Raw genomic sequence first — 55,530 nt, 5'->3', positions numbered from 1 at the left:
TGCACCCTGCCGTTGACCGGGGTGGGCTGCGTCACCCGGGTCTATACCAGCCTGGCCGTGATCGACATCGAAGGCGGCCGGTTCGTGCTGCGCGAGAAACTCCCATCGCTTTCCATCGACGCATTGCAGGCCGTGACGGGGGCAAGGCTCCACGTTCCCGGTCCGGTTGCCGATCTCGTCGTTCCGGAGTTGTGACATGACCGAGGTTTTCATCTGCGACTATATCCGCACGCCGATCGGTCGTTTCGGCGGTGCGCTGGCGCCGGTCCGGGCCGACGACCTCGGTGCCGTGCCGCTGAAGGCGCTGGTGGCGCGCAATCCCGGCGTGGACTGGCAGGATGTCGATGACGTCATCTTCGGCTGCGCCAACCAGGCGGGAGAAGACAATCGCAACGTCGCCCGCATGTCGCTCCTGCTGGCTGGACTTCCGGTCGGCGTCTCAGGCACCACCATCAACCGGCTCTGTGGCTCAGGCATGGATGCGGTCCTGGCCGCAGCCCGGGCCATCAAGGCCGGCGAGGCCGACCTGATGATCGCCGGCGGCGTCGAATCCATGTCGCGCGCGCCCTTCGTCATGCCCAAGGCGGACAGCGCCTTTTCGCGCCATGCCGAGATCCACGACACCACCATCGGCTGGCGCTTCGTCAATCCGGCGATGCACAAGGCCTATGGCACCGATTCAATGCCGCAGACCGGCCAGAACGTCGCCGATGATTTCGGTGTGTCCCGCGAGGCGCAGGACGCCATGGCGCTGGCCTCGCAGCAGAAAGCCGCCGCCGCGCAGGTCAATGGGCGGCTGGCCCAGGAAATCGTGGCGGTCACGATCCCGCAGCGCAAGGGCGATCCTGTGGTGGTGGAGCGCGACGAGCATCCCCGCGCCACCACGGCCGAGGCACTCGCCAGGCTCAAGCCGCTGTTCGAAGGCGGCTCGGTCACGGCGGGCAACGCCTCCGGGGTGAATGACGGCGCCGCCGCCTTGATCCTGGCCTCGGAAGCGGCGGCCAAGATCCAGGGCCTGACCCCGATCGCCCGCGTCCTGGGCGGCGCGATGGCCGGCGTGCCGCCGCGGATCATGGGCATCGGCCCGGCGCCAGCGTCGCAAAAGCTGATGGCACGGCTGGGGCTGGCGCAAGGCGATTTCGATGTGATCGAACTGAACGAAGCCTTTGCCGCACAAGGACTTGCGACCCTGCGCCAGCTAGGCGTTGCCGATGACGATCCGCGCGTGAACCCCAATGGCGGCGCCATCGCACTCGGTCATCCGCTCGGCATGTCCGGTGCCCGCATCGCCGGAACGGCGGCGCTGGAACTGGCGGGCAAGGGAGGCAGGCGCTCGCTTTCCACCATGTGCATCGGGGTGGGGCAGGGCATCGCCATCGCGCTCGAGCGCGTTTGAGGTCCGATTACCCAATCCCTGCCCACCATCCGCTCTGCGCTGTTTACGGCCACACCCTGTACGGGGCGTGGCCGTAACGGATGCGTGATTGCCAGGGTGATCAGGTCGGATCCACCTGCAGGAACGACAGCACTTCCGCTAAGAATTCCTGTGGGAACTCGATATTGCTGAGGTGAACAGCGGGCAGCACCTTCAGCCGGGCGCCGGGAATGGTAGCGGCGATCTCCTCGCTCTTGCCGAGCGAGGTGACCGTATCGAATTCGCCGGCGATGACCAGAGTGGGGGCGGCGATCAGGGCAATGGTGCGGCGCAGGTCGGCGTCGCGTACGGCCGCCCAATTGCCGGCAAGACCCTGGCGCGGCGTGTTCAGCAGCATCTCCCGGAAGGTCCGGATGGCCGGCCCGTTCGCTGCGATCATGGCCTTCGGGAACCAGTTGCCGAGGAAGGTTTCCGCGGTCTGCGTCATATCCGGCGCGGCGAGCACGGCGGCGATGGCCTCGTCGAAATAGGCTGCGGGCCCGAGATGGGCGGCCGTGTTGCTGAGGATCAGGCGCTCGATGCGCTCCGGGGCATGAATGGCAAGCCACTGGCCGACGAAGCCGCCCAAGGACAGGCCCAGGAAATGGGCGCGCGCGATCCCGAGCCAATTCATCAACTCCAGCACGTCGCGGCCGAGCCGGCCGTCGGAATAGGCGCCGGCTGGAACGTCCGAGGCGCCGTGGCCGCGGAAATCATAGCGAACGACCTGGAAATGCTGTGACAATTGGGGGATTTGCAGATCCCACATGTGCAGGGTCGTGCCGATGGAATTGGACAGGATGAGCGTCGGGCGGTCTTTCGGGCCGTCTATCGTGTAGGCGATCCTGACGCCGTCTCCGCTGGTGAAGAACGATGGGGTTGCCGGCTGTTCGCGATCGAGCGTAGCCAGGCGGGCGATGGTATTGGTCATGATATGCACCTTCTCATGCCTCGCTTGTCCCGGCGCTACCGCCGGGATCGAGGCGACGTCTCGAAAATAGGGTCGAGAAATTTCGATAAAAATTGAAAAGATATTACGATCATTGTAATAAAAGTTGACAATGTATGCCTTTACGCTCCAGGAAATCCAGTGCTTCGATGCGGTGGCCCGCGAAGGCGGCTTCCAGGCCGCGGCCGCCCTGCTCAATCGCTCCCATGCGGCGATATTTGCGGCGATCGCCAAGCTGGAGGCCAATCTCGGCGTCCTTCTGCTCGATCGCAGCGGCTATCGCGTATCCCTGACCGAGGCCGGCCGCTCGTTCCATCGCAAGGCCCAGTCTCTGCTCGGCGAGATGGAGGGATTGCAGGTGCATGCCCGCCAACTTGCCATGGGCGAGGAGACGCATCTGCGCGTCATCCTCGGCGATACCTGCCCCCTGCATGAAGGCCTGCATTTGTTGGGCGGCTTCTTCGCCCAATGTCCGCAGACACGGCTCGACCTGCATTTCGAGACGATTGGCGGCCCGTCGGAACGGCTTTTGGAGGACGGGGCCGACCTGATCCTGCATTGGGTCGAAAAGGCCGATCCCCACCTGGAGTGGATCGATCTGGGCAAAATATCGTTCGTGCCGGTGGTGGCGCCGGGGTTCTTGCCGTTCGCTCTCACCCGCCGGATCTCGCCGGACCAAATGCGCGGCCTCACCCAATGCATCATCCGCGATACTGCCCGGTCGGCGGCGAAGGCGAGCTTCTACGTCTTGGAAGGCGCGCCGCAATGCACCGTCGCCGATCACGCGATGAAGAAGGAGGTCATCATCCGCGGCATGGCCTGGGGACACCTGCCGCGCTTCATGATCGAACAGGAGCTGCGCGATGGACGCCTTGTTTCCATCGCCGGAAACGCCTTTCCGGGTATCGAAACCGAACTGGTCGCTGCGCGGCGCCGGGATCGCCCGCATGGACCCGTCGCCAATCGTCTCTGGGACTATATTCGCGTCCATGCCCCGGCGCTGTGGGCGGACTGGAGCGTTTTCGAGAAAAGTTGATAGACTTTTCGATCAAGAAAACGCGTCACAATAAATGGCTAGAGAAAAATGACGATTCGGCGAAAAGTCATTTTTCTCTAGAAGCGGCCATGCTCACTTCTTGATGGTTCCATCAAATTTCCGACGCCTCAGGCGGCTTCCTCATATCGTGACAGATTGCGGTTCAGGATCTCCAGGACCCTGTCCCTGGCCGGATCGCGCACGCCCTTCAGCCAGGCAGCTGAAAGCGGCAGCCTGTTGGTCATCGCGCCCGGCTCGACGGCGAGCGGCACGAAGATGACGCCGCTGACCGCCAGGCGGGCGGTCCATTGCGGCACGATGGCGATACCGATCCGGGCGGCCACGAGGTTGACGATGGTCTGCTTCTCGTCCGCCAATTGCGCGATCCTGGCCTGTAGGCCAGCCTCGGTGAACAGCTTGATGGTGAGGTCGTGGCTGTGGGGGCGTGACCGCCGTTCCGGCACGATGAGCGGTTCGTCCACGAGTTCATGGACCGCGACATTGGTCCGCTCCGCCAGGCGATGATGAATGGACATGGCCACCACCGCAGTTTCGTGAAACAGCCGGAGCGTCTTGATGTGAGGGTCGATCGCATCGGGCGGGCGGATGAAGGCGAGATCGATGCGACCGGACAGCAAGCGTGGCAGGAGCCGGATGGTCTTGTCCTCGATGAGCTGGGTCGTCATGTCCGGATGAGCCGTTCGGAGATCCTGGAGCAGCATCGGCAGCAGGCCGGCGGCGGCGCTGTCGATCGCGCCGATCCTCAACGGCTTGGCCGAGTTGCCGCCCATGGCCCTGAAGCGCGCCACGATGTCGTCGGATTGCTCCAGGAGTTGGCGCGCCTGGGGCAGGAGTAGTGCGCCCTCGCCGGTCAGGCCGACATTGCGCGTCGTGCGCAGCAGCAATTGCGTGCCCAGCGATTCCTCCAGAAGCCTGATATGTCGGCCCAGTGATGCCGGCAGCATGCCGAGCTTTTGGGCGGCCCGGCCGAAATGCAGTTCCTCCGCCACGACGACGAAACAGCGGAGTTGGCCGAGGTCCATGATCTCCTCCTGATTATATAAGTAAATTATATAATCTTGGCTGCATTGCAGTCCAGCGCGTCTGCGCAGAAAAACAACGAACAAGCGCAGCAGACGCGTTCCATACAAAAATCGGGAGGAAATTATCGTGGCAGACGAGCTGGGAAGGCGTGTCTTACGCAAGATTTCATGGCGCATCGTGCCCTTCATCATGCTGCTTTACTTCATCGCGTTCCTCGATCGCGTGAATATCGGTTTTGCCGCGTTGGAGATGAACAAGGATCTAGGCTTCTCCTCGACTGTATTCGGCTTGGGAGCCGGTATCTTCTTCCTTGGCTATTTTCTGTTCGAGGTGCCGTCCAACCTGATCCTCGACAAGGTTGGCGCTCGCATCTGGATCGCACGGGTGATGATCACCTGGGGCCTCATTTCCGGCCTGATGGCGTTCGTGCAGGGTGTGACGGGTTTCTACATTCTGCGTTTCCTGCTCGGCGTTGCCGAAGCCGGCTTCTTCCCCGGCATCATCCTCTATCTTAGCTTCTGGTTTCCCGCGCGCCGCCGCGCCGCGGTTACGGCGATCTTCATGGCGGCAGCTCCCCTATCCACGGCGCTGGGGTCGCCGATCTCAGGAGCGCTCATGGAAATGCATGGGCTGTTGGGCCTGGCCGGATGGCAGTGGATGTTCCTGATCGAGGCCGCGCCGGCGCTGGTCTTCGGCATCGTCGTGCTGTTCTATCTCACCGATCGCCCCGAAAAGGCGAAATGGCTGACGGAGGAGGAGCGCGCCTGGCTGGTCGGGACAATGGCGGACGAACAGAAGGCCAAGGGCGCCAGGGCCAACCACAGCATCTGGTCGGGCCTGGCCGATATCCGCGTCCTCGCCCTCGCCCTGGTCTATTTCGGCACTTCCGCGGGCCTGTATACGCTTGGCATCTGGGCGCCCCAGATCATCAAGGAATTCGGCCTCACATCGCTACAGGTCGGTTTTCTCAATGCCATTCCGGCCGTGATGGCGGTCATCGCCATGATATTCTGGGCTCGTCATTCCGACCGAAGCGGCGAGCGCACCTGGCACGTCGTCTTCGCCTGCCTGCTGGCGGCGGGGGGCCTTGTCTTCGCTTCCAGTGCCAGCGGGGTGGTCACTGTCCTGATCGCCCTGACCTTGGTCAATATTGGCATCAGTTGTTCGAAGCCGCCGCTATGGAGCATGCCGACCCTGTTCCTGTCCGGCCCCGCCGCGGCCGCCGGCATCGCCACCATCAACTCGATCGGCAATCTCGGCGGCTTCGTCGGCCCCTCGATGATCGGTTGGATCAAGGACGTGACGGGCGGATTTGCGGGTGGGCTCTATTTCGTCGCCGGTCTTCTGGTGCTGTCGGCCGTGCTGACGCTGGTCCTCGCCCGTTCCGCTGCCGTGGCCGCCGGCACCGCCAATGCTGCTCGCCAGCACCTGTAATTCCCCTTTTCCTCCTGGAGCATAGACGATGCGCGAATATTCCATCGCAGCCATTCCCGCCGACGGTATCGGTCCCGAAGTCATCGCAGCCGGTACCACGGTGCTGGCAGCCCTCGCGAGGCGGGATGGCGGGTTGAAGTTCCATATCGAGAATTTCGACTGGGGTTCGGACTATTACAAGAAGCATGGCGTCATGATGCCGGCCGACGGGCTGTCGAAGCTCAAGAAATTCGACGCGATCTATTTCGGCGCAGTCGGCGCGCCCGATGTCCCCGACCACATCACGCTGTGGGGGCTGCGCCTGCCGATCTGCCAAGGCTTCGACCAATATGCCAATGTCCGGCCCACGAAGATCCTGCCGGGCATCACCTCGCCCCTGCGTCATTGCGGGCCGGGCGATCTCGACTGGGTGATCGTGCGCGAGAACTCGGAAGGCGAATATTCCGGACATGGCGGCCGCGCCCACCGTGGGCTTCCCGAGGAGGTCGGCACGGAGGTGGCGATCTTCACCCGGGTCGGCGTCACCCGCATCATGCGCTATGCCTTCGGGCTGGCCCAATCGCGTCCGCGCAAGTTCCTGACGGTGGTCACCAAGTCGAATGCGCAGCGCCACGGCATGGTGATGTGGGACGAGATCGCCGCCGAGGTCGCCGAGGAATTTCCGGACGTGACCTGGGACAAGATGCTGGTCGACGCCATGACGGTGCGCATGACGCTCAATCCCAGGAGCCTCGACACCATCGTCGCCACCAATCTCCATGCCGATATTCTCTCCGACCTCGCCGGCGCGCTTGCCGGCAGCCTCGGCGTGGCGCCGACGGGCAACATCGATCCGGAGCGGCGCTTTCCCTCGATGTTCGAGCCGATCCACGGCTCGGCGTTCGACATCACCGGCAAGGGCATCGCCAATCCCGTGGCGACGTTCTGGACGGCCGCCCAGATGCTCGACCATCTCGGGGAGGCGGAAGCCTCCGCCAGGCTGATGCGGGCGGTGGAGAGGGTGACGGGCGCCGGTATCCTGACGCCCGATGTCGGCGGCACGGCCACCACCCGGGACGTGACCGATGCCGTGATCGACGCGATCCATTCGTCCAACGTCTGAGTGATCCGGGGATGGTCATGACATTGCCGGGGCTTTCGACTCGAATGAATCGCCGAGATATTCTGATCGGCGCTGCCGCGGGAGCGACGGCGCTGATAGCGGGACAGGACGGGAAGGATGCGGTGGCGGCTGAAACTCTGAAGGGTGTGAGGGCACTGACCTTCGACGTGCAGGGAACCTGCGTCGATTTCTACCAGCCCATCCTGCGCCTGGGCGAGCATCTCAACCGTGCCAAGGGCATCGAGGCGGACTGGGCACGCCTGTCGGCCGAATGGCGCGATCTCTACCGTCGCACGCTCGACGAGGTCATCGCCGGACAGCGGCCCTGGATCCGGGTGGACGCGATCTATCGGCAGGCACTCGACGTTCTCCTGGAACGCCATGCCTTGTCGGCGCGTTTTTCGGTTGCGGAGCGGGACGAGCTCAACCAGGTCTGGACGAGGCTCGATGCCTGGCCCGACAGTGCTGCAGGGCTCGGCCGGCTCGGGCGGAAATTCGTGACCTCGACCTTGTCGAATGCCGGCATGGCCGCGGTGGTCGCCGTGGTCAGGCATGCCGGCCTGCCCTTCGATGCGGTGCTGACGGCGGAGCTGGCACGCAGCTACAAGCCTGCCCCGGCCGTTTATCAGCTCGCCGTCGACTATCTCGGCTACCGGCCCGACCAGATCATGATGGTCGCCTGCCACAAATACGACCTCAAGGCCGCCAAGGCTTTCGGTATGCGGACCGCCTTCGTCGCGCGGCCGCAGGAATTCGGGCCGGATGCCCGGCCGGACATCACGGCCGAGCCCTGGTTCGACGTCCATGCCGGCAGCTTCACCGAGCTGGCCGACAAGCTCGGCGCCTGAAGAACTCAGGCGAGGGCAGATCGAGCAGCCTGGCGTCGCTGCCGGCGCCATTCGAGCAGGATGGCGAACAGGGTGTAGCCGATGGCGAGCGCCCACAGGCCGAGGAACTGCATCCTGACATCGTCGATCGAGGCCCCCATCTCGACCACCTGGGTCATGCCGGTGATGGCGATGCTGCCGGGAATGAGTTGCGCCACCGCGCGGAGTGCGGGTGGAACGGCCTCGATCGGCCAGGAAAAGCCGGAGAGGAAGAAGAGCGGCAGGCCGAGCGCAGCGGCCGTGAGCTGTACGGTCAGGGGCGAGCGCAATGTCAGCCCGATCACCATGCCGAGCGCGCTGACCGACAGTACGAAGGGCAGGGCGAGGAGCGCGATGGTGCCGAGGGCCCCTAGCCTGGGAATGTTGTAGAAATAGGGGAGGACGATGAAATAGAACGGCACGAGCAACACGGCCACGGTCAGATAGGCTGCAAGCTTGCCGAGGACGGTGGCGGTCGCTCCGACATCGGGCACGCTCTGTCCGGCGACACCCGGCATGCCGGCGATGGTGGCGAGCAGGCAGACGGCGATCAGCAGGGTCTGCTGCATGATGATGGTGAAGGCGCCCGGCAGCACATAGGTGGCATAGCCGCCCTGGGGATTGAACAGGGGGATGGAGACGAGGGGCATCGGGCTGGTGGCCGAGGCCGCGACGGCCGGGTCGATGCCGAGCCCGATCAGGCGGGCCGTCTCGACTTCCGCGCCATAGGCGCGGGCAACCGTATTCACCGCGCCGGCGACACGCGTGTTGATCAGGAAATAGCTGGCATCGGAATAGAGGGAAATCGGCGAGGCGCGGCCATGTAGGAGGTCACGCTCGAAATGGAGCGGGATCACCACGGCGCCGGACAAGGTGCGTTTGAAGACTTCGCGCTCGGCGGTCGCAAGATCGGGCAGGGCCATCGCCACGGCGACATCCGAGGAAGCATCGAGGCGCCGCGCCAGCTCGCGGCTGGCCGTGGTGCCATCGAGATCCACCACCGCGACCGGCACATCGCGCAGGGCCTCGTTGCGATAGGGTTGCGGATAGTAGACCGCATAGATCAGGGCAGCGACGAACAGGGTCGAAAAGATCGCCTTGAGGGCGAAGATGCGCCCCAGTTCGTGCCGGTAGGCCTTGAGGATGCCACTCATGCCCGCGCCTCCGCCCGCGCCGACGAAGCGGCGCGCTTTTCAGCCAGCGTATGCCGGCGCATGAGCTCCAGCCTGAAGCCGGCCAACAGCCCCAGGCCGATGACGAAGGCCAGCAGGATCAGGATGGGATGAAGCGACAGGTCCGGCGGCGTGCCCCGCAGCGTCTGGTCGATGCGGGCGGTGAGATACCAGGTTCCCGGTAGCCCGGCGCTCCACCAAGTGGCGAAGGCGTTCATGCCCAGGCGCGGGAAGCCGATCCCCATATAACCGAAGGCAGGGGAAACGATCAGTGTCGCCAGGCTGATGGCGGAGGTGACCGGCTTGATGAACAAGGTCAGCACCAGGCCGTAGAACTGGCAGGCCAGAATATAGAGCGTGCCTGCGGCGAGGAGCAGGAAGGGATTGCCGCGCAGGGGCAGGCCGAGAAGGCCGAACAGGATGGCGTCGCCAAGGCCGAGCACGCCCAGGAAGATCAGCGTATAGGGCAGCATCTTGCCGGCCAGGGCCGGCCACAGCCCATTCCCCAGTCGGCGCAGGACACGCAGGCGATGGCGTGTCTCGGTATCGAGCCCGGCGGCATAGACCGAGGACAGTACGATCACGATCTGCAATACGGCCGGCATGATGCTGGCGAGCAGGAAATGCGCGTAGTTCAGGGTGGGATTGAACAGGGCCTGGGTCTGCACGGGGATCGGCGTGACGGCCTGCTGCGCCGCTGCCATCAGCATGCCCCGGCTGGTTCGCAGCGACACACGCACCGCCCCCTCGACAGCGGGCACCGCATTGTTGACGCCGCGGGCGGCAAGACTGCCGGCCGTCATCAGCTGATTGTTGTAGAAGAACACCACCTGGGGCTGGCGTCCGGCGAAGACGTCGCGTTCCAGGTTCTTGGGCAGCATCAGCAAGCCATAGATCGAGCCGGACTGGATGGCCCGCTTGCCCTCGCCGAGATCCGCGACGCGGAGGGTCACGGCGCTGTCCGGCGTGGCATCGACGGTCCGGATGACCTGGCGCGACAGGTCGCTGCCGTCGAGGTCGAGCACCGCGATCGGCAGGCGCGTCACCAGGCCCGCGCTGAACGTCACCGACAGCACGGCGATCAGGATCAGCGGCACGAGCGTGGTCAGGCACAACAGGAAGGGACGGTGGCGCAGCCAGGCGAATTCCCGGCAGAACACCAGCCAGAAGCCGGCTGTGATGCGGCCAGCGCCCTTCATGTCAATGGCCTTGCCGGTTCCAGGCCGCGATGACGCTCATGCCCGGCCTCAATCCTTCCAGACGATCGACCGGTTTGGCCCGGACCTCGAAGGTGCGCAGGTCGAAGTCACCGGTCGCCCGGGTTGCCCGCCATGTCGCGAACTGGCCCTGCACGTTGATGGTCGTGACGCGGACGGCTACCGGCTTGGCACCTAACGCAGGGATGGTGACATCAAATTTGTCGCCGACCTTGAGCCCGGCCAGCAGGTCCTCACGCAGGTTGAAGGTGAACCAGGGATCGTCGAGGTTGATGAGCGAATAGATGGGCGCGCCGGAGCTGAAATTCTCGCCGAGCTCGGCGACCCGCGTGGTCACCTGTCCGGAAATCGGGGCCTTGATGGTCAGCTCGGTCACATCGGCTTCGCGTTGGCCGAGGCTGGCTTCGGCCTGCTTGACCTGGGCGGCCGACAGGGCCTTTTCCTCGTCACTCGCACCCTTTTCCGCCAACCGCAGCTGCGCTTCGGCGGCTTCCTGCTTGCGCGTCGCCGCCTCGAGATTGCGCGTGGCCTCATCGACGCGCTGCTGGGGGGTGTTGCCGCTCCGCACCAGTGCGGCCTGGCGATTGGAGACTTCCTGGTAGAGCACGACGTCGGCCTTGGCTGCGGCGAGATCGGCCCGACGGGCGTCTATCGTCTCGGCCCGCGTGCTGTTGACGCGTTCGAAATCGGCCTTGGCGACGTTGAAGGCTGCCCTGGCCGCCAGCAGGCCGGTATCGAGCTGGGGGCTCTCCAATTGGGCGATCACATCGCCTTGCTTGACATTGTCTCCGACGTCGACCGCCAGCTTGGCGATGCGGCCCGCCACCCGGGAGCTGATGTCGACCCGGTTGGCGGTGACTTCGCCTTGCACGACAAGCGGGGGAGGGCGTGTGGCGAACCACAGTATCGCCCCCAGCGCGACGAGAGCGCCCCCGCCGATGATCGACCGGAAAACTGTACGTCCCTTGGAGTCAGCCGCCACGAAACATCCCCCGCAAACACGTGAATGGCTTGGAAATGACGATCATACCCAAGACCGATCTACGGCCCAGTCGCAGAATTGATCAAGCCCGATCGGTGCCGGAGCGTGAAAAATGCCCGATGTTCTGTTTGTTTTTAGGTGGATGACGTTTCGTTAGAAAGAAATCTATCGGCATTCTATCAATTTGAAGCAGAATATTACCGTTTTATTCTGCCTCACCGAGAGACATAGACTGAGGTCTGATCCCAGGGAGAACACGCCATCGCTGCCGGGATGAAACGCTGGACGAGCGCTGCTGCGGTTCAGTTCGTTCCGGCCAGTGCCACGGCATCGGCGCCGGCGGCGAGGCGCTGGGGGCAAAACGGGTCGGTTGCCGCGCGCCACACCGCTTCTGTAACGTCCTGTGCCTTCGTCGTCGCTGTTGCCTCTCCCCATTCGGCGAAGACCTGCTGTGCCAGGCTGGCATAGGCTTCGGGAATGCCTTCCTTCATGCGGGCTCGCGCATTTTCGCCGAAACGGGTCTCCGGAGCCCGTCCGGGCAGCACCAGGCGAACGCGCACGTCGAAGGGAGCGAGTTCGAGTGCCAGCGATTGAGTGAAGGCATTTACCGCCGCCTTGCTGGCGCTATAGACGGCAAGCAGCGGAAGTGGCGTGTAGGTCACGCTCGAAGTGACATTCACGATGACGCCGGTCCGGTGCTGCCGGAACTGGGGCAACAGGGCCTGTGTCATTGCGATGGTGCCGAGCGTGTTGGTCTCGAAGACCTCGCGGATGTCAGCCATCGACGTGCCTTCGAGGGCGTTCAGCACGCCGATACCGGCATTGTTGACCAGGACGTCGACCGGTCCCGCGGCTTCCACGGCCCGGCTGATACTACGGGGATCGGTAACGTCGAGGCCCAGCAGGCGCACATGCTCGGAGCGGGGCAAGATCTCCTCGCTTGGTGTGCGCATCGTGGCAATGACCTTCCAGCCACGGTCGAGGAAATAGCGGGCCGTTTCGAGGCCGAATCCGGACGAGCATCCGGTAATCAGGACGGTTTTCATCGGGTTTCCACGGATGAGGTTGGTGAAGCCGGGAGGCTAGATCATCACGGCCGGACTTGCTACAATGAGAAGTCCAAATTTCATTCGCATAAGTCCAGATTTGACCGATCCGCTCGCCGACATCGTCACGCTGCTCCAGCCAGAAGCCCGCTTTTCGAAAATCGTGGGTGCGGCGGGGCCCTGGCGCGTGCGCCGCACCGAGGCCGGCCGGCCGTTCTACTGCGTGGTTCTCGAGGGGACATGCAGCCTCGCAGCCGATGGGCATGAACCGATCATGTTGCGAGCGGGCGATTTTGTGCTGATCCCCGCGGCCCATGGTTTCGTTATGTCCAGCCCGGCTCCGATGGCCTCTGATGCCGCTGACAGCATGCCGGTTGCCCTGGGTGACGATGAATTCAGGCTCGGCTATCCCGACGGACTGCCGGACGTCGTGCTGCTGGTCGGCTATTGCCACTTCGCTTCGCCGGACGCGGCCCTGCTGGTTTCACTGCTGCCGCAGCTCGTCCATGTGCGTGGCGAAAACCGGCTCGCCACCCTGGTGAAACTGGTCGGCGAGGAGTCACGCGGGCTGCGACCCGCGCGTGAGGTCGTCTTGGCACGCCTGCTGGAGGTCCTTCTCATCGAGGCGCTGCGGTCGTCAGCTCGGACCACCGCTTCCCCCGGCCTCCTGTGCGGTCTTGCCGATGGGCGCCTCGCGCCGGTGATCCGGCGCATGCACGAAGATCCGGCCCGGCCATGGACGGTGGCGCTATTGGCGCAGGCGGCAGCCCTGTCCCGATCAGCCTTTTTCGAACGGTTCCGGCATGTGGTCGGTGTCTCGCCGATGGAATATCTGCTGTCCTGGCGCATGGCCCTAGCCAAGCGCCAATTGCGAAGCGGGCAGGGCGGTATTGCCGAGATTGCCGAGCGGGTGGGCTATAGTTCGGCGAGCACGTTCAGCGTTGCCTTCACCCGGCATGTCGGCCTGCCGCCGGCCCATTACGCCCGACGGTATCAGGGAGAGCGTGAAAGCGCGAGCGCCAAGGAGGCTTTCCCGGCAGCCTGAAATCGAGCGCATGCATCTCGTATTACCCGGTTGTGTCGTCGTGCTCGAGCCCGCCGTCCCGAAGGCATGTTGTCACGGCGAAATCACGAGGTCGTGCGAAAATCGAGATACTGCCAGCGCCTGCCTTAGGAGGAGCTGGCGGGTGACAGGTCCTAAGACACGACCTTGCCCGGCGGTCAAAACGTCGGGCTCTTTCTGAATGAAGCAGAGGCAGCGAACCATTTGTCTGTGCCATCCGGAATAGCCTGCCGGTGGCTTGCCGAAGACATTGTACGCAATCCCAACGAACGGCGTTTCCGGGGGCCTTGGTGTCTTTGGCAGAAGTTGGAATCCGCATCGGGTGCCGAAAGCCGGGATTGAAGCCTCTTGGGGGAGGCTCAGCATGAGCACTGGTACTGTCAAATGGTTCGATCCCGCCAAGGGATACGGCTTCATCGCGCCGGACAATGGCAGCCGGGATATCTTCGTCCACATCAGCGCCGTGACGCTTTCTGGCCTCGACGAGTTGCGGGAGGGGCAAAAGGTGAGTTTCGAACTCGTCATCGATCGCAAGACGGGCAGCTCGAAAGCAGGCGCGTTGAAGCTTTGCTGAGGTCGTCGTCGCCACGGTGCCGCTTTTAGCAGGGAGAACGGCTCTCCATCAATTTGCCGTCCTCTACCGACATGCAAGGTGAGTAAAGGAAACGTAACGCTTCCAGGCTAGCGTGACGCCATGCCGATTGCGGCCGTGCTCGCCTGGTCTTCGCATCGCCTGGTGCTGTGCCTTCTTCGCGGGCCGGTTCGGCGAAAAGAGGAAAGAACTCACGATGGCTCGGTTGGCGCATATGCTCAAGGCGACCCCTCGCACCCGTGGAATGGAGACCACCGGAGCCTTTGGGACCCGCTTTGGAAGGCTGTCAGGCTTGCTGCAGCCGAAATCCAGGCTGGCGAAAGGCGTGGGTATCGCCTGCCTGTGCTTCGGTGCCGCCATCGGCGGTGGATCGAGCGAGGCTCTGGCGGCCGGCATTCCCTCCTGGCTGATGAGCTATGTCGGCGAGGGGCAGGGACAGATCGCCTTGCCGGTCCTGCAAAGAGCCCGTGCGCTCTATATCCAGAAGGCGAGCCAGGGAGCCGTCAGCAACCCCTGCTACTTCGCCATGGATGCGACGCGGCCCAACGATCCCGGCAGTTCGGGCGGGCGCTTCTACATCATCTGCGAATCCCAGCATACCTTCCGGGCCATTTCAGCCGGGCATGGCGGCGGCCGCAATCTGAGAGGCGTAGCGGACTTCGCCAATGGGCGACGCTGCGCCAGGCATTTCGGCAATGCGCAGGATTCGGAACTGACGACCGGCGGTTCCTATGTGACGGCCGAAACCAAAACCTCTTTCAAGGGCTATTATCGCGTAGCGGCGAACCAGGATGCGGCATTCCTGCGATCCTTCATCCAGTTCGATGGCGTGGGCGAGACCGCCAATGCCCGCCAGCGCGCGATTGGCGGCCATGCCGCCGTCGCCCTGAAGGGCGTGTGCCTGCGCAAGGCTCCGAGCAGCCCCTATGCGAACCAGGATGGTTATGTTCCCTTTGGGAAGCTGGTGGACTATGCCGGCGGCCGCAGCAATGGCTGCACCAGCTGGTCGCTCGGGGATGTGAAGCAGATCCTGTCCATGGTGAAGGACTATCCGACCACGCTCTACATCTATCCCGAAGCCGCCGACGTCAGCAATGTCGCGCGCGCGGTGGCAGCCGGTCAGTCGCCCGCCCGGGCTGGCCTCTATTGGAACGCTGCCTGCCTGAGGGAGATCGGTGCCCCCAAATATTGGTCGAGACAAACCCTGGAGCCGGTCTTGGCTCAGTACAAGCTCGACCATCCCGCCCCGCCGCCGCGGCCAACCCCGATCTGCGAAGGCAGCGAATAAGCGCGATTGCTTGCGCTCAGCGCTGGCAGCGCCAATAGCGATGGCCATCCCTCGTATAATAGACGCGATGGCAGCCGACGGCACTCGCTGGCTTTCGGGTGGCCTGTCGACGGGCTTCGCTGGGCGGCGCCGGCGGTGGCGTCGGTGGGTTTTCCGGGGCTTCCGCCGTCTCGGCAGGGGCTTCCGGAGCCTGCGCTCCCTCGGTAGGAGCGGAACCGATCGGCAGCATGGCCTGCAGGCCACGCAGGCGAACCCCAACGACCTTCGCGATCTGGCGAGCATCCTCCTCGTCGCAGGCAAGCCGGGTAAGCTGGGTGAGGGCTGACATCTGGCCGATCACCAAGGCGGCCTGCACCGGCGCGACCGGCAGCGGTCCTCGCTCGATGCGCATCAAGTCCATATTTGCGGAGACCAATGCGCGCTTGATGTCGCTGCAACTGGCACCATCGGCCCAGGCCGGGGCAGTGCCCAAGCAGGCGATCAGGCCAGCGCAAGACAAGGCGAAGGCAATCCTCATTGGTGAACTCTCCAGATCGGAGGATGATATTGACGACTTTCTTGAAGCCGTTCAATCGTCAGGCTGTCATAACGGCGGCTATTCCTGGCAACTGTGAGGCTGGCCTGGGTCTTCGCTGCGGCAGACGAAAGGCGCGTGGCGCCCGCCAATGGGCAGCTCAAGGTCAAACCACCTCACTCCAGGAAAAAGAACGACTGCCTTTTTCTTAAGCATATCGACAGTCTTATGCGTGATGGCCGAAGGCCGAGCCGGTCAAATCGCCAGCATTATCGGTGTTGCCTGAGGACAGGCTCAAAGACTTGCCCGCCACGGCTTTACATGGGTGGAAATTTGCTTGAGTGTCACAGACTCACCGCGGCAATAGGGTCCACAACGCTGCGGTCACTAAGAAAACTTCACTCACTTTGAAATCAACACAACAATGAAAGTGGCTCAACGTGCTTGAAGCTGACACGAAACTGGTCGACCTCACGGTCGATATCGTCTCTGCCTATGTAGCGAATAATCAGGTCTCCTCTTCGTCCCTTTCCGAACTCATCAGATCGGTACATGGACGGTTGAGCGATCTGAATACTGGAAGGCCAATCGAACCCGTCGTTGCGGCAACGCCGGCGGTGCCGATCAAGAAGTCCGTCACGCCCGACTATGTCATATGCCTGGAGGACGGACGCAAGTTCAAGTCGCTGAGCCGGCACCTGCGCAGCGCCTATGACATGACGCCGGAGCAATACCGGGAAAAATGGGGACTGCCTGCCGACTATCCCATGGTGGCGCCGAATTACTCGGCCCACCGCTCACGGTTGGCCAAGGAACTCGGCCTGGGGCAGCAAGGCCGGCAGACCAAGGAGAAAGCCCCGGTTCGCACTGCGCGCGGCAGGGCCAAGAAGGGCAACGCCTAAGGCGTTTTCCAGAAAAGCCGGCCGGCTTTTCGATCAAGAAAATGTGTCGAAACAAGGGGATGGAGCAAGGCGTGGTTTGTAAGAACGCACTTTGGCGCCGGCCCTTTGTTTCGGCGCGCCCTCACGGATTCCCGTGACCCCTTCGAATCGCAGACGCTTTTGGGTGAGGTAGGCCCTCCATCCTGCGCCAATCTTGCGGCCATCGTCGCTGCGACGATCTTGCTTGTTCGGGCAACTCGCACGAGACGACCGCCTTAAAAGGTTGGTGCACTCTCCCGATCCCCCTATGGTACCTGCATGGAGAGACTAGGTAGGGTTTCCCTGCGAATCCCGCGGATGGGCCTCGCCGGGAAATCCTGAAGATGTCTGGTATCTTGCAGATTCCTCTCGATCGCCCAGGTGGTTCGGTCGGGGGAAGGTGCTTAGGGGAGAGTGCTGCGTGACCGGTGAGGTAATCTTGTTGGACGGTCTCGGCATTGTGGCCAGCGATCTGGTCGAGCCGGGAACAGTGGCGATCATGCTGCGTGGCGGCGATGTGCAGGTCGTGCCGGTGAGAGAGCTGAGGGCAACCGTCAACCAGCTCGGAAGCGATAAGATCGAGGGACTGTCGATGGCCCCCGCCGACTTCACGCAGGTGCAGGCGGTGATCGAACGCCGCAAGGCCGATGAGGATGGTCAGGACAAAGACGAATAGTCATCCGGCCACGACGGCCTTCAGCCGAGCTTCCCGGCCGCCTCGCGGATGGTCCTGAGCAGAATGGCAAAGGCAGGCTGGGCGACCATGTCGGTGCGCATGGTCAGGCCGACGGGTCCCTTCGTATCGCTGGTCTCGATAGGCAGGGTTCTGAGGGTGGCCTCCTCGATGTCGTTGCTGACCACACCGTGCGAGATGACCCAGATCGCATCGCTCTGGCGCACGAAGGCTCGGCCGAAGGAGTCTGACACCGTTTCGATTTCCGTGGGAACGGACGCGATGCCGTTGGCGATGAAGATGCGCTCCACGAAGGGGCGGATGACGGAGCCGCGCGTCGGCATCAGCACGGGATAGGCGCTCATCTGCTCAAACAGGTTGCCGCCGCTGTCGAGGAGCGGATGTCCGGGGCGTACCACGAACACGACCTGTTCCGAATAAAGGTGCTCGAAGAAAAAGCCGGTCATCTTGTCCGGCGCCGCCAGGCGCCCGACCACGAGGTCGAGTTCACCGATACGCAACTGCTCCAGGAGAACACTGTTTTCCCCGGTCACGATCTTGACGGTGACGCCGGTATCCTCCTTGAGGAAGAACTGCATGGCGAGCGGCATGATATGGGCCGAGACCGTCGGCAATGCGCCGATGCGAAGGGGCGGCCCGACCTTGGCGCCGGCGAGCGCGACGGAGTCGATCCCTTGCCTGAGGGCGCTGACGGCGAGGCCGGCATGCTGCATGAACACTTCGCCGGTCCGGGTCATCCTGATGCCGCGGCCGTCCCGCTCGAACACGCTGACGCCCAACGCCTCCTCGAGTTCGCGGATCGTCTTGGTCACCGCTGGCTGGCTGACATGCAGCACGCCGGCTGCCTTCACCACGCTTTTCTGGCGGGCGACCTCCAGGAACGTCTGGAGATGGCGAAACTTGACACGGCTGTCGATCATGGCGATCCATAACCCAGCAGTTAAGAGAACGCTAGAAAATATGATTTTACCAAACCAATAGTGTCATCCATCTTCGTGGAGAGGAGACGGCCGTGAAGTTCATTTCCATCGGCGGCATCACGCTGCATTTCGACCACAGACCAGCTGGGCGGGACAGGAGCCACCTCGTCTTCATCAATTCGCTCGGCACGGATCTGCGCATCTGGAACGAGGTGATCGGCGCGCTCGGTGGCTCGGTCGCCACGCTCGCCTACGACAAGCGCGGCCATGGGTTGTCCGATCTCGGCCCAACCCCCTATGCGATCGAGGATCATGTCGACGATCTCCTCGGCCTCATCGACCATCTCGGCATCGAGGACGTGGTACTGTGCGGCCTTTCGGTCGGTGGCCTGATCGCGCTCGGCCTCGCCAGCCAGCGGCCGGAGATCGTCAGGGGGCTGATACTGTGCGATACGGCGCACAAGATCGGTACCGCCGATGGTTGGAACAGCCGGATTGCCACCGTTCAGAAGGACGGGATCGCCGCGATTGCCGATGCAGTAATGAAATTGTGGTTCACGCCGCATTTCCATGCCGAGCGCAAGCCGGAGCTGGACGGTTGCCGTACCATGCTCGCCCGTCAGTCCGTGGCGGGTTATGCCGCGACCTGCGCGGCGATACGCGATGCCGACTATACCAGGGCCGCCGAGGCGATCGCCGTTCCCACACTTTGCATTGTCGGCGATCAGGACGGTTCGACGCCACCGGCGCTGGTGCGCTCGATGGCCAGGATCATTCCCGGCTCTCAATTCGAGGTCATCGCCGGCGCCGGCCATATTCCCTGCATCGAGCAGCCCGCCATGCTCGTTGCCCTCATCACCCAGTTTCTCGCACGCCTGCCATCGGAGTGAGCCTGCCATGAGTGTTCCGGCGCCACGCTCGGCCAGATATCGCGAGGGCCTCGCCGTTCGCCGCGCCGTGCTCGGTGACGCCCATGTCGACCATGCGGAGGGCGCTTCGACCGAGTTCGACCGGCCGTTCCAGGAACTGATCACCGAGGCTGCCTGGGGCACGGTATGGTCGCGTCCGACCTGGACGAAACGGGAGCGCTCGATCGTCACCCTGGCCTTGCTGGCGGCACTCGGCCATGACGAAGAAGTGGCGATGCATGTGAGGGCAACCGCCAATACCGGAGCGAGCCGGGAGGACATCTGCGAGGCCTTCCTGCATGTGGCTGTCTATGCCGGCGTGCCGGCAGCCAATCGCGCCATCAAGATCGCCAAGCAGGTGTTTGCCCAGATGGACGGGGAGGTCGTAAAGTCCGATGTCCGTTGAACACACCGATCGCCGGCCCGAAACGGGTGCCTTCTTCCAGCGCGACCGAGGCTGGCATCCGCCGGCCCTGACGCCGGCCTACAAGACGTCCGTGCTGCGCTCGCCGCAAAAGGCGCTGCTGTCGCTCGACAACACGCTGTCGGAGATCACCGGCCCGGTCTTCGGCCATGATCTATTGGGGCCGCTCGACGACGACCTCATCCATAATTTCGCGAAGCCGGGCGAGAGTGCCATCGGCGAGCGCATCATTGTGTATGGACGTGTCCTCGACGAGCGCGGCAAGGGTGTGCCGGGTGCGTTGCTCGAATTCTGGCAGGCCAATGCCGGCGGGCGCTACCGGCACAGGAAGGAAGGCTATCTCGCGGCGCTCGATCCGAATTTCGGCGGCTGCGGCCGCACCATCGCCGATCAGGACGGCGGCTATGCCTTCCGCACCATCAAGCCCGGTCCCTATCCCTGGCCGAACGGCGTCAATGATTGGCGCCCCGCCCATATCCATTTCTCGGTGTTCGGCCACGGCTTTGCCCAGCGCCTGATCACCCAGATGTATTTCGAGGGCGATCCGCTGATCTGGCTCTGCCCAATCGTGAAGACGATCCCAGACAGGGCTGCGGTCGAGACCTTGATCGCGGCTCTCGACATGCAGGCGACCATCCCCATGGATGCCCGGGCCTACAAGTTCGACATCGTGCTGCGGGGCCGCCGCTCGACGATGTTCGAGAATCGGCTGGAGGGCAATTGATGGTTCAGGCTCTCAACCGCCTCAAGGAAAGTCCCTCGCAGACCGCCGGTCCCTATGTCCATATCGGGCTGACGCCGAATTTTGCGGAGATAACGGGCGTTTACGACCGTGACCTCGGCGACGCCATGGTCAATGCCGGCACCAAGGGTGAGCGCATCGGCGTGCGCGTGCGCGTCCTCGACGGCACCGGGACGCCGCTCAGGGATGCGCTGGTCGAGATCTGGCAGGCCGACCATGCGGGTCTCTACAATTCGCCGTCGGAACGGCGCGGCACCGCCGATCCCAATTTTACCGGCTGGGGCCGCAAGGCGACCGATATGGAAACGGGCGAATGCCTGTTCGAGACGGTCAAGCCCGGCCGGGTGCCGTTCAAGGACGGCCGGCTGATGGCCCCGCACATCACCTTCTGGATCGTCGCCCGCGGCATCAATCTCGGCCTGCACACGCGCATGTATTTCGCCGACGAGGAAGCGGCGAACGGGGAGGACCCGGTGCTTGCGCGGATCGAGCATCGCCAGCGTGTCGCCACGCTCGTCGCCGCCCGGAAAGGGGATGCCTATGTCTTCGACATCAATCTGCAGGGTGAGCGGGAAACGGTATTCTTCGATATCTGAACCATGACAGTCTCACCCTTCGACCATCCCTATCTGTCCGCCCTGCTGGGCGACGAGGAAACCGCGGGTCTTTTCTCGCTTGAAGCGGAGATGGCGGCGATGCTCGCTTTCGAGCGTGCGCTTGCCGAGGCCGAGGCGGAGGAGGGCGTGATCGAGGCCGACGCGGCCAGAGCGATAACGGCATCGCTGGCGTCTTTCACGCCGGACATCGCCGCGCTTAGGGTCGGCGTCGCACGCGACGGTGTTGTCGTGCCCGAACTCGTGCGCCAATTGCGGGTTGCCGTCGGCGCTCCCCATGACGCTAGGGTGCATTTCGGTGCGACCAGCCAGGACGTCATCGATACGGCGCTGGTGCTGAGGTTGGCTGTGGCGGCGAAGCGCTTGGATGACCTGCTGGAAGAGGTGATCACGGCACTGGCGGGACTGGAGCATCGGTTCGGAAGCCGCCGACTGATGGGCCGAACGCGCATGCAGGCGGCGATTGCCATCACGGTCGCCGACAGGGTCCGCAGCTGGCACGAGCCGCTGGAACGGCATAGGAAGCGGCTCGAAGCCATGCGGCCGGGCCTTCTCGTGGTGCAATTTGGCGGGGCTGCCGGCACGCTGGACAAGCTCGGGGCCAAGGCTGCTGCCGTCCGGGCTGGGCTCGCGGCTCGCCTCGGCCTCGGGGACGCCCCGCAATGGCACAGCCAGCGCGACCGACTCGCCGATTTCGCCAATCTGCTGTCGCTGATCACGGGAAGCCTCGGCAAGTTCGGCCAGGATGTCGCCCTGATGGCCCAGGACGGCGGCGAGATTGGCTTGTCCGCAGGCGGGGGATCCTCTGCCATGCCGCACAAGCAAAATCCAGTGGCGGCGGAGGTGCTGGTCACGCTCGCACGCTTCAACGCCACGCAGCTTGCCGGCATGCATCAGGCTTTGCTGCACGAACAGGAACGCTCAGGCGCGGCGTGGACATTGGAATGGCTGCTTTTGCCGCAGATGGCTGTGGCGGCCGCGGCGTCGCTGCGGCTGGCGGGTGAACTCGCCACCCAGATCGACAGTATCGGTGTGCTCGCCGACGGATAGTCGCGATCCCGAAGCAGGAATGGAACGAAAACCGACCCGGGCCTGCCGATGGCATGGAACTCGCGGCGATGAGGGCAGGAAATGCGCACACAGGTCGTCATCATCGGCTCGGGGCCTTCCGGCCTGCTGCTTGGACAATTGCTGGCCAATGAGGGCATCGCCAATATCATCATCGAACGTGCCGGCCGCGATCATGTGCTTGGCCGCGTGCGGGCGGGCGTGCTCGAACAGGGCACGCTGGATCTCATCGACGAAGCCGGCGCAGGCGAGCGCATGCATGCCGAAGGCCTGCCGCATGACGGCATCTCGCTGGCCTTCGACGGCAGACTGCACCGCATCGACCTGGCAGCCCTGACCGGCGGCAAGCACGTGATGGTCTATGGCCAGACCGAGGTGACGCATGACCTGATGGACAAGCGCGAAGCTGCAGGTCTGACCACCATCTACGAGGCTGGGAATGTCGAGCCCCACGGCTTCGACGGCGAGGCGCCCTATGTCACCTATGAAAAGGACGGCGTCGACCATCGCATCGATTGCGATTTCATCGCCGGCTGCGACGGCTTCCATGGTGTCAGCCGCAAATCGATACCGTCGACCGCGCTCAAGACCTATGAGCGGGCCTATCCCTTCGGCTGGCTCGGCATTCTCGCCGAGGTGCCGCCGGCCGGCCACGAACTGATCTATGCCAACCATCCCGGGGGCTTTGCGCTGTGTTCGATGCGCTCGACCCATCGCAGCCGTTACTATGTGCAGTGCCCGCTCGACGACAGGATCGAGGATTGGAGCGACGATCGCTTCTGGGACGAGCTGCGCCGGCGTCTGCCGCCAGAGGCGGCTGCTGGTGTTGTCACCGGTCCGTCCTTCGAGAAGTCGATTGCGCCGCTGCGCTCCTTCGTTGCCGAGCCCATGCGTTTCGGGCGCCTGTTCCTGGTCGGCGATGCCGCCCATATCGTGCCACCGACCGGGGCCAAAGGACTCAACCTTGCTGCCAGCGACGTGCGCTATCTTTATTGGGGGATGAGGGAGTTCTATCGGGAGAAGTCATCGGCTGGCATCGATGCCTATTCGAGACGGGCGCTTTCCCGCGTCTGGAAGGCGGTGCGTTTTTCATGGTGGATGACGATGATGCTGCATCGCTTCCCGGATACGGACGATTTCGGGCAACGGATCCAGGAGGCCGAACTCGACTATCTCGTTCATTCGCAAATGGCGTCCGCAGCACTTGCCGAAAACTATGTCGGGCTTCCCTACTGAAATCACGGCAGCGCCGCCTTTGTCATGCCCGAGCTTGACCCGGGCATCCAGCGGTCATGTGTTCGTTGTCGGGAACGGATTGGATTGCCGGGACAAGCACGGCAATGACAACGGTCTGGCTAACTCGATCCGATTGCTCACGGGCGAATCCCTAGCCTCAGGCTCGTCACATATCCTGTAGGTTATGTTTCGAGCATTTGTTTTCATTTTACATTACCAATTATCACGGCACATTTGATCAATAAGCAAAGCCTGCGATCGGCGCGCCTGAGAGGTGCCGGTTCCGGCCTTTGGAGGAAACGATGAAAAAACCCGTTCTCGCCAAATCCGTTCTCGCTACCCTGGCGATCGTCATGCTGTCCGGCAGCGCCCTGGCTGAGACCATCAAGATCGGCGTCATCGGTCCGTTCTCGGGGCCCTTCGCCATCCAGGGCAAGAATTTCAAGGCCGGCATCGACGCCTACCAGGCCCTGCATGGCAGCAAGGCCGGCAGCGACGACATCCAGATCATCTATCGCGACGTGCCCCAGGCCGATCCTGCGCAGTCCAAGGCGCTGGCCCAGGAACTCGTTGTGAAAGAACGCGTCCAGTATCTCGCCGGCTTCTATTTCACGCCGGATGCCATGGCTGTGACGCCGCTGCTGAAGCAGGCCAATGTGCCGCTCGTGGTGATGAATGCGGCGACATCAGCCATCGTGACCAAGAGCCCGCTCGTGGTGCGCACCTCCTTCACCACCTGGCAGACCTCAGCGCCGATGGCCAAGGTCGCCAAGGAGCGCGGCGCCAGGAAGGCGATCACGGTGGTGAGCGACTACGGTCCCGGCGTTGATGCCGAGAACGCTTTCAAGACCAGCTTCGCCGGTGTGGGCGGCGAAGTCGTCGGCACGATCCGCATGCCCCTGTCGACCAACGATTTCAGTCCGATCATGCAGAGGGTGAAGGATTCCGGTGCCGATACCCTGTTCGCCTTCCTGCCGTCAGGGCCGACCACGCTCGGCTTCGTCAAGGCTTATAACGAGAATGGCCTGGCCAAGGCGGGCGTGAAGCTGCTCGCGCCCGGAGACCTCACCCAGGAGTCGGACCTGCCGGCGCTTGGCCAGGCGGCGGAGGGCCTGCTGACCACCTTCCACTATGCCGTCTCGCATGACTCGGCCGAGAACAAGAAATTCGTCGAGGCTGCGCGAAAGGCCATCGGCAACCCGGGCGAATTGTCCTTTCCCGCCGTCGGGGCCTATGACGGCATGCATGTCATCTACAAGATGATCGAGGCGACGGGTGGCAAGCAGGACGCCCAGAAGGCCGTGGATGCCGTCAAGGGCCTGGCCTGGGAGAGCCCGCGCGGACCTGTCTCGATTGACCCTGAAAGCCGCCACATCACGCAGAACATCTATCTGCGCGAGGTCGCGAAGGCCGAGGATGGCAGCTACTACAACAAGGAAATCGCCACCTTCGAGAAGCAGGGCGATCCCGGCCTTGCTGCTTCGAAATAGCAGCCGCGCACCGCGCGCCCTCGATGAGGTGCCCGGAGGCGTTTGGGCGAGGGCATTTTCTGGAAAGAGCCTGGGTTCAATTCAGAAAATACATTAGGAAAAGAAGATAGAGTGAATGAAGATTTGAAAAAATCATCCTTCCTCTGATGTTGGATCAGGCCATGCAAACCGTTCTCAGCGTGGGTATCGATGCCCTTGCCTATGGCATGGTGCTGTTCGTCATTTCCATCGGACTGTCCGTGACCATGGGGCTGATGCGGGTGATCAACCTTGCCCACGGGGCCTTCGCCATGATCGGCGGCTATATCGCTTCCTACGCCGCCCAATCGCTTGGCCTGGGATATGCCCTGGCCATCATGCTGGCCATTGCCGGCACGGTGGTGATCGCCCTTCCCCTGGAGCGCCTGCTCTACCGCCGTCTCTATGGTGCACCCGAACTTACCCAGGTGCTGATGACCATCGGCATCACCTTCTGCGTCATCGGTATAGCCAATTACGTCTTCGGCCCCACACTCAAGACCATCCCCTTGCCGGAGATGCTGAGGGGGCCGGCGGATCTCGGCTTTCGCTCCATCGCCGCGCATAAATTGTTCGCCATCGCCTGCGGCCTGGGTGTCGCCCTGGCCCTTTGGTATCTCATCGAGAAAACCGGTTTCGGCATCAAACTGCGCGCCGCGGTGGACAATGCCGCCATGGCTGCTTCGCTGGGCGTGCGCACCGGGACCGTCTACGCCGTCAGTTTCGCGATCGCCGTCGGCCTTGCAGCTTTTGGGGGCATTGTCGGGGCCGAACTCCTGCCGATCGAGCCCTACTATGCCCTGCGCTACATGGTGACCTTCCTGGTCGTGGTCTGCGTCGGCGGGGCGGGCTCGATCCCCGGCGCCTTGCTGGCCTGCCTGGTACTGGGCCTGGTGGACACCGCCGGCCGCTATCTCCTGCCTGAATATGGCGAATTCTTCTTCTATCTTGCCGTGATCGCCATCGTCTGCGTCTTCCCGCGCGGCCTGATGGGCAGGAGCGCCTAGATGGAGATGACGGAGAACAAACCTATGGCCGGCCGGGGAGAGATGCCGCAAACCAGCTGGCTGAGGCGCGACCTGGCCGGCCTTGCGGCCATCCTGGCCTTCGCCGCCATCGGCTATGCCCTCTTTCCGGACAACCTGGCCCTGCTGACCCGCATCCTGGCGGTGGCGCTGCTCGTGCTTTCGCTCGATCTCGTCACCGGCTTTTGTGGTATCGCCACACTGGGGCATGCAGCCTTGTATGGTGCCGGCGCCTATGCCGCGGGCATGGCTGCCGTGCAGTGGAACGTCACCGATCCCTTGGCGATGCTCGCCATCTCGGCCGCGGGCGGCGCGCTTGCCGGCCTGGTCTCGGGGGCGGTAATCCTGCGCGGGCACGGGCTCGCACAATTGGTGCTGTCGATTGCGGTCGTCCATCTCTTCCATGAGGTTGCAAACAAGGCCTCGGCCTATACGGGCGGCAGCGACGGGTTGTCGGGCATCGCCCCCGATCCCGTCTTTGGCCTGTTCGAGTTCGATCTGTGGGGGCGTACCGCCTATGGCCTGGGCGTCGCCCTTCTCGTCATCGTCTTTGTCCTGCTCAGGCTCGTGGTGCGCTCGCCCTTCGGCATGCTCTGCCGCGGTATCCGGCAGGACCCTGTCCGCGTCCGCGCCATGGGCGCCTCGGTGCAGGGCACGCTTTTGAAGATGTATGTGATCTCCGGCGCCGTGGCCGGCCTGGGCGGCGGGCTCAACGCCCTTTCCACCCAGGTCGTCGGCCTCGACAGCCTGAGCTTCACCCTCTCGGCCGAGGCCCTGGTCATGCTCGTGCTCGGCGGCACCGGTTCGCTCTATGGGGCGCTCGTCGGCACCATTGCCTTCATGGGCTTCGAGGATTTCGTTTCGGCAGCCAATCCGTTCCATTGGCTCACCATTGTCGGCGCCTTGCTGATCGCAGTCGTGCTGTTCGCGCCGCGTGGCCTCTACGGCTCGGCGGCCATGCTGCTTGCCCGTTTCAAGGGGAGGCACGGATGAGCGCGGTCTTCCAGACCCTCGATCTGAAGAAATCCTTCGGCGGCCTTGCGGTGACGCAGGGCCTGTCGATCACCTTGAATACCGGCGACCGTGTCGCCCTGATCGGCCCGAACGGTGCCGGCAAGACAACCTTCGTCAATCTGGTCACCGGCCACCTCGTGCCCAATTCCGGCACGGTGATGCTCGCCGGCAGGGACGTCACCGGGCTTGGGCCGACGGCGCGGGTCCGCCGGGGCCTCGTGCGCTCCTTCCAGGTCACCCGGCTCTTTCCCGACATGACGCCGCAGGAGCATCTGGCGCTCGCCGTGCTGCAAAGAACGGGCCGCGCCGGCCGCTTCTTCGGCCATTACCGCGCGAAGCCGGACATCATGGCCGAGGTTGAGGAATTGCTCGCCACGCTCGGCCTCACAGCTATTGCCAGCCGCCCGGTGGCCGAGATCGCCTATGGCCAGCAACGCCTGCTCGAGATTGCGCTGGCTCTGGCGCTCAAACCCAAGGTTCTCCTGCTCGACGAGCCGGCCGCCGGCGTGCCGCAAAGCGACACCCCCCGCATCGAGGCGGCGCTCGCCGGCCTGCCGCCCGATCTCGCCGTGCTGATGATCGAGCACGACATGGACCTGGTCTTCCGCTTCGCCAAGCGCGTCATCGTGCTCGCCGCCGGTGCCATCATCTTCGATGGTTCTCCCGAGAACGTGACGAAGGATGCCCGGGTCCGCCAGGCCTATCTTGGAAACTATGCCCAGGAGAAGCAGTCAGCATGACCGCGACGCCGCTTGAAATCAGCGACCTCAGCGCCGGTTATGGCCCGACCCGCGTGCTGGAGAACATTTCCTTCTCCGTTCCCGCCGCTGGGCGCCTGGCCGTGCTCGGTCGCAACGGCATGGGCAAGACGACGCTGCTCGCGACCATCGCCGGCCAGACGCGGCGCTATGGCGGCACGCTGCAGCTCGGAGGCAAGGATATCGGCCCGCTCGACAGCGCCGCGCGTGCCCGCCAGGGCCTCGGCTATGTCCCGCAGGCCCGCTGCATCTTCGCCTCGCTGACGGTGGAGGAGAACCTCTTCGTCGGGCTCAAGAACCGGGGGCGACAGGCGATCGAGGAAGCCTATGCGATGTTTCCGCGCCTCGAGGAGCGCCGCAGGAATCTCGGCTCGCAGCTCTCGGGAGGCGAGCAGCAGATGCTCACCACGGCCCGCACCATCCTGGGCAAGCCTACGCTGCTGCTGCTCGACGAGCCGCTGGAAGGCCTGGCCCCCGTCATTTGCGAGGAGTTGATGGCCGTATTCTCGCGCCTCGCCGCCGGGGGCGAGATGACTATCCTACTGGTCGAGCAGCGCATCCAGACCGCGATCGACTTTGCCGATCATGTCGTCATTCTGGAGCGGGGCCGCATCGCCTGGTCCGGCGCCTCGGCCATGCTCTCCGAGCAGCCGGAGGTGATCGAGCGGCTGCTCGGGGTCGGCGGGTTGCATGGAGCATGACCCGCCGCCTGGACAATTCCCAATTCGTCAGGCTTCCAGCTGCACCACGCGCAGGTAGGGGGTCAGCGTGGTCCAGCCCTGCGGAAAGCGCTCGCGGGCCGCTTCGTCACTGAGGCTTGGCGAAATGATCACCGGCTGGCCGGGTTCCCAATTGACCGGGGTGGAGACCTTCTGGGCGTCGGTAAGCTGCAGGCTGTCGATGGCGCGCAGGATCTCGGCGAAGTTGCGCCCGGCGCTCGGAGGATAGGTCAGGACCAGCCTTACCTTCCTGGCCGGGTCGATCACGAACACGGCGCGCACGGTGACATTGGCGTCGGCCTCGGGGTGGATCATGCCGTAGAGATGCGCCACGGCGCCGTCCGCGTCGGCGATCAGCGGGAAATTGAGGGCATGGCCCTGCGTCGCCGCGATATCCTTGCCCCAGGCGGCGTGGGCGTCCAGCGGATCGACCGACAGGCCGAGCACCTTGACGTTGCGCCTGTCCCATTCAGGCTTGAGGCGGGCGACCTCGCCGAGTTCGGTGGTGCAGACCGGCGTGAAATTGCGAGGATGGCTGAACAGGACACCCCAGGACTCGCCCAGCCAGTCATGGAAGCTGATACGCCCTTCCGTGCTGCTCTGGATGAAATTGGGGGCGATCTGGCCAAGCTGGATCGACATGGTGCTCTCCTTCTTGAAATTGGGGAATGGTGCGGCCTCAGCTGTTGAAATCGCGTCCGGCCTTGACCTCGCGCACATAGCCGGCGCGGATGACGAAATCGCCGAAGCGTTCGCCCTGATGCCGTTCCCTGGCGAAATGGCCGAGTGTCTTGTCGAGGGCCGCGAGAATGGCGGCCTCGCCGACATTTTCGAGATGCATCTTGTTCAGCCGCTGCCCGTGGAAGCCGCCGCCGAGATAGAGGTTGTATTTGCCCGGCGCCCGGCCGGTGAGACCGATCTCGGCAATATAGGGGCGCGAGCAGCCATTGGGGCAGCCGCTCATGCGGATGGTGATCGGCTCTTCCGCAAGACCGTGGTGGCGCAGGATCTCCTCCAGCTTGTCGAGAAGGTGGGGCAGATAACGTTCGCTTTCGGCCATAGCGAGACCGCAGGTCGGCAAGGCCACGCAGGCCATCGAGTTGAGCCGCAGCCCGCTCTCGCCCTTGCTGGTGCCCAGCCCATATTCGGCGAGCAGCGTCTCGATGCCGGCTTTGCTATTCGGCGCGATCTCGGCGATGACGAGGTTCTGGTTGGGCGTGAGACGGAAGCTGCCGCCATGCACCCGCGCCACCGCGCGCAGGAAGTCCATCAGGGCCCGGCCAGGATGGTTGGCGATGCGGCCATTCTCGATGAACAAGGTGAGGTGATGGCGGCCGTCCTCGCCCACCTGCCAGCCCAGCGCATCGCCATTGGAGGCAAAGTCGAAGGCGCGGGCCGGCTGCAGGCCGAAGCCGAGCCGTCGCTCGATCTCGGCCGTGATCCAGTCGAGCCCGCGGTCGTCGATCGTGTATTTGAAGCGCGCATGCGAGCGGTCCTTGCGGTCGCCGTAATCGCGCTGGAGGCCCATCACGGCATCGCAGACCGCCAGCACCTTGTCGGCCTTCACGAAGCCGATCACGTCGGCAAGGCGCGGATAGGTCGCCGGCGCCTGGTCGGTGCGGCCCATGCCGCCGCCGATGGCGACGTTGAACCCGGCCAGGCGTCCCTGTTCGGCAATGGCAATGAAACCAAGGTCCTGCGCATAGACGTCGATGTCGTTGACCGGGGGAATGGCGAAGCCGATCTTGAATTTGCGCGGCAAATAGGTCCGGCCATAGAGGGGCTCCTCCGGCTCGGAGGAGGCCACGCGCTCCTCGCCATACCAGATCTCGTGATAGGCCCGCATGCGGGGAATGGCATGGTCGCTGGCCTGCCGGGCGTGCCGGTAGACCTCGGCATGCAAGGCCGACAGATGCGGGTTCACCGAGGCCATCACCCCGCGTGAATCGTCGCCGCAGGCCGCGATCGTATCGAGCAGCACCTCGTGCAGGCCCTGGAGAGTCGCCTTGAGGTCGTGCTTGAGCAGCCAGTGGAACTGGAAGGTCTGGCGCGTGGTCAGCCGCAGCGTCTCCCCGCCATAGGCCCGCGCCAGCTCGTCGAGCTTGAGCCATTGCGCCGGCGTGCACACGCCCCCGGGCAGGCGTACCCGCGCCATGAACTGATAGGCCGGCTCCAGCTTCTGGCGGCGGCGCTCGTCGCGCAGGTCGCGGTCATCCTGCTGGTAGATGCCGTGGAACTTCATCAGCTTGGTGTCGGTGGGCGTGACCGAGCCGGTCAGCCGGTCGAGCAGGCTGGTCTTGACAGTGCCGCGCAGCTGGTCGCTCTGCGCCTTCAGGGTTTCGTCGGGGCCGAGCTTTTCCAAAGGTTGCGACAGGTCGCGGCTGCGGTCGGTGGGGGCGAGGAGATCGGTCATGGCGGCCTCAATAGACGTCGCGTTGGTAGCGGTGCTCGCGCTGCAGGCGCTGCAGATAATCGTCGGTGGCATCCGCGCCGAGGCCGCCTTGCGTGGCGATGATCGAGCGCAGGGCCTGGTGCACGTCGGGTGCCATGTGGCTGGCATCGCCGCAGACATAGAAGCAGGCGCCTTCCTCCAGCCAGGCGAAGACCTCACGCGCCTGTTCCTTCAGCCGGTGCTGGACATAGACCTTGTCATGGCCCTCGCGCCGGCCGTCGCGGGAAAAGGCAACGTCCATGCGGGTCAGCACCCCGGCGGACAGCATGGCCAGCCATTCGCTCTGGTAGAGGAAGTCGGTGCGGAAATTGCGCTCGCCGAACACCAGCCAGCTGCGTCCGCCGGCGCCTCGTGCCTCGCGCTCCTGCATGAAGGCCCGGTAGGGCGCCACGCCGGTGCCGGCGCCGACCATGATGATGGGCACGTCGTCGCCCGGCAGGCGGAAATGCGGATTGGCGTGGATATAGACGGGCAGCGCCTCGTCGGGCCGGGCGCGATCGGCCAGGTGCCCGGACGCAACGCCGGAGCGGGGCTCGCCTGCCAGCTCGTAGCGGACGGTGGAAACCGTCAGATGGGCTTCGTCCGGCGCGGAGGCGAGGCTCGAGGCGATGGAATAGAGCCGGGGCTGCAGGGGTCTCAAGCCGGCGATCAGGGCCTGAGGGTCAAGGCCTCTGGCAGGAAAGCGGCGGATCGCATCGAGAATATGGTGCCCGCGCATGAAGGCAGCCCGATCTTCGACCGAGGCGGGATCACAGAGGTGCCTCAGGACATCGGCACCGGTAATTTCAGCCCAATGCTCGATGAAACGCGGGGTGAGGGCGGTGATTTCGAAATGTCGGGCAAGGGCCTCCTGGATCCGAAGGGGCCTGTCCTGCACGGTGACCGTGGCCGCGGCGTCATAGCCGAGTTCGCCGATGACCGCCTCGACCAAGGCTGGATCGTTGCTCGGCATCAGGCCCAGGCAATCCCCCGGCTCATAGGCCAGTCCGGAGCCTTCCAGCGAGATTTCGACATGGCGGGTCTGCTTGGAGGAACCGCGCCCGCTGAGGACGAGGTTGTCGAGGATACGCGCGGCGAAGGGATGCCGCTTGTCGAAACCGGCGATGGCGTGCGGTTTCGCCGCTACCGAGGGGGGAACTGCCGTAGAGGCCGGCTTGGCAATATGGCCGAGCACACTCGTCATCCAGGCCGAAGCCGGTTCGTCATAGTCGACATCGCAGTCGACACGCGGCAGCAGCCTGATGGCACCGAGTTCCTCGAAACGCCGGTCGAGCCGCTTGCCTGCCTCGCAGTAGCGCTCATAGGTGGAATCGCCGAGCGCCAGCACCGCAAAGCGCAGCCCTGCCAGCCTGGGCGCCTTGCGGCTTTCGACGAATTCGAAGAAATTCGCCGCCGGCTGCGGAGGGTCTCCTTCGCCATAGGTGCTGGCGATCAGAAGGAGGTCCTGCTCGTCCTTCAAGCCGCGCAGCTTGTAGTCGGCCATGTCGAACAGCTGGGGCGAGAGGCCTTCGGACCGGGCGCGCTCGGCCAGGCTCGCAGCGAGGGCGGCACTGTTGCCGGTTTCGCTGCCATAGAGGATGGTGAGCTGGCGGCTCGACGCGATTTCCTGCTGCGTTGGCAGGAGAGGGGCGTGCGTTCCCCAGTCGCCGGCCTTGAACTCGATCCCCGCAAAGAAGCCGCTCAGCCACTGCAGCTGGCGGTTGTCGAGTGTCGTGGCCAGTACCTGGATCTGCTGCCACTGGCTTTCGGTCAGTCCGGGGCCGCGGAATTCGGTCACGCTCATGGCGGGTCTATCCCAGAGGGAGGCCTGCCACATGGACGGCAGCACCAATCAACAAATATTAGATGTGATTTTTTTGATCACCGAAACAATCCTGGCATTTGATTTGAATGCATACAAACGCATTTTCTTACCAAATAAATCCAAATTTCATGCACTTAAATTCAGATCGCGGGGAGGAGCCTGGTGGTCCAGCGAGCCAAGCCCAATCGGAGCGTCGCGCCTATCGGATCATGTCGAAATTGATGTCCCCGTAATCGGCAAACACATCCGGATGCTGCTTTCGCAGCAGGCGGAGGTTTTCGAACAGGCTGTCGAGCTGGAATTGGAGGGCGGTGACGCTGGCCTGTTCGCTTCTGGTTCTCAAGCCTTGGTAGATCGCGTCATGCTCGGCCATCACGACATCGAAACTGTTCTCGAAGGCAAAGGCGAGCCGCCTGACGCGATCGAGCTGTCCTGTCGCGACACGGAGGATGCGCCAGCTGTTGCTGACGCCGGAGATTTCGCAGATCAGCTTGTGGAAGGCGTTGTCGAGAGCGAAGAATTCATCGGTATCGTGCCGTCTGGCGGCTTCGCCCTGCAGCGACAGGCAATGCTCGAAATCCCTGGCCCAGGCTGGGACGAAGTGTCGAGCCGCAAGGCGGGTTATCCGGACCTCGAAGGTTTCCCGGACGATCTGACCAGTGAGCACTTCGCCGATGTCGATCGCGGCGACGAGAGTTCGGCCGTCCGGCTCGATGACGACGAAACGTTCGCTTGCCAATTGCAGGATGGCATCGCGTAAAGGTGGGCGCGGTATCGAAAGCCGGGCGCAGATCTCCTCTTCCTGGATTGGTTCCCCGGGGGCCAGCACCATGGCGATGATGGCGTTGCGCAACAGTTCATGGACCTGGAATGTCTCGGACAGGCCTGTATCCAGCTTGACGGCTTTGAACAAATCGAGGGCCGATGTCATCGCCTGCCCCTCTGCGCCGGATTGTTGCGGCGGACTAATCCGCTCTTTCCTCAATAAAACACCTCGCGGGGGTGAATTACAATTGCAGATATCAGTCGGCCGATCACATTTGCGCGGACAAATTCTACAAATATACTATAAAATCATTTCATCTCTCAAAGCATGCGCAAGTTCAGAGGCCTTGCCGCCGTAGGGCGCCGCCTCTGTTGGGGGGAGTCAAGAAGGGAGGCAGCGCTCGATGAATCGGCCAGTGGCTGGTTGCTTCGTCGCGCTATTGCTCGCCAGGTGGACAGGCGGTTCGGGTGGGATGGATCAGGCCAAGGCAATCAATGCGCCGCCCGCCGACAGCAAGGCGACGACGATCCAGGGTGGTATTTTCCAGACCGTGAGCAACAGGAAGCCGGTCAGCGCGAGCGCAAAGTCCCGCGGCGAAAGGACCGCGCTGGTCCAGACGGGGGTATAGAGGGCCGCAGCGAGGATGCCGACGACCGCGGCATTGGCCCCACGCATGGCGGCCTGTGCCGCAGGACGCGACCGCAGCGTGTCCCAGAAGGGCAGCATGCCATAGACCAGCAGGAGGCCCGGTGCGAAGACGGCAACCAATGCGATCAGCGCGCCCGCAATGCCGTTCGGCGTGGGTGTCATGACGGCGCCGAGATAGGCGGCGAAGGTGAAGAGTGGCCCCGGTACCGCCTGGGCCAGGCCATAGCCGGCAAGAAAAGCCTCGTTGCCGACCCAGCCTGGTGCCACCACCTCCGCCTGCAGCAGCGGCAGGACGACATGGCCGCCGCCGAAGACCAGCGCTCCCGAACGGTAGAAGGCATCGAACAGCGTCATTGCGCCGGAGAAGGCGGTATCCCGGCCGACCATACCCGCGAGCAAGGCGGGAAGGAGGAAGCAGGCCGCGAACAGAACCAGGGCGAGGATGCCCTTGCGCCGCGATACCGCAAAGCCGAGGCGCCCGACGGGGACGCTTTTTCCGGTGCGACAGAGCCAGAGCCCGGCGAGCGCACCGATCGCGATGGCGCCGATCTGGTTGAACCAGCCTGCCGTCAGGGCGGTGAGGAGGACAGCCGCCAAGGCAATGGCGACGCGTTCCCTGTCCGGCGTGAGGGTTCTAGCCATGCCCCAGATCGCCTGGGCGACGACGGCGACCGCCACCAGTTTCAGGCCGTGGAGCATGCCTGCCGCCAGGGGACCGGCCAGCGCCGATGCGCCGAGGGCAAAGGCGGTGAGGATGATGGCCGAGGGTAGGGTGAAGGCAAGCCAGGCCGCAAGACCGCCGAGCAGGCCGCCGCCCCGCAGGACGCCCAGGCAGAAGCTGACCTGGCTGGAGGCGGGGCCAGGCAGAAATTGGCAGAGTGCCACGAGATCGGCATAGCCGGCCTCGCCGATCCAGCGGCGGCGCACGACCAATTCGTCACGGAAATAGCCGAGATGGGCAATCGGCCCGCCGAAAGAGGTCAGTCCGAGCTTGAGGAAGACGCCGAAGACTTCGAGCGGCGAAGCGTCGCCTGGCCCTCCCCCTTTGGCCGCCGGGTCTTGCTCCTTCTTGCCGGCTTCGGAGGGCTGTGGAGGCCGCTTGGAAGGAACTGGTGGTCCGTCGGCCGTCATTGCCACAGTGCTCGTTTCTTCGAAAATCACTATCGATTCCCGATGATAGAGACGGCAGGTTTCGGGTCAATGACGGCACCGACGACTTGCGGCGGCACGCCTCTCAGCGCGCGCCCCAGGTATCGCTCAGCTTATAGCCTTCGGGCCAGGGGTCGGAGGGATCGAGCATGTGCTGGTGGGTGCCGGTGATCCAGGCGCGACCCGAAATCTCGGGCAGCACAGCCGGGCGGCCGCCGACCTCGACGATGCCGACGATGCGGCCCCTGAAGGTCGAGCCGATCACCGACACCGCTGTCAGGTTGTCTTCCATGGTCATCTGCCCGCGGGCATGCAGCACGGCCATGCGGGCCGACAGGGCCGTTCCCGTCGGCGAACGATCGACCTTGCCCGGCTGGATCGCCACCGCGGCTCCGGCGCGAAGGCCCTCGGCCGTGCGTTCGACGGCGCCGGCGAACAGGCAGAAGGAAAAATGTCGCCAGTCGGGATTTTCGGGGTGATGGAAGCCGAGCGCCGCGTTGGCCGCATTGGTGATCTTGACGCCGAGCGTGGCGATGTCGTGGGCCTCGTCGGGCTTGAGCGAAAAGCCCAAGGCGGCCGCATCGACGATGACGAAACTGTCGCCGCCATAGGCGGTGTCGACGGTGAGCGTACCCAGTCCTTCGACTTCAAGCTTCGCATCAAGTTTGTCTGCGAAGCTCGCGAGATTGCGTACGAAAATACGCTCGGCCTTGCCGTTCCGGCACTCCGCGCGGACGCGGACGAGCCCGCCGGGAGCCTCCAGTGTGATCTCCGTCACCGGCTCATGCATCGGCAGGATGCCGCTGTCGAGCAGCACGGTGGACACGCAGATCGAGTTGGAGCCGGACATCGGCGGGGTGTCCTCCGGCTCCATGATGATGAAGGCGGCATCGGCTTCCGGGTGCTTGGGCGGCACCAGCAGGTTGACGTGGCGGAACACGCCGCCGCGCGGTTCGTTCAGCACGAAATTGCGCAGGGTCTGGTCCCGGGCGATCCAGCGGCTCTGTTCCCAGATGGTGTCGCCGGGCGGTGGGGTGACGCCGCCGACGATGACGTCGCCGACCTCGCCCTCGGCATGGGCCGAAATCACGTGAATGGTTTTCGTGCTGCGCATGGAAGGGTCCTCAGGAAAGCCAGTTCGGCAGACGTTGGGGGGCGTGGCCGGTCAGGGCCGCAGTCACGCAATCGGCAAGGCTGCCCAGGCGCACGGCGCGGCCGGACAGGCCGGGGCCGTAATGGGCGTATTTGCCGGAATTCGTCATCACGGCACGGGTCCGTGTCGGAAAGACCGGCTCGGAAATCGAGCACCAGCACAGATCCGGCAGGACCTGCACGCCGCTGTCCTGCAGGCGCGCGAGGGTGCCGTCGCTCTGCGCTTGGTCGATGACCTGCTGCCCGGCGGTGACGATGACGGCAACATCCGCACGGCGCTGGCGGCCTGCCAGCACCTCGGCAAGGTTACGGCATTCGTCGAGCGAAGCGTGCGGGCTGCCGATGGCGACGAGTTCCACCTGTTCCGGCCCCTCGTTGAGGCGCTGCCAGGCGGCGGCCATGTCGGCGCGCGTGATGACGACAGCGTCGGCGCCATCGGCCACGGCGCTCCCAGCCTCCGGCGTGACCCCTTCGACATGCAGCATCGGTGCGGCCGAGGTGGTGCCGAAGGCGGCGCAGAGCGCCTTGAGATCGTCCCGCGAAGGACGGGCCGACGCCAGGCCGCGCAGGAGCGGGATGCGCTCGGGCGCGGCGCGGCCGGTGAGATAGCCGATCAACGGCCAGAAGGCATCGTCCACCTGGTCGGGGAGTTCGACGTTGATGATGCGGCGGGCTCGGCGGTGCTGATCGAGATAGACGCCCGACAGCGGCGCCCGCCCCGTCACCGCGATGCAGAGGTCGAGGAAGTCGGGATGCTTGGCCGTCCGCGCGCCGAGCACGGTATTGGCGAAGATCACCGCATTGGATTCGGCCCAGGCGATGGCTTCGCCGGCACGGGGGGTGCTGTCGAGCAGATAGGGCGAACAGGTGAAGGTCGGCCGGCAGCCCATGCGGACATAGGCGTCGGCGAGGCGTGCGGCTGGTGCGCCGAAGGAGGGCGGCACGCCCTGCTCCTGCCAATGGGTGCGGTCGACCGAAATGGCGTTCATGGTGGTGGGCACGCGGACGCGCGCTCCCATCTCGGCCATCTTTTCGGCAAAGGTCAGGTTGGCCGGGCTGGCATAGATGCAGCCGTCGATATGGCCCTGGGTGACGTCGACCAGCCTCTGTGCGCCCTGCTGGGCCGCCATGGCGCAGATGATGCGCATGGCCTGCTGCACCGCCGGCCCATCCCGTCCATCCAGCATGGCGCGGTCGGCCTCGGTGAGGTCGAGCCTGGCGGTGGCAGGAGGTGCGAGAGGCAAGGAAAGGCCATCGGCCTCAATGCCCGTCTCGCTGATCCGCGCGGACTTCGCCTGTGCCAAGGCTGCAAAAGCCTCCGGCGCCAGGCGCAGCACGGGCAAGGGCTTGCCGAAGAGCTCGGCTGCGATCAGGGCGCCCAGGGTCAGCACGTCCTCGGGTTCGCAGAACACCAGCGCCGCCGGTGCCCTCCCGTTGAGGACCAGGTCGAGCAGCACGCCCGAACCCGTGCAGGAGCCCCGGCTGGACGGCATCATCAGGATGCCGCCCGTCAGACAGGTCCCGTGCAGGGGGTGGTGCACGTCGATCACGCGGCCGGTGGCGGGATCGACCCCACCCCAGAAGCTGAGCGCTTCCTGGCTGATGATGACGGGCCCGTGGGCGGTGCCCGCCAGGATATTGTGCGCGGAAGGGGAGGTGCTCATTTCACCAGGAAACCGGCTCACTTGACCACGAAACCATGGGCGAAGGGGTCGCGGTCATCGATGAAGATGGTGTTGATGCCGGTCATGCGTGCCCAACCCGCGATGGAGGGGATGATGGCGTCGCGGCCGGCGACCTTGGCCGCCGCCTCGACCCGGCCCTTGAACAGCGAACCGATGATCGATTCATGCACGAATTCGTCGCCGCCCTTGAGCTTGCCCTTGGCGGCGAGCTGCGCCATGCGCGCGGAGGTGCCGGTGCCGCAGGGGGAACGGTCGATCGCCTTCTCGCCATAGAACACGGCGTTGCGGGCATGCGCGCCTGCCTGCGTGGGCTTGCCCGTCCACTGGATGTGGCTGAGGCCCTGGATCTCAGGGTGCTCGGGGTGGACGAATTCGTATTTGGCGTTCAGCGCCGCGCGCAGCTTCGGGCTCCAGCCCACCAGTTCGCCAGCGGTATGGTCGGCCATGTCGCGGAAATTCTTCTGCGGCTCGACGATGGCGTAGAAATTGCCGCCATAGGCGACGTCGACCACGATCTCGCCCAGGCCCTCGACCTCGGCGGTCAGGCCCTCGGCATGGAGGAAACCGGGCACGTTGGTGAGACGCACTTCCTCGACAAAGCGGCCTTCTTGGGCGTAGGTGATGTCGACCTTGCCGGCGGGGGCATCGATCGAGAGCTTGCCCGGTTCGCGCGGCGTGATCAGGCCGTGCTCGATGCCCATGGTGATGGTGCCGATGGTGCCGTGGCCGCACATCGGCAGGCAGCCGGAGGTCTCGATGAACAGCACGGCGACGTCGCAATCGGGCCGGGTCGGCGGATAGAGGATCGAGCCCGACATCATGTCGTGGCCGCGCGGCTCATACATCAGTCCGGTGCGGATCCAGTCAAATTCTCGCAGGAAATGGGCGCGCTTTTCCAGCATGGTCGCGCCTTTGAGAAGCGGGCCGCCGCCCGAGACCAGGCGGACGGGATTGCCGCAGGTGTGGCCGTCGATGCATGAGAACGTATGGTTGGCCATGGCAGGACCTTTTCGTCAGAAACGCTGAGGCGAGAAAGAAGTGATATCGATGGCGGGCTTATGGCCGGTCAGGAGATCGGCGACGATGCGCGCCGTCCCGGCCGACTGGGTCAGGCCGAGATGGCCGTGGCCGAAGGCGTGGATCACACGCGGCGTCGCGCTGGAACGGCCGATGGCGGGCAGGCTGTCCGGCAGGGAGGGACGGAACCCCATCCATTGCACGCCGCCTTCCGGCTTGAGGCCTGGCAGGAAGGCCTGCGCCTTCTTGAGCATGGCTGCCGAGCGACGGAAATTCGGCTTGAGCTCCAACCCGCCGAGTTCCACGGCGCCGCCGACGCGGATGCCGGTCGACAAACGAGAGACGACGAAGCCATGCCCGCCGAAGGTGATCTGGGTGTTGAGGTCGAGGGCGCCGGGCGGCAAAGTGGTGTTGTAGCCGCGCTCGGTTTCGAGCGGGATGGCCTCGCCGATGGTCCTGCTGATCCGGTGCGAGAAGGCGCCCGCCGCAAGCACGACCTGGGCGGCCCGCCGCACGCTGCCGTCCGCGCCGAGGATCTCGACGCCGTTTTCGACGGGCCGCAGCGCCTTGACTTCGGCTTGTTCGATTTGCCCGCCATTTGCGCGCAGATGGTCGGCCAGTGCCAGGGTATAGAGCTTGGGGTCGGCGATGGAATACCAGCCGGGCGTGAAGGTGCCATGGGTGAAGCGCGGGGCGAGCCCCGGCTGGATCGCGGCCATGCCGGCGGCATCGAGATGGCTGAATTCGATGCCGTGCGCCTGGCGGGCCGCCCAGCCCGGCAACGAGGCCTCGAGCTCCGCCTTGCTTTCATAGACTTGCAGATTGCCTTCCTTGCGCAGCATCGGCAGCGTGGCGGTCCGGGTGAGGAAGGGCTCGAGTTCCGCCTTGGAGAGATCCATCAGGGCAGTCTGGGCGGCGGTCGAATGGGCGACGCGCGAGGCCGAACAGGCCCGCCAGAAGCGGAACATCCAGGGGGCGATCTTCAGGGCATAGGCCGGCGGCACGCTCAGGGGGCCGAGCGGATCCAGCAGCCATTTCGGCGCCTTCTTCAGGATACCGGGCGAGGCGAGCGGCAGGATGTCGGTGAAGGCGAAAGCCCCCGCATTGCCGGCGGAAGCCCCGGCGGCCGGGCCCTCCCGGTCCAGCACCGCGACCGACAGCCCGCGCGCCTTGGCGGCGATGGCGGAAGAAAGGCCCACCACGCCGGCGCCGATGACGATGACATCGAGATCGGAACTCACCGCACGCTCGCCAGGAATTTCTGGGTTTCGGGATTTTGCGGCGCGCCGAAGAGCTGGTCCGGCGTACCGATCTCGGCCATCACGCCCTGGTGGAAGAATGCCACCCGGTTGGAGACGTCGCGGGCGAACGCCATTTCATGGGTGACGCAGATCATCGTCATGCCCTCTTCGGCCAGCATCTTGAGTGTATCGAGCACTTCGCCGACGAGCATCGGGTCGAGTGCTGATGTCACCTCGTCAAACAGCATATATTCGGGCGACATCGCAAGGGCGCGGGCGATCGCCATGCGCTGCTGCTGGCCGCCGGACATGCGGGTGGGATAGACCGAAAGCTTCTCGGCCAGCCCGACATGGCTGAGCTGCTTGACCGCGATTTCCTCGGCCTTGGCCTTGGCCATGCCGAGCACCTTGCGCGGGGCGAGCATGACGTTTTCCAGCACGGTCAGATGCGGGAAGGCGTTCCATTGCTGGAAGACGATGCCGACCTTCCGGCGCAGCCTGTTGAGGTCGGTGCTCTTGGCGTGGACCTCGGTGCCGTCGATGGTGATCCGGCCCGCATTGATCGGTTCCAGCCCGTTGATGCAGGTGAGAAGCGTCGACTTGCCCGAGCCGGATCCGCCGATGATGCTGACCACCTCGCCCTTGTCGACGGTGAGGTTGATGCCCTTCAGCACTTCGAGAGCGGCGAAGGATTTGCGGACGTTCTGGATCTCAATCATTGGGGGACCACCGTCTTTCGAGATAGCCGCCCAGCCGGGCGATGGGAAAGCTGATGAGGAAGTAGATCGCGCCGCAGATCATCAGGATGAACAGGGGTTCTTGCAGGCGGGTGACCAGGATCTGCGAGGCGCGCAGGAGCTCGATCAGGCCGAGCCAGAGCACGAGAGCGGAATCCTTCATGACGCCGAGCGTCAGGCCGATCCAGGAGGGCAGCGAGACGCGTATGGCCAGCGGCGCCACGATGTAGCGCATGTCCTGCCACCAGCTCATGCCAAGCGAACGCGCCGCCCGGCGGGTGGTCGCCGGGACCGAGCCGATGCCGCCGCGCACGATCTCGGTGCAGTAGGCGGCCGTATACAGGCTCAGCACCACGCAGGAAGTGGTGAAGGGCGGCCAGCCCAGCCGCGCGATCGACTGGAAGGCATTGGCCAGCACGAGCTGGATCAGCAGCGGCACCGAGCGGAAGATGTCGAGCAGGAAGGTCAGCGGCACCGACCAATAGGGGCCGAGCTGGACACGGATCACGCCGAAGAGGATGCCGAGGATGGTGCCGGCAGCAACCGAGACTGCGGTGACCGCCAGCGTCATGCCGGCGCCTTGGGCGAGGAAGGCGAGGTCGCTCCAGGTGAGGGCGGTGTTGAACATGATCAGCCCTCTCAATAGCGGAACATGCGCCAGGCGACCGCCCGGGCTGCCAGAGTGATGGCCTTGGCGATCAAATAGTAGATCACCGCGGCCAGCGCGAAGAATTCGAAGGTGCGGAAGGAACGGGCGTTCAGCTCCTGCGTGACGCCGGCAAGGTCCGTGTTCATGCCCACGGTGACGCCGAGCGAGGTCATCAGGATGGCCCAGACCATCTGGTTGGTGGCGGGCAGGAAGGCGACGCGCAGCATTTGCGGCACGACGATCATCCGGAAGGCTTGCAGCGAGGTCATGCCGAGCGAGCGGCCGGCGCGGGCCTGCGTGTCCGGAATGGCCTTGAGGGCACCGCGGAAATTCTCGGCCAGATAGCCGGCATTGTTGAAGGCGATGCCGGCGAGCAGCGCGGCGAAGGGCGTCAGGTGGAGGCCGAAATTACCGAGGCCGAAATGCGCCATGTAGATCTGGAACAGCGCCGGCGTGTTGCGCGCCACCTCGACCCAGGCCGTGGCGAAGCCGCCGAGCAGGCGGTTGCCGGACAGGCGGAACAGAGTGAGGAGGATGGCGATGGCGAGGCCGATCGCCATCGACAGGAGCGCGATCTGCAGCGTGACCAGGGCGCCGTCAAGGAGCTGCGGCAGCGCCTTCAGGGCCTGGTTCCAATGGAAGGCATATTTGAACATGCCGTTTCACCTCTCGAGCAGGATCGGCGGCGCGTGGGTTGCCAGCGCGCCGCCGGTGAAACGGTCAGATCAGCGATAGGAGCCGTTGACGGTGAGATTGGGAACGTTCTCGTCCACCCACTTCTTGTAGAGTTCGGCATAGCGGCCGGTGCGAACCTGCTGGTTGATGAACAGGTTGAGATAGTTGATCAGGCCGTATTCCTCGCGATTGGTGAACAGCGACACATAGTCGATGTCGAAGGGCGCCTTGCCGACCACGGCGATGCCGGCGAACTTGCCGGTCTTCACATTGGCCTGCGCGACCGTGGAGGTCGAGACGGTGGCGTCGAGCTGGCCCTGGCTGAGGGCGAGGAAGACGTCTGCCTGGGTCTGGTAGGGACGGAACTCGCCGGAACCCCAGGCCTTGACCTGCTTTTCCAGCGCGATGGCTTCATAGGTGCCGGCAGTGGCGCCAACGACCTTGCCCTTCATGTCATCGAAGGATTTGACGCCCGACTTCTCATTGGCCGTCACCGCCATCTCGAAGGCGAAATAGGGGATGGTCATGCCGACGGTCTTGGCGCGCTCCAGCGTGTCGGAGGTCGAGGCGACGCCGACATCGACACGGCCGGACATCAGGGCCGGAATACGCTCGGGGAAGGGGGTCTCGACGATCTCGGCCTTCACGCCGAGGGCCTTGGCCAGATCGTTGCAGTAATCGACGTCGAAGCCGATCGGATTGTTGTTGGCGTCGCGCGCGCCCATGGGCGGAAAGTCGAGCACGACGGCGCAGCGTAGCGTTCCCGAAGCGATGATGTCGTCCAGCTTGTCCGCCTTTGCGGGGCTGACCATGGCGATGGCGGCCATGAGGCCGAAGGCGGCGACCGATTTCCTCATTCTCACGCTCTCTCTTTGCATTGGCTCGTGTTTTTCACGGCGGAGCCACTATTGCGGTTTCACGTGCGAAATCAACTAAAAATACAACATGAATACAAAAAGAATTTTATGTGTGGGCATAAATTATTCCGGCAACGCTCTCATCCTGGCGAGCGGAGAGGGTCACGGTCTTCGGCCGTGCCGGGGATGATGGATGCTCTCATTCGGAGACGATCAGAGCGCGGACGGATTACCTCAGCTGTCCAGATCGTCCGGCAACAAGCCCTGGGGCAGGTTCTGATAGGCCACCGGCCGCAGGAAACGCCGGATCGACAGGGTGCCGACGCTGGTCGCACCGAAATTGGTCGAGGCCGGATAGGGGCCGCCATGCACCATGGCATCGACGACCTCGACGCCGGTCGGAAAGCCGTTGACGAGCACGCGCCCGGCCTTGCGCTCGAGGATGGGCAGCAGGCGGCGCGCGGCGGCGAGATCCGCTGGTTCCATGTGAATGGTCGCGGTCAACTGCCCCACGAAGGCGCGGGCCAATCGCTCCATGTCTTCCTGGGACGATGCCCGCACCACGAGGCCAAGCGGCCCGAATACCTCCTCGCCGAGCGCGTGGTCGGCGACAAAGCGCTCGCTCGAGGTTTCGAACAGGCTGGGCGAGGCTTCGCGACCGGACATCGGCGTCGCCAGCAGGGCGCGCACGGCATTGCGTGCGGTCATGCCGGCCTGGCCTTCATGATACGAGCGGGCAATGCCGTCCGACAGCATGGCCTGCGGCGATACTTTGCCAAGAGCCTCGCTGGCGGCGGCGGTGAAGCGGTCGGCATCGGGCCCGTCGATTACGATGGCGATGCCGGGATTGGTGCAGAACTGGCCGGCCCCCATCGTGAGGGATGCCGCCCAACCCTGGCCGAGGGCCTCGGGCCGTGCCTTGAGCGCTTCGGGCAGCAGGAACATCGGATTGACCGATCCGAGCTCGCCAAAGAAGGGGATTGGTTCGGGGCGGGCTGCGCACAGATCAAAGAGCGCCCGGCCGCCGGCGAGCGAGCCGGTGAAGCCGACGGCCTTGATCAGGGGGTGCTGTACGATGGCCTGGCCGATCTCGCGACTATTGCCCTGGATCAGGGAGAACACACCCGGATGCATACCACTCCGGCGGATGGCGGCGTTGACCGCTTCGGCCACGATCTCGCCCGTTCCCGGATGGGCCGAATGCCCCTTGACTACCACGGGGCAGCCGGCCGCAAGCGCGGCGGCGGTATCGCCGCCGGCGGTCGAGAAGGCGAGGGGGAAGTTGGAGGCACCGAACACCGCGACCGGGCCAATGGGGCGCTGCATCATGCGGATCTCGGGCCGCGGCGCCGGCTGGCGATCGGGCAAGGCCATATCCACGCGGCGGTCGAGATAACCGCCCAACTCGATATGATCGGCAAAGAGCCGGAACTGGCCGGTGGTGCGGGCGCGTTCCCCCTGCAGGCGCGCGACGGGCAGACCGGTTTCCTGGCTGCCGATCTCGGTGATCGCCTCGCCTCGAGCCTCGATCTCGTCGGCGAGAACACGCAGAAAGGCGGCGCGCTCCCAACGCTTGGCATAGCCGAAATGCCAGAATGCTTCCTCCGCCGCTTCGCAGGCCCGATCCACCAGCGCGCTCGTGCCGATCGAAAACTGGTGGGCCGGCCCATGGGCGGGGGCCGATGCGAAGAAGCCTTCGCCCTCGACCCAGTCACCTGCGACAAGATGCTTGCCTGTGGGAGTGAAACCCATATGCCATTCCTTCCATCACTGTAGCGGGGTCGTGCGAGCGCGAATTTTGAAACGAGCTTGTCGATTCTGTGTATACACTATGTATTTTAATCATCAAGCCGTGATATCGACAGCCACGCAGATGACCGGGAAAGGCATGCCATGACAGACAGCCGTCTTTTGACGACGAAGGAACTGAGCGAGCAGGTGGAGGCGATCTTCCGCAAGGCCGGCTTCAATGCCGACCAGGCCGGAGCCGTGACGCGCGTGATCGTTGCGGGCGAGCGCGATGCCTGCAAATCACATGGCATCTATCGTATCGAGGGCGCCTTGCGCACGGTGAAGGCCGGCAAGGTCCGCCCCGACGCTGAGCCGGTTCTGTCGGCAGAGGACGCCTCCGCCGTCGTCAAGGTCAATGCCAAGGGAGGCTTTGCCAATCCGGCCTTCGAGCTCGGCCTGCCCCTCCTGGTCGAGCGCGCCCGCACCTATGGCCTGGCCGCGCTGGTGATCAATGATTGCACCCACTTCTCGGCGCTCTGGCCTGAGGTGGAGGCCGTGACGGAGCAGGGCCTCGCTGCCCTCGTAATGTGCCCCAGCTATTCGGCCGTGGCGCCCACCGGCGGCAACAAGCCCTTGCTCGGCACCAACCCCTTCGGCTTCGGCTGGCCGCGTCAGGGCAAGCCGCCCTATGTGTTCGACTTCGCCACCTCCGTCGCGGCGCGCGGCGAGATCGAACTGCACCGGCGGGCCGGCAAGCCGTTGCCCGAGGGCTGGGCGATCGACGCCGAGGGCAGGCCGACGACGGATCCGGTAGCCGCCCTCGCCGGCGCCATGCTGCCCTTCGGCGGCCACAAGGGCTCGGCGATCGGCACGATGGTCGAATTGCTGGCCGGCATCATGATCGGGGATCTCACCAGCCCCGAAGCGTTGGAAGCCCTGGGCACCACGACCCTGGCGCCGGCGCATGGCGAACTGATCCTGGCCTTCTCGCCCGAGAAATTCGCTGCGGGGCGGCCCGGTGATCCCTTTGCCCGTGCCGAGACCTTGTTCGAGGCGATCGTCGGGCAGGGCGCCAGGTTGCCGTCCCAGCGTCGCTTTGCGGCACGAGCCAAGTCGCAGGCGGAAGGCATCGTCCTCAGCGGTACGGAAGTCGAACAGCTCGACCGGCTCTTGGCCCTCGGCCTGGCTGCGGTGGATTGAAGCCAACTCTTCCTGGGACTGCCAGCATCCTGCTGGCTCTTTGTTTCTAGCAAGCGCAATGTGTCAAAGAGCCAGCAGGATGCTGGCGGTCCCAGGGACACATGTCTTCAGTCGGTCAAACATTATGTAGCCTGGTCATCACAGGCCAGCCTTTGGGAAATCGACTCTCCCGCTATCCCAGGTAGACATATCTGCCTGGGAAGATGGATCGCGATAGCCCCCACAAATGCAAAGGCCCTCCTGATCCGGAGGGCCCTTTCGGTTCGGCAGTCTTACAAGGCCGTCAGGCGGCGCATTTCTGCACGGCGCCGGGGAGGCGGCTCCACTGCGCATACCAGGTGTCGAACAGCTTGAGCTGGGTCTCGGCATAGCCGCGCTGGCTGTCGGAGAGCACGTCGGTCTCGTTGAAGTTGAGGGTGTATTCCTTGTCGCCCTTCACCACCATCATGTGCTTGAAGAAGAGGACGAGGTCTGGCCCTTCATCGAAGGAGGAGAGCACGGCCAAAGCCTGCTCCAGTTCCTGTGCGCGCTGGCGGGCGTCGACGTCGCCGGCAGCAGCGGCCTCGGACAGCTTGCACAGATGGATCACTTCCTTGGGCAGGACATTGCCGATGCCGGTGATCGCACCGGTGGCGCCGCAATTGACGAAGCCGTGGAACACCGCGGTATCGACGCCGATCATCAGCGAGACGCCGTCGTCGCGGCTGGTGATGTTTTCCGCCGCATAGCGCATGTCGGCCGGGCCACCGAATTCCTTGAAGCCGACCAGGTTGGGGTGCTCGGCGCGCAGGGCGAAGAAGAGGTCGGCGCGCGTGGCAAAGCCGTAATAGGGGCTGTTGTAGATCACGGCCGGCAGATCGGGGGCGGCGGTGAGGATGGCCTTGAAATGCTGCTTCTGGGCCGCGACGACCGAACCGCGTGACAGGACGCGCGGGATCACCATCAAACCCTGGGCGCCGACCTTCTGGGCGTGGGCGGCATGGGCCACCGCCGAAGCGGTATTGACTGCGCCGGTGCCGACGATCACCGGGACGCCGGCCTTGACCAGGCGCTCGACGCCTTCCATGCGCTGGGCATCGGTGAGAAGGGGCCAGTCACCCATCGAGCCGCAATAGACCACGGCCGACATGCCGTCGGCGATGAGCTGCTTGCCCTTGCGCACGAGGGCCTCGAAATCCGGGCTGCGGTCCGCCTTGCACGGGGTCATCAGCGCAGGAATGACACCGGAGAAAATCTTGGCCTTCATTTCGAGCTCCTCTGTTGGCCTGGGGGATAGGCTTGATCGCAGTCCTGCACGGGTGCCGATTCCTATCGTCGGCACCTTCATACGCTTTTGTATTTTATTTGTCGACAAGAAATCGACAAGTGGCGTGACGAAATAGGTTACAGCGTCACGATCTTCGCTCTAACGCGTTGTTTCAAAGCCTCTTTACCCGTTATGGCCTGGCTCCGACGACGGCGCTTCAGAGTGCGATCTCGAGCCGGCGGTCGCGGACCAGCAATTTGCGGATTTGCTCGACGATCTGCTCGGCATGGATCTTGGCGAGTTTTTCGGCAAGGTCGACGTCGCGCGCCACGATTGCCGCGATCATGTCCTCATGCTCGTCGACGAAGCGCTGCGGCAGCCGGTCGTCGAAGGACTGGTAATAGAGGCGCAGGAAGCGCCGGCCCTCGTCGAGCAGCCGTTTGAATAGGCCGGCGAAATAGGGATTGCGGCCGGCTTCGGCAATGGTCGAGTGGAAGGCAGCATTGGTGGCAATCATCGCCAAAGCATCCTGGGCCGCGACGGCTGCCGCGAATTCGGCCTGTTGGGCACGGATCACCTCGAGATCCTGGGCGCGGTGATGCTCGGCCGCCAGCCTCGTCGTCACCCGGTACATCAGCACCAGGGCGTCGAAAAAAGGCGACATGTTGAGGAAGTCGATGCTCGATACCATGGTCGAGCGATTGGGAAGGGTGTCGATCAGTCCTTCTCCCGCCAGCCTTACCAGCGCTTCGCGGATCGGCGTGCGCGACATCTTGAACCGCTCGGCCAATTGGACTTCGTCGATCGGGCTGCCCGGCGGCAGCACCAGATCGAGGATCTCGTCGCGCAGGAGGTCATAGACCATCTTCACGCCGGAGCCACGCTTGCGCTCCGCGGAGCCACCCTTGCTCTCAATGGCCGCACCACCCGCTGCTTTCTTCTTCATTTCAGAATCCTCTTGTCGACAAGAGGGATAAAGGCGGGCGCTGAGACGATCAACCGTTTCACGACGAAAGACGAGGCCATGCCCGGGCAGGCAAGGGCGCCTGACGCAAGGAGCGTAGTTCAATGAAACAGGAATAATAATTATATTTCAATATATTGAATATGTTTCCGAAACAAAATTCTTATGATTGAAAGGCTATCCTCGTACGGCGGCACGGAAGGCAGCCGCGAGTGCGGCGAGTGCCTGGCGCGGCCGTTCATGCCTGACCCGGCTATGCAGCAACACCGGCAGACGCGGCAATTCGGGCAGGCCAAGCCTGGCGCCAACCTCGACGGCCCCGAGAGGCAGCATGCGCGGCGCCAGGGCAGCGATGCCGAGCCCGGCCATCACCGCTGCCGTCACCGCGGCGACCCCGCCGCCAACGAAACTCTCGCGCCAGGGCAGGCCAGCGTCATCGAGCAGCCGGCCGGCCATCGCGCGTACGCCGCAGGGTTCGGCCATCGTCGCCAAGGGCAAGGGTTCATCCGCCCGCTTCTGCCAGTCGGGTGCGGCAAACCAGCCGAATTTCTCCTCGGCGATCACCTCGCCATCGCTTCGGCCGGCATGGAGGCGCACGATCACACTGTCGAACTCGCGCCGGTCGAAGCTCTGCAAAAGGTCTCCCGAGGAGCCGATGCGGATCTCGATCAGAAGCTGCGGGTCCTGGGTGTTCATGCGCGCGATCAGCGCCGGCAGGTCGGGCCCGGCGACATGATCGCTGAGGCCGATGGTAAGACGCTGGCGCGCGGTCGCAAAGACGGCGAGCGCACGCTCATGTCCGGCCAGGAGTTCTCGGGCCGGTTCGAGAAAGGCGGCGCCCTGGGGTGAGAGCTGTACATAGCGGGGGGTACGCTCGACGAGGCGGCAGCCGAGCCTTTCTTCCAGCCGCTTCAGTTTCAGGCTGACGGCGGCCTGCGTCGTCTGCAGGACCTCGGCAGCCCGCGTGAAGCTGTCGAGGTCGGCGATGTGCACAAAAGCCCTGACGGCATCGAGATCGAGCGGTCGCTCTATCATTTCCATCTCTTATTACTGATATGCATATTCATAGAATATCAAAATGAGTGAGCAGCATCTAGGCTCCGATTCGATCACAGAGGAGAAACTCCATGCCGCTTACACACATCGCGATGCGTGCCGGAAAGCCGCGAGCCTATCGCCAGGCAATCTTCGATGGCCTCTACCAGGCCATGCGCGAGACCTTCGACGTGCCCGAGGACGATCAGTTCATGACCATCACCGAGCACGAGGCTGATAATTTCCGCTATGGCGCCCACTATTTCGACGTTGCCCGCAGCGACGACCTCGTGCTGATCCAGCTCACCGTAAGCAATACGCGTAGCGAGGCGCAGAAAAGGGCCTTGTTCCGACGGATCGCAGAGCGCCTTGCGGAGAATCCCGGCATTCGGTCCGAAGACGTCTTCGTCAGCCTCGTCGAGGTTGCCAAGGTGAACTGGTCCCTCGGCCACGGCCTGGCGCAATATGGCTGAGGCGATGGCTGATACCAACGCCACGATGTTTGACTCACGCGTCATTGCGAGCGTAGCGAAGCAATCCAGGAGCCATGGCCACCGCGTCTAGAAGTCCTGGATTGCTTCGCTACGCTCGCAATGACGCTGCTTGGTCGGTCAAGCATCAATACCGTTGGTATTGCGGCATATCGAGCTTCAGGCGCCGCCATCGTCCCTGAGATGATCGGCGAAAGTCGATCCACGATACGTCTGCCGAAACAACCCTGCCTCGGTCAGCTGAGGCACGAGATCCTCGAGGGCCAGCCGGAGCGCTTCGGCCGATCCGCCCGGCAGGATGACGAAGCCGTCGATCGCGCCGGCGCTCGCCCATTGCCGGACCTGCCCGGCGGCGTCCTGCGCCGTTCCGATGACGCGCCAATGTGCCGAGCCGATCACCTCGGGTCGGGTCAGGAGTTCGGTGACCGTCGGCTGTTCGTTGCGGATCAGGCGAAGCAGGAGTTCCGCATGGGTGCGGCTGCGCAATGCCGGGGTCACCTCAGGCAGATCGGCCGCAGTGACGCGGCGGTCGTCAGGCCAGTGCGAGAGGTCGAGGCCCGTCATGTCCCGGATGGCCTTGAACCTGCGCCCCGTATCGGCGCGGGCATGGGTCTGTGCAAAGAGTGCCCGCGCCTCGCTCCGATTGGAAGCGAGATAGAGGCTGAGGCCCGGCAGCACGCGAATGTCGTCGGCTCTGCGGCCATGGCCGAGTGCGCGCTGCCTGAGATCGCTGCGCAACTCCAGCGCGGCTGCCATGTCGGGGGTCGAGGCGAAGATCGCGTCGGCGACGGAAGCGGCGAAATCGCGACCCGTCGGCGAAGCGCCGGCCTGGATCAGCGGAATCGAGGATGTGCCATAGGCCGGCAGATTGAGCGGCCCCTTGACGCTGAAACGGGCGCCCACGTGATCGATCGGCCGCACGAGGGCTGAATCGGCATAGCGGCCGCTCTCGCGATCCTGCTTCAGGGCGTCCTGCGGATAGCTCGCCCAGAGCCTGCGCACGATTTGCGTGAATTCGGCGGCACGCTCATAGCGTTCCCCGGCCGAGGGCATGGCCGGCAGGCCGAAATTCTCGTTGCCGTCCAGTGCCGTGACGATGTTCCAGCCGACCCGGCCCTTGCTCAGCCAGTTGAGGGATTGCAGCTGGCGCGCCACCACATAGGGCGAATTGAAGGTGGTGGAGATGGTGGTGAGCAGGCCGATATGGCTGGTTTCGCGCGCCATGGTCGCCAGCAGGATGGTGGGATCGAGGCTGCCGAAGCCGGGGCCGGTTTCGAGCGCATGGGGATCGAGGAAAAGCGTGTCGGGCCGGAAGACGAAATCCAGCCTGGCCGCCTCAGCCCGTTTGGCAATGTCCAGATAGAATTCATCAGAGTAAATATTCTCGATGTCGCTGTCTAAGCGCCGCCAACCATCGCCACTCAGCCAAGTCGGAGCCAAAGAAAGCCCGATATGCAATCTTCTTTTGATTTCCATACCTTGTTGTTTGACCTCCAATCGGTGCAGTATTGAACTATTTTAAAGTATCTCTATTTCAATTTTAGAATTGCGTGATGATTTACCGTAACTTAATCTGTATTCAAGCGTGATTTGCGTTGGATGATTACACGGTGCTCAGGACGAACAATGTGGTGGCCGGCTATGGCGGGCAGCCCGTCTTGCGGGGCGTGTCGGTCGATTTCGAGCCTGGACGCCTGAATGTCCTGATCGGACCGAATGGGTGCGGAAAATCGACCCTGCTGAAGGCGATCATGGGCTTCCTGCCCGTCGGGGCCGGCGAGATCACCCTGGCGGGACAGCCGATCCGGACCATCGGGCGCAAGGCGCTCGCCCGCGAGATCGCCTACCTGCCGCAGGACAGCCACTGTCCCGACTATATGACGCTGGGCGAGCTGATCGAACTGGCCGGCTATGCCCGCACGTCGGCGATCACAGGCCCGAGCGCGCGTGACCGGCTGCTGTTCCAGCAGGCTCTCGAAAGAGTGGGCCTTGCCGATATGGCGCATCGGCCGCTTACCTCACTTTCCGGCGGCCAAAGGCAACGCGCCTGGATCGCCATGGTGCTGGCCCAGGACACCCCCATCATTTTGATGGACGAGCCGGTGAACCATCTCGACTTGAAATATCAATATGCCGTGCTCGAGCTGGTGCGGGACCTTGCTCTCGACCAGGGCAAGACCGTCGTCATGGTGCTGCACGACATCAATCTGGCGACCACCTTCGCGGACGAGGCAGTGATGCTGCATGGAGGGCAGGTGATCGCCAAGGGACCGATCGAGAAGGTCATGACCTCAGCCAATGTCGGCCGGGTGTTCGATCTCGACGTCGACATCTTCGAGAGGCAGGGCCGGCTTGTCTGCCTGCCGCGCGCGCAAGCGGAAAAGCCGGTTCCGGCATGATCCGACGCTGGCTGTTTCTCGCCGCCGCGCTGGCGGCGCTCATTGCGCTCCTCGTCGCCACTCTGAGCCTGGGGGCCGAGGCCATTGCATTGTCCGAGGTGGTCGGAGCCATCCTGCGCTTCGAGCCGGCGAGCTATGACGACTATGTCGTCATCTATCAGAGGCTGCCGCGGGCGCTGATCGCGATCTATGCAGGCGCAGCGACGGCTTGCGGCGGCCTCGTCCTGCAGGGATTGACCCGCAACCCGCTCGCTTCTCCCTCGACCCTGGGGATCAATGCGGGCGCCACGGCCTTCGTCATCGCCGGCGCCTATCTTTTCGATTTCGGCCTCGATGCCCAGGGCTTTGCGGCCCTCGCCGGCGCCCTGGCCGGGTTTGCCACCAGCCTGCTGGTGGCCCGGCTTGCCGGACTGTCGCATGATCCGCGCGGCCTGGCGCTCATCCTGGCCGGTGCGTTGGTCTCGATGTTCTTCATCGGCATAGCCAATGCCTTCCTGCTCTCCGATCCGGCCCGGCGCATGGATTTCCTCGGCTGGGTGAGCGGCAACATCAACCATGTCTATGCCGACCGCCTGTTGCGCTTCTGGTGGATCGGCCTGATCGGGTTGGTTGGGCTGCAATTGCTGGCCCGGCCGCTCACTGTGATCGCCCTCGGCGACGGCAAGGCCACGTCGCTCGGCGTCGACGTTATCAGGGTTTCGCGCCTCGCCCTGACGGCTGTGGCGCTCGCCGCCGGCTCGGCCGTGGCGATCTGCGGGCCGATCGGCTTCGTCGGTCTGGTGGTGCCGCATCTGGTCCGGCCCTTCGTCGGCGGCGGCTTCAAGCTCGGCCTGCCGGCCTGCGCCGTCTGCGGCGCAGGCCTCACTTTGCTGGCGGACCTTGCCGCGCGCGAGGCCTTCAAACCCTATGTCCTGCACACCGGCGTGCTCATGGACCTCATGGGCGGCGTGGTCTTCGCCATGATCGTCCGGCGCTATTATCTCGGCACGGCCGCGAGGAGCCCGTCGTGAGGCTGGCGCGGGCTGTCGACGGCAAGGCCGTGCTGCGCTGGCCCGGCGGCCTGCAGATCCGGCTCGGCAATCTCTATGCCGGCTTCTTCCTGATCCTGGCTGCCATCGCCTTGACGGCACTGTCGCTCGGCACGGGATCGATCAAGGCCGGGCTGGGCGACCTTGCCGCTGCCCTCGGCGCCGCGCCGCTCGATCCCGACAAGGCCTATGCCTTGTGGGATGTCCGGCTGCCTCGCATTGTCACAGGTTTTCTTGCCGGCTGGCTGGTGGCGATGGCCGCCTCGATGCTGCAGTCGCTCACGCGTAATCCTCTCGCCGATCCGGGGCTGCTGGGACTCAGCCAGGGCTCGATGATCATGATCATGCTGCTCCTGATCTATGCTCCGACGGCGCCAAAGGCCCTGGTTCCCCTGGCGGCGCTGGGGGGAGGGCTCGGCGTGGCGCTGGCGCTGCTTTTCCTGGTCGGGCGCGAGCGTTCGAACGGCCTCGCCATCCTCTTGATGGGCATCGCGATCGAGACCGTGCTGTCCTCGATCGCCTCGCTGCTCATCCTCTACACGCCGAGCGAAACCTCCTACGCCCTGTCGAGCTGGCTGGCGGGGTCGCTGTTCCAGGCGAGCTGGGCGGGGATCGCCGCGTTGGCCCCCTGGTTCCTGCTCAGCCTTCCCGCCTCCTTCCTGGCCGGGCACGCCCTCGGCCCCTATGAGCTCGGCGAGGAGATGGCGATGGCGCTGGGCGAGCCGATCGGCTGGTCGCGGCCGATCGTGCTCGTGCTCGCCGTGCTGCTGGGGGCAGCCGCCGTCACCGCCGTGGGCCCGCTGATGTTCCTGGGCGTGCTGGCGCCTCAGCTGGTCGGCTTCCTCTCACCCGCGCTGGCGCGGGCGAGGCTCTTCCTGGCCGGGCTGATGGGCGGGGTCCTGGTGATAGCGGCCGACGGGCTGACGAGGGCCGTGGCCGGCGAGCTCGCCATGCCGCTCGGACTGGGCCTCACCTTGGTCGGCGTGCCGCTCTTCATCCTCTCCCTGCGCCTAAGGGCGCTCAAACTGTTTCGGACACACTGAAAGGCAAGACCATGCGCAACACTATGCGATGGGCCGTTTTGATCCCGGCCATGCTGGCGGCACAGATGGCTTTGGCCGGCGCGCAGACGGCACTGGCAGGGGACCGCGCGGTGACAGACGATACCGGGCGTTCCGTCACCATTCCCCAGGATCCGAAACGGATCATTGTGCTGCATGAGCCGCTTCTGGGGCTGCCGCTTCTGGACCTCGGCGTCGACGTCACGGGCAGCTATGGCCGCTCCGACGACGGGCGGATGCTCACCGCCGTCGACTTCATCGACACGGTCTTGGCGAAAAAAGGCCCCAAGCCGACCGGCATCGGGGCGGTCGGCCAGATCGATCTCGAAAAAGTGCGTAAGCTCGATCCCGACCTGATCATCGGCACGGAGCGCGATGTCGACAAGGCCGGTCAGCTCTCGGCTATTGCCCCGGTCTATCTGCAAAAGGCCAGTACCGGCAGGACGCGCGGCATCGGCGTCGAGGAGGATCTGGCCAGGCTTCTCGGTCGGCAGGATGAATTCGCAGCGCGGAAAAAGGCCTATCTCGACCGTGTCGCCGCCCTCAGGGCCAAGCTGCCGCCCAGCGAGCGGGAGCGGACTTACATGGCCGTCATCGTGCATGACCAGGTCAACTTGGTCGGTGAGATCTCGGGCGCGATTCAGGCCCTGGAGGATCTCGGCTATCATCCCGCCAAGGTGGACGGCATGGGGGCCGGCAAAGGCCTCGGCTCGATCTTCGCCACGCCGCTGAGCCCGGAGATCTTCGGCCGCGCCGATCCCGATCTTCTGGTGATCATGAACAGCTATGCCGAGAAGGACCGCTCGGAAGCGGCGATCCGAGCCCGCCTCGACAAGATCATGCCGGGCTGGGACAAGTTCCTCAAGCCGGCCCGGGAAGGGCGCATTCTCTATCTCGACTCCGGCGAGGTCGCCACTCCCACCATTGCCAGCGCAGAGCATACTCTCGACGCCTTTGGCGCCAGGAAGGAGTGATGCGGGGCTACCATAATGCCATGATGCGTAAAGGCTGATCCGTCATTGCGAGCGCAGCGGAGCAATCCAGGAGCTTGAAGGCATAGAGTTTACGGCTCCTGGATTGCTCCGCTGCGCTCGCAATGACGGAATTGGTGAGTCGCACTTTATGCAGGCTCGTATAAAGTATGAGCCCGACTCTTCCTGGGAGCGCGGACGAGGACGTCCATAGGCGCTAAGATAAGGCGAGAGGCGCGAGGCCGGCCACCCCTTCGCCCCGTTTACGGGGAGAAGGTAAGGATGAGGGGCGGCGCGACCTCA

At 64.3% G+C, this 55,530-nt stretch carries 55 protein-coding genes (1 of these 55 only partly in view); 29 read left to right on the top strand and 26 right to left on the bottom strand.

Annotated features, from left to right (window positions below):
• Together BA190_RS25285 and pcaF are read left to right on the top strand one after the other, a co-directional pair.
• Positions 1-195, top strand: the 3' end of a protein-coding gene (locus tag BA190_RS25285) for a 3-oxoacid CoA-transferase subunit B (protein ID WP_068294255.1). The gene continues 474 nt to the left of window position 1, outside the view; the window shows 195 of its 669 coding nt (coding positions 475-669); its start codon lies off the left edge, out of view; its stop codon occupies positions 193-195.
• Position 196: 1 nt separating this feature from the next.
• A complete protein-coding gene (pcaF, locus tag BA190_RS25280; RefSeq protein ID WP_068294252.1) occupies positions 197-1,396 on the top strand; it encodes a 3-oxoadipyl-CoA thiolase in 1,200 nt (399 codons plus the stop codon).
• A gap of 100 nt (positions 1,397-1,496) precedes the next feature.
• Here pcaF and BA190_RS25275 read toward each other — a convergent pair whose 3' ends face one another.
• A complete protein-coding gene (locus BA190_RS25275) occupies positions 1,497-2,345 on the bottom strand; it encodes an alpha/beta fold hydrolase (protein WP_068294249.1) in 849 nt (282 codons plus the stop codon).
• 130 nt (positions 2,346-2,475) lie between these two features.
• Between BA190_RS25275 and BA190_RS25270 the strand changes: the two genes are divergently transcribed.
• On the top strand, positions 2,476-3,399 hold the full coding sequence (locus BA190_RS25270; protein ID WP_068294246.1) for a LysR family transcriptional regulator: 924 nt from the start codon (positions 2,476-2,478) through the stop codon (positions 3,397-3,399).
• A gap of 128 nt (positions 3,400-3,527) precedes the next feature.
• Here BA190_RS25270 and BA190_RS25265 read toward each other — a convergent pair whose 3' ends face one another.
• Positions 3,528-4,442 carry a LysR family transcriptional regulator gene (locus BA190_RS25265; RefSeq protein ID WP_068294243.1) on the bottom strand — a complete coding sequence of 305 codons (915 nt, stop codon included), beginning with the start codon at positions 4,440-4,442 and terminating at the stop codon, positions 3,528-3,530.
• A gap of 190 nt (positions 4,443-4,632) precedes the next feature.
• Here BA190_RS25265 and BA190_RS25260 point away from each other — a divergent pair, with 190 nt between their 5' ends.
• Genes BA190_RS25260 through BA190_RS25250 form a run of 3 tightly spaced genes read left to right on the top strand, consistent with a single transcriptional unit; the run spans position 4,633 to position 7,827 of the window.
• Complete coding sequence (locus BA190_RS25260; RefSeq protein WP_202908522.1) at positions 4,633-5,877, top strand: MFS transporter; 1,245 nt, start codon at positions 4,633-4,635, stop codon at positions 5,875-5,877.
• 28 nt (positions 5,878-5,905) lie between these two features.
• Entirely contained in the window at positions 5,906-6,979 is a 1,074-nt protein-coding gene (locus tag BA190_RS25255) for a tartrate dehydrogenase (RefSeq protein WP_068294238.1), read from the top strand.
• 44 nt (positions 6,980-7,023) lie between these two features.
• Complete coding sequence (locus BA190_RS25250; protein ID WP_082980031.1) at positions 7,024-7,827, top strand: haloacid dehalogenase type II; 804 nt, start codon at positions 7,024-7,026, stop codon at positions 7,825-7,827.
• Between the two features lie 5 nt (positions 7,828-7,832).
• Here BA190_RS25250 and BA190_RS25245 read toward each other — a convergent pair whose 3' ends face one another.
• The 4 genes from BA190_RS25245 to BA190_RS25230 all read right to left on the bottom strand — a co-directional run bounded on the left by BA190_RS25245 (position 7,833) and on the right by BA190_RS25230 (position 12,262).
• The gene (locus BA190_RS25245; RefSeq protein WP_068294235.1) at positions 7,833-8,999 is read right to left on the bottom strand and encodes an ABC transporter permease; all 1,167 of its coding nucleotides are present in this window, start codon (positions 8,997-8,999) and stop codon (positions 7,833-7,835) included.
• Positions 8,996-10,216, bottom strand: coding sequence for an ABC transporter permease (locus BA190_RS25240; protein ID WP_068294233.1), 1,221 nt, complete (start codon positions 10,214-10,216; stop codon positions 8,996-8,998). Before BA190_RS25240 ends, BA190_RS25245 begins: the two co-directional genes overlap by 4 nt.
• A 1-nt stretch (position 10,217) precedes the next feature.
• Positions 10,218-11,216 carry an HlyD family secretion protein gene (locus BA190_RS25235; RefSeq protein WP_068294231.1) on the bottom strand — a complete coding sequence of 333 codons (999 nt, stop codon included), beginning with the start codon at positions 11,214-11,216 and terminating at the stop codon, positions 10,218-10,220.
• A gap of 302 nt (positions 11,217-11,518) precedes the next feature.
• Positions 11,519-12,262: an SDR family oxidoreductase gene (locus BA190_RS25230; RefSeq protein ID WP_068294229.1), complete on the bottom strand. Its 744-nt coding sequence runs from the start codon at positions 12,260-12,262 to the stop codon at positions 11,519-11,521.
• A 100-nt stretch (positions 12,263-12,362) separates the two neighbouring features.
• Between BA190_RS25230 and BA190_RS25225 the strand changes: the two genes are divergently transcribed.
• The 3 genes from BA190_RS25225 (at position 12,363) to BA190_RS25215 (ending at position 15,205) form a co-directional block, all read left to right on the top strand.
• A complete protein-coding gene (locus BA190_RS25225; protein WP_068294225.1) occupies positions 12,363-13,307 on the top strand; it encodes an AraC family transcriptional regulator in 945 nt (314 codons plus the stop codon).
• Positions 13,308-13,689: 382 nt separating this feature from the next.
• Positions 13,690-13,899: a cold-shock protein gene (locus tag BA190_RS25220; protein ID WP_068294222.1), complete on the top strand. Its 210-nt coding sequence runs from the start codon at positions 13,690-13,692 to the stop codon at positions 13,897-13,899.
• Between the two features lie 358 nt (positions 13,900-14,257).
• Positions 14,258-15,205, top strand: a complete 948-nt coding sequence (locus tag BA190_RS25215; RefSeq protein ID WP_245314952.1) for a murein L,D-transpeptidase catalytic domain family protein — start codon at positions 14,258-14,260, stop codon at positions 15,203-15,205.
• Between the two features lie 16 nt (positions 15,206-15,221).
• Here BA190_RS25215 and BA190_RS25210 read toward each other — a convergent pair whose 3' ends face one another.
• Complete coding sequence (locus tag BA190_RS25210; protein WP_156771694.1) at positions 15,222-15,596, bottom strand: hypothetical protein; 375 nt, start codon at positions 15,594-15,596, stop codon at positions 15,222-15,224.
• On the opposite strand from BA190_RS25210, the gene BA190_RS36125 reads away from it, so the two are divergent.
• The 3 genes from BA190_RS36125 (at position 15,589) to BA190_RS25200 (ending at position 17,315) form a co-directional block, all read left to right on the top strand.
• On the top strand, positions 15,589-15,819 hold the full coding sequence (locus tag BA190_RS36125) for a hypothetical protein (protein ID WP_156771693.1): 231 nt from the start codon (positions 15,589-15,591) through the stop codon (positions 15,817-15,819). The genes BA190_RS25210 and BA190_RS36125 overlap by 8 nt on opposite strands.
• 340 nt (positions 15,820-16,159) lie before the next feature.
• Positions 16,160-16,621 (top strand): MucR family transcriptional regulator, encoded by a 462-nt coding sequence (locus BA190_RS25205; protein ID WP_068294215.1) that lies wholly within the window; start codon positions 16,160-16,162, stop codon positions 16,619-16,621.
• 439 nt (positions 16,622-17,060) lie between these two features.
• Positions 17,061-17,315 (top strand): hypothetical protein, encoded by a 255-nt coding sequence (locus tag BA190_RS25200; RefSeq protein WP_068294212.1) that lies wholly within the window; start codon positions 17,061-17,063, stop codon positions 17,313-17,315.
• A 20-nt stretch (positions 17,316-17,335) separates the two neighbouring features.
• Here the strand turns inward: BA190_RS25200 and pcaQ are convergent, their stop codons facing one another.
• Positions 17,336-18,253: a pca operon transcription factor PcaQ gene (gene pcaQ, locus BA190_RS25195; protein ID WP_068294209.1), complete on the bottom strand. Its 918-nt coding sequence runs from the start codon at positions 18,251-18,253 to the stop codon at positions 17,336-17,338.
• A gap of 92 nt (positions 18,254-18,345) precedes the next feature.
• Here pcaQ and pcaD point away from each other — a divergent pair, with 92 nt between their 5' ends.
• The 11 genes from pcaD to BA190_RS25140 all read left to right on the top strand — a co-directional run bounded on the left by pcaD (position 18,346) and on the right by BA190_RS25140 (position 28,251).
• Entirely contained in the window at positions 18,346-19,143 is a 798-nt protein-coding gene (gene pcaD / locus BA190_RS25190) for a 3-oxoadipate enol-lactonase (protein ID WP_068294206.1), read from the top strand.
• A 7-nt stretch (positions 19,144-19,150) separates the two neighbouring features.
• Positions 19,151-19,567, top strand: a complete 417-nt coding sequence (gene pcaC / locus BA190_RS25185; RefSeq protein ID WP_068294203.1) for a 4-carboxymuconolactone decarboxylase — start codon at positions 19,151-19,153, stop codon at positions 19,565-19,567.
• Positions 19,557-20,309, top strand: a complete 753-nt coding sequence (gene pcaH / locus BA190_RS25180) for a protocatechuate 3,4-dioxygenase subunit beta (protein ID WP_068294200.1) — start codon at positions 19,557-19,559, stop codon at positions 20,307-20,309. Before pcaC ends, pcaH begins: the two co-directional genes overlap by 11 nt.
• Positions 20,309-20,923, top strand: coding sequence for a protocatechuate 3,4-dioxygenase subunit alpha (gene pcaG, locus BA190_RS25175; protein WP_068294197.1), 615 nt, complete (start codon positions 20,309-20,311; stop codon positions 20,921-20,923). The genes pcaH and pcaG overlap by 1 nt, the downstream gene beginning before the upstream one ends.
• Positions 20,924-20,926: 3 nt before the next feature.
• Positions 20,927-21,991 carry a 3-carboxy-cis,cis-muconate cycloisomerase gene (locus BA190_RS25170; RefSeq protein WP_068294195.1) on the top strand — a complete coding sequence of 355 codons (1,065 nt, stop codon included), beginning with the start codon at positions 20,927-20,929 and terminating at the stop codon, positions 21,989-21,991.
• Positions 21,992-22,072: 81 nt separating this feature from the next.
• Positions 22,073-23,245, top strand: coding sequence for a 4-hydroxybenzoate 3-monooxygenase (pobA, locus tag BA190_RS25165; protein WP_068294192.1), 1,173 nt, complete (start codon positions 22,073-22,075; stop codon positions 23,243-23,245).
• A 353-nt stretch (positions 23,246-23,598) separates the two neighbouring features.
• On the top strand, positions 23,599-24,735 hold the full coding sequence (locus tag BA190_RS25160) for an ABC transporter substrate-binding protein (RefSeq protein WP_371260389.1): 1,137 nt from the start codon (positions 23,599-23,601) through the stop codon (positions 24,733-24,735).
• Between the two features lie 161 nt (positions 24,736-24,896).
• The gene (locus BA190_RS25155) at positions 24,897-25,760 is read left to right on the top strand and encodes a branched-chain amino acid ABC transporter permease (protein ID WP_068294285.1); all 864 of its coding nucleotides are present in this window, start codon (positions 24,897-24,899) and stop codon (positions 25,758-25,760) included.
• 24 nt (positions 25,761-25,784) lie between these two features.
• Entirely contained in the window at positions 25,785-26,771 is a 987-nt protein-coding gene (locus BA190_RS25150) for a branched-chain amino acid ABC transporter permease (RefSeq protein WP_156771692.1), read from the top strand.
• Positions 26,768-27,532, top strand: a complete 765-nt coding sequence (locus tag BA190_RS25145; RefSeq protein ID WP_068294184.1) for an ABC transporter ATP-binding protein — start codon at positions 26,768-26,770, stop codon at positions 27,530-27,532. The genes BA190_RS25150 and BA190_RS25145 overlap by 4 nt, the downstream gene beginning before the upstream one ends.
• Positions 27,529-28,251, top strand: a complete 723-nt coding sequence (locus tag BA190_RS25140; RefSeq protein ID WP_068294182.1) for an ABC transporter ATP-binding protein — start codon at positions 27,529-27,531, stop codon at positions 28,249-28,251. The genes BA190_RS25145 and BA190_RS25140 overlap by 4 nt, the downstream gene beginning before the upstream one ends.
• 27 nt (positions 28,252-28,278) lie before the next feature.
• On the opposite strand, the gene BA190_RS25135 is transcribed toward BA190_RS25140, so the two are convergent.
• The 14 genes from BA190_RS25135 to BA190_RS25070 all read right to left on the bottom strand — a co-directional run bounded on the left by BA190_RS25135 (position 28,279) and on the right by BA190_RS25070 (position 44,853).
• The gene (locus BA190_RS25135) at positions 28,279-28,911 is read right to left on the bottom strand and encodes a peroxiredoxin (protein WP_068294179.1); all 633 of its coding nucleotides are present in this window, start codon (positions 28,909-28,911) and stop codon (positions 28,279-28,281) included.
• Between the two features lie 37 nt (positions 28,912-28,948).
• Entirely contained in the window at positions 28,949-30,682 is a 1,734-nt protein-coding gene (cysI, locus tag BA190_RS25130) for an assimilatory sulfite reductase (NADPH) hemoprotein subunit (protein WP_068294176.1), read from the bottom strand.
• A gap of 7 nt (positions 30,683-30,689) precedes the next feature.
• Positions 30,690-32,504 carry an assimilatory sulfite reductase (NADPH) flavoprotein subunit gene (locus tag BA190_RS25125; RefSeq protein WP_068294173.1) on the bottom strand — a complete coding sequence of 605 codons (1,815 nt, stop codon included), beginning with the start codon at positions 32,502-32,504 and terminating at the stop codon, positions 30,690-30,692.
• A gap of 220 nt (positions 32,505-32,724) precedes the next feature.
• Positions 32,725-33,456: a GntR family transcriptional regulator gene (locus BA190_RS25120; protein ID WP_068294171.1), complete on the bottom strand. Its 732-nt coding sequence runs from the start codon at positions 33,454-33,456 to the stop codon at positions 32,725-32,727.
• A gap of 312 nt (positions 33,457-33,768) precedes the next feature.
• Positions 33,769-35,070, bottom strand: a complete 1,302-nt coding sequence (chrA, locus tag BA190_RS25115; RefSeq protein WP_068294168.1) for a chromate efflux transporter — start codon at positions 35,068-35,070, stop codon at positions 33,769-33,771.
• A gap of 103 nt (positions 35,071-35,173) precedes the next feature.
• Complete coding sequence (locus BA190_RS25110; RefSeq protein WP_068294166.1) at positions 35,174-36,202, bottom strand: proline racemase family protein; 1,029 nt, start codon at positions 36,200-36,202, stop codon at positions 35,174-35,176.
• Positions 36,203-36,212: 10 nt separating this feature from the next.
• The gene (locus BA190_RS25105; protein WP_068294163.1) at positions 36,213-37,904 is read right to left on the bottom strand and encodes an aconitase X; all 1,692 of its coding nucleotides are present in this window, start codon (positions 37,902-37,904) and stop codon (positions 36,213-36,215) included.
• A 17-nt stretch (positions 37,905-37,921) separates the two neighbouring features.
• Positions 37,922-38,923, bottom strand: coding sequence for a 4-hydroxyproline epimerase (locus tag BA190_RS25100; RefSeq protein WP_068294161.1), 1,002 nt, complete (start codon positions 38,921-38,923; stop codon positions 37,922-37,924).
• Positions 38,924-38,938: 15 nt separating this feature from the next.
• Positions 38,939-40,183 (bottom strand): FAD-binding oxidoreductase, encoded by a 1,245-nt coding sequence (locus BA190_RS25095; RefSeq protein ID WP_068294158.1) that lies wholly within the window; start codon positions 40,181-40,183, stop codon positions 38,939-38,941.
• On the bottom strand, positions 40,180-40,902 hold the full coding sequence (locus BA190_RS25090) for an amino acid ABC transporter ATP-binding protein (protein ID WP_068294155.1): 723 nt from the start codon (positions 40,900-40,902) through the stop codon (positions 40,180-40,182). Before BA190_RS25090 ends, BA190_RS25095 begins: the two co-directional genes overlap by 4 nt.
• Entirely contained in the window at positions 40,895-41,548 is a 654-nt protein-coding gene (locus tag BA190_RS25085; protein ID WP_068294152.1) for an amino acid ABC transporter permease, read from the bottom strand. Before BA190_RS25085 ends, BA190_RS25090 begins: the two co-directional genes overlap by 8 nt.
• A gap of 11 nt (positions 41,549-41,559) precedes the next feature.
• On the bottom strand, positions 41,560-42,225 hold the full coding sequence (locus BA190_RS25080) for an amino acid ABC transporter permease (protein ID WP_068294149.1): 666 nt from the start codon (positions 42,223-42,225) through the stop codon (positions 41,560-41,562).
• Positions 42,226-42,294: 69 nt separating this feature from the next.
• Positions 42,295-43,101 (bottom strand): transporter substrate-binding domain-containing protein, encoded by an 807-nt coding sequence (locus BA190_RS25075; RefSeq protein WP_068294147.1) that lies wholly within the window; start codon positions 43,099-43,101, stop codon positions 42,295-42,297.
• A 234-nt stretch (positions 43,102-43,335) separates the two neighbouring features.
• Positions 43,336-44,853 carry an aldehyde dehydrogenase (NADP(+)) gene (locus tag BA190_RS25070; protein WP_068294145.1) on the bottom strand — a complete coding sequence of 506 codons (1,518 nt, stop codon included), beginning with the start codon at positions 44,851-44,853 and terminating at the stop codon, positions 43,336-43,338.
• 141 nt (positions 44,854-44,994) lie between these two features.
• Between BA190_RS25070 and BA190_RS25065 the strand changes: the two genes are divergently transcribed.
• Complete coding sequence (locus BA190_RS25065) at positions 44,995-46,032, top strand: Ldh family oxidoreductase (RefSeq protein ID WP_068294142.1); 1,038 nt, start codon at positions 44,995-44,997, stop codon at positions 46,030-46,032.
• 283 nt (positions 46,033-46,315) lie between these two features.
• Here BA190_RS25065 and BA190_RS25060 read toward each other — a convergent pair whose 3' ends face one another.
• From BA190_RS25060 to BA190_RS25050, 3 genes are all read right to left on the bottom strand, one after another.
• Positions 46,316-47,278: a dihydrodipicolinate synthase family protein gene (locus BA190_RS25060; RefSeq protein ID WP_068294139.1), complete on the bottom strand. Its 963-nt coding sequence runs from the start codon at positions 47,276-47,278 to the stop codon at positions 46,316-46,318.
• Between the two features lie 217 nt (positions 47,279-47,495).
• Positions 47,496-48,224, bottom strand: a complete 729-nt coding sequence (locus BA190_RS25055; protein WP_068294136.1) for a GntR family transcriptional regulator — start codon at positions 48,222-48,224, stop codon at positions 47,496-47,498.
• 195 nt (positions 48,225-48,419) lie between these two features.
• Positions 48,420-49,277 (bottom strand): LysR substrate-binding domain-containing protein, encoded by an 858-nt coding sequence (locus BA190_RS25050; RefSeq protein ID WP_068294283.1) that lies wholly within the window; start codon positions 49,275-49,277, stop codon positions 48,420-48,422.
• A 92-nt stretch (positions 49,278-49,369) separates the two neighbouring features.
• Between BA190_RS25050 and BA190_RS25045 the strand changes: the two genes are divergently transcribed.
• Positions 49,370-49,750: a tautomerase family protein gene (locus BA190_RS25045; protein ID WP_068294134.1), complete on the top strand. Its 381-nt coding sequence runs from the start codon at positions 49,370-49,372 to the stop codon at positions 49,748-49,750.
• Positions 49,751-49,927: 177 nt separating this feature from the next.
• Here BA190_RS25045 and BA190_RS25040 read toward each other — a convergent pair whose 3' ends face one another.
• Positions 49,928-51,244, bottom strand: coding sequence for an NtaA/DmoA family FMN-dependent monooxygenase (locus tag BA190_RS25040; RefSeq protein WP_068294131.1), 1,317 nt, complete (start codon positions 51,242-51,244; stop codon positions 49,928-49,930).
• Positions 51,245-51,378: 134 nt separating this feature from the next.
• Between BA190_RS25040 and BA190_RS25035 the strand changes: the two genes are divergently transcribed.
• Genes BA190_RS25035 through BA190_RS25020 form a run of 4 tightly spaced genes read left to right on the top strand, consistent with a single transcriptional unit; the run spans position 51,379 to position 55,230 of the window.
• Complete coding sequence (locus BA190_RS25035; protein WP_068294280.1) at positions 51,379-52,167, top strand: ABC transporter ATP-binding protein; 789 nt, start codon at positions 51,379-51,381, stop codon at positions 52,165-52,167.
• A complete protein-coding gene (locus tag BA190_RS25030) occupies positions 52,164-53,177 on the top strand; it encodes an iron ABC transporter permease (RefSeq protein ID WP_068294129.1) in 1,014 nt (337 codons plus the stop codon). The genes BA190_RS25035 and BA190_RS25030 overlap by 4 nt, the downstream gene beginning before the upstream one ends.
• Positions 53,174-54,238, top strand: a complete 1,065-nt coding sequence (locus BA190_RS25025) for an iron ABC transporter permease (RefSeq protein ID WP_068294126.1) — start codon at positions 53,174-53,176, stop codon at positions 54,236-54,238. The genes BA190_RS25030 and BA190_RS25025 overlap by 4 nt, the downstream gene beginning before the upstream one ends.
• Positions 54,239-54,249: 11 nt before the next feature.
• Positions 54,250-55,230 (top strand): ABC transporter substrate-binding protein, encoded by a 981-nt coding sequence (locus tag BA190_RS25020; RefSeq protein ID WP_245314951.1) that lies wholly within the window; start codon positions 54,250-54,252, stop codon positions 55,228-55,230.
• Positions 55,231-55,530: the final 300 nt, after the last annotated feature.

This window comes from Labrys sp. WJW, from assembly GCF_001676615.1.
In the GTDB taxonomy this organism is placed as follows: Bacteria; Pseudomonadota; Alphaproteobacteria; order Rhizobiales; family Labraceae; genus Labrys; species Labrys sedimenti.
This window is presented reverse-complemented; position numbering and strand designations above follow the sequence as displayed.

What these genes read in the sequence shown, in the direction of transcription:
- BA190_RS25160 (WP_371260389.1), top strand. Translation starts at nt 23,599, where the DNA reads ATGCTGTCCGGCAGCGCCCTGGCTGAGACCATCAAGATCGGCGTCATC.
- BA190_RS25055 (WP_068294136.1), bottom strand. Translation starts at nt 48,224, where the DNA reads ATGAAGAAGAAAGCAGCGGGTGGTGCGGCCATTGAGAGCAAGGGTGGC.
- BA190_RS25065 (WP_068294142.1), top strand. Translation starts at nt 44,995, where the DNA reads ATGACAGACAGCCGTCTTTTGACGACGAAGGAACTGAGCGAGCAGGTG.
- pcaF (WP_068294252.1), top strand. Translation starts at nt 197, where the DNA reads ATGACCGAGGTTTTCATCTGCGACTATATCCGCACGCCGATCGGTCGT.
- pcaG (WP_068294197.1), top strand. Translation starts at nt 20,309, where the DNA reads ATGGTTCAGGCTCTCAACCGCCTCAAGGAAAGTCCCTCGCAGACCGCC.
- BA190_RS25260 (WP_202908522.1), top strand. Translation starts at nt 4,633, where the DNA reads ATGCTGCTTTACTTCATCGCGTTCCTCGATCGCGTGAATATCGGTTTT.
- pobA (WP_068294192.1), top strand. Translation starts at nt 22,073, where the DNA reads ATGCGCACACAGGTCGTCATCATCGGCTCGGGGCCTTCCGGCCTGCTG.
- BA190_RS25250 (WP_082980031.1), top strand. Translation starts at nt 7,024, where the DNA reads ATGAATCGCCGAGATATTCTGATCGGCGCTGCCGCGGGAGCGACGGCG.
- BA190_RS25090 (WP_068294155.1), bottom strand. Translation starts at nt 40,902, where the DNA reads ATGATTGAGATCCAGAACGTCCGCAAATCCTTCGCCGCTCTCGAAGTG.
- pcaH (WP_068294200.1), top strand. Translation starts at nt 19,557, where the DNA reads ATGTCCGTTGAACACACCGATCGCCGGCCCGAAACGGGTGCCTTCTTC.
- BA190_RS25275 (WP_068294249.1), bottom strand. Translation starts at nt 2,345, where the DNA reads ATGACCAATACCATCGCCCGCCTGGCTACGCTCGATCGCGAACAGCCG.
- BA190_RS36125 (WP_156771693.1), top strand. Translation starts at nt 15,589, where the DNA reads ATGCGCATCAAGTCCATATTTGCGGAGACCAATGCGCGCTTGATGTCG.
- BA190_RS25265 (WP_068294243.1), bottom strand. Translation starts at nt 4,442, where the DNA reads ATGGACCTCGGCCAACTCCGCTGTTTCGTCGTCGTGGCGGAGGAACTG.
- BA190_RS25120 (WP_068294171.1), bottom strand. Translation starts at nt 33,456, where the DNA reads ATGACATCGGCCCTCGATTTGTTCAAAGCCGTCAAGCTGGATACAGGC.
- BA190_RS25140 (WP_068294182.1), top strand. Translation starts at nt 27,529, where the DNA reads ATGACCGCGACGCCGCTTGAAATCAGCGACCTCAGCGCCGGTTATGGC.
- BA190_RS25060 (WP_068294139.1), bottom strand. Translation starts at nt 47,278, where the DNA reads ATGAAGGCCAAGATTTTCTCCGGTGTCATTCCTGCGCTGATGACCCCG.
- BA190_RS25045 (WP_068294134.1), top strand. Translation starts at nt 49,370, where the DNA reads ATGCCGCTTACACACATCGCGATGCGTGCCGGAAAGCCGCGAGCCTAT.
- BA190_RS25255 (WP_068294238.1), top strand. Translation starts at nt 5,906, where the DNA reads ATGCGCGAATATTCCATCGCAGCCATTCCCGCCGACGGTATCGGTCCC.
- cysI (WP_068294176.1), bottom strand. Translation starts at nt 30,682, where the DNA reads ATGACCGATCTCCTCGCCCCCACCGACCGCAGCCGCGACCTGTCGCAA.
- BA190_RS25100 (WP_068294161.1), bottom strand. Translation starts at nt 38,923, where the DNA reads ATGGCCAACCATACGTTCTCATGCATCGACGGCCACACCTGCGGCAAT.
- BA190_RS25110 (WP_068294166.1), bottom strand. Translation starts at nt 36,202, where the DNA reads ATGCGCAGCACGAAAACCATTCACGTGATTTCGGCCCATGCCGAGGGC.
- BA190_RS25145 (WP_068294184.1), top strand. Translation starts at nt 26,768, where the DNA reads ATGAGCGCGGTCTTCCAGACCCTCGATCTGAAGAAATCCTTCGGCGGC.
- BA190_RS25240 (WP_068294233.1), bottom strand. Translation starts at nt 10,216, where the DNA reads ATGAAGGGCGCTGGCCGCATCACAGCCGGCTTCTGGCTGGTGTTCTGC.
- BA190_RS25075 (WP_068294147.1), bottom strand. Translation starts at nt 43,101, where the DNA reads ATGAGGAAATCGGTCGCCGCCTTCGGCCTCATGGCCGCCATCGCCATG.
- BA190_RS25105 (WP_068294163.1), bottom strand. Translation starts at nt 37,904, where the DNA reads ATGAGCACCTCCCCTTCCGCGCACAATATCCTGGCGGGCACCGCCCAC.
- BA190_RS25040 (WP_068294131.1), bottom strand. Translation starts at nt 51,244, where the DNA reads ATGGAAATCAAAAGAAGATTGCATATCGGGCTTTCTTTGGCTCCGACT.
- BA190_RS25070 (WP_068294145.1), bottom strand. Translation starts at nt 44,853, where the DNA reads ATGGGTTTCACTCCCACAGGCAAGCATCTTGTCGCAGGTGACTGGGTC.
- BA190_RS25125 (WP_068294173.1), bottom strand. Translation starts at nt 32,504, where the DNA reads ATGAGCGTGACCGAATTCCGCGGCCCCGGACTGACCGAAAGCCAGTGG.
- BA190_RS25155 (WP_068294285.1), top strand. Translation starts at nt 24,897, where the DNA reads ATGCAAACCGTTCTCAGCGTGGGTATCGATGCCCTTGCCTATGGCATG.
- BA190_RS25030 (WP_068294129.1), top strand. Translation starts at nt 52,164, where the DNA reads ATGATCCGACGCTGGCTGTTTCTCGCCGCCGCGCTGGCGGCGCTCATT.
- BA190_RS25220 (WP_068294222.1), top strand. Translation starts at nt 13,690, where the DNA reads ATGAGCACTGGTACTGTCAAATGGTTCGATCCCGCCAAGGGATACGGC.
- BA190_RS25135 (WP_068294179.1), bottom strand. Translation starts at nt 28,911, where the DNA reads ATGTCGATCCAGCTTGGCCAGATCGCCCCCAATTTCATCCAGAGCAGC.
- pcaQ (WP_068294209.1), bottom strand. Translation starts at nt 18,253, where the DNA reads ATGATCGACAGCCGTGTCAAGTTTCGCCATCTCCAGACGTTCCTGGAG.
- BA190_RS25085 (WP_068294152.1), bottom strand. Translation starts at nt 41,548, where the DNA reads ATGTTCAACACCGCCCTCACCTGGAGCGACCTCGCCTTCCTCGCCCAA.
- BA190_RS25170 (WP_068294195.1), top strand. Translation starts at nt 20,927, where the DNA reads ATGACAGTCTCACCCTTCGACCATCCCTATCTGTCCGCCCTGCTGGGC.
- BA190_RS25245 (WP_068294235.1), bottom strand. Translation starts at nt 8,999, where the DNA reads ATGAGTGGCATCCTCAAGGCCTACCGGCACGAACTGGGGCGCATCTTC.
- BA190_RS25230 (WP_068294229.1), bottom strand. Translation starts at nt 12,262, where the DNA reads ATGAAAACCGTCCTGATTACCGGATGCTCGTCCGGATTCGGCCTCGAA.
- BA190_RS25210 (WP_156771694.1), bottom strand. Translation starts at nt 15,596, where the DNA reads ATGCGCATCGAGCGAGGACCGCTGCCGGTCGCGCCGGTGCAGGCCGCC.
- BA190_RS25050 (WP_068294283.1), bottom strand. Translation starts at nt 49,277, where the DNA reads ATGATAGAGCGACCGCTCGATCTCGATGCCGTCAGGGCTTTTGTGCAC.
- BA190_RS25270 (WP_068294246.1), top strand. Translation starts at nt 2,476, where the DNA reads ATGTATGCCTTTACGCTCCAGGAAATCCAGTGCTTCGATGCGGTGGCC.
- BA190_RS25150 (WP_156771692.1), top strand. Translation starts at nt 25,785, where the DNA reads ATGGCCGGCCGGGGAGAGATGCCGCAAACCAGCTGGCTGAGGCGCGAC.
- chrA (WP_068294168.1), bottom strand. Translation starts at nt 35,070, where the DNA reads ATGACGGCCGACGGACCACCAGTTCCTTCCAAGCGGCCTCCACAGCCC.
- BA190_RS25080 (WP_068294149.1), bottom strand. Translation starts at nt 42,225, where the DNA reads ATGTTCAAATATGCCTTCCATTGGAACCAGGCCCTGAAGGCGCTGCCG.
- BA190_RS25020 (WP_245314951.1), top strand. Translation starts at nt 54,250, where the DNA reads ATGCGCAACACTATGCGATGGGCCGTTTTGATCCCGGCCATGCTGGCG.
- pcaC (WP_068294203.1), top strand. Translation starts at nt 19,151, where the DNA reads ATGAGTGTTCCGGCGCCACGCTCGGCCAGATATCGCGAGGGCCTCGCC.